This window comes from Thermaerobacter sp. PB12/4term (assembly GCF_003403315.2).
Taxonomy (GTDB): Bacteria; Bacillota; Sulfobacillia; order Thermaerobacterales; family Thermaerobacteraceae; genus Thermaerobacter.
In genome coordinates, this window is record NZ_CP048407.1 from 749,482 (window position 1) to 807,152 (window position 57,671).

The window sequence follows — 57,671 nt, forward strand, 5'->3', positions numbered from 1 at the left end:
AGGGACGGCGTCGGTGGAAGAGGCCCTGGCCGCCTTTGCGGCGGAATGGGACTGGAGCCGGGTGGAACGGTGCACGGTGGGTGGGGATGGAGCGCCATGGATCCGCAAGGTGCTGGAGTACCTGCCCCAGGCCACCTATCGCCTCGACCCATTCCACCCCAAACAGGCCATGCGCCGGGCCTTGCGGCATGACCCGGAAGCCCATCGGCAGCTGACGGCGGCTGTCGAGGCGGGCAAGCCCTGGGCGGACGTGGCGGCGATCCTGAATGCCGCCCGCCGGCGTGCGGAGGGCGAGCATCGGGAACGGGTGAACGAACTGAAGCGGTACCTCAAGAACCAGTGGAACGGGATTGTGACGCACCCCGATGGACGCCGGCTTGGCACGATCGAAGGTCACAATTACCACGTGGTGGCCCGGCGGATGAAACGGCGGGGTGCGTCGTGGAACGAAGACGGTGCCCGGCACCTGGGCCGCCTGCTGGCGGCGCGAGCGAATGGTGAACTGGACCGGTACGCACGCCCGGCCTGGCGACGCCGCGAAATTTCGTCCGGGACATCCATCTCACAAGGACGGTTGTTCGGGACCCGTCTCACAACCCAGCAGATTGAGGATGCGGCCCAGTGGCTTCGGGCGCGGATCCCGGCGCTGCACGGTCCCTACGCCGACCGCGAATGGGTCCGGGCGCTCCGCCATCTGGCAGACCTATCCGTGGCATGACAAGACCGTGAGCCGGGGCGGCGCCTACCGAAGCTTCATGCAGTCGCGAAGCGGCCCATCGTTAACGGGTGAGGCCGATCAGGCTAACCTCACACCACCGATGGTGCCAGACGGCCGACCATGACGGGCTGCGGGTGCCGGTGGACGACCTCGCGTCGTTCACCGGCACCTCCTCTTGGCATTGGATATGGCAACCGACCAAGCTTATTGTCGAATTTGGAGATGGCCACCGTCAGCATGGCGGTGTGGCGTCACCGGCGGGGGCCCGGCCTGATGCACCGCCCCGAGACATGGAGCGCACTACACCTCGGTGGCCTTCGCCAGCTGCTCGGAGGTCTGCCATCGCCGGAAACTCCGTGACACCGTGATTTCCCTCTTACGGAGGGTCTCGGATCGTCCTGGGATGCAGGCGGAGATGGCAGCGCACTTGCCTGTCCGAGCATGTCCCAGGACGCTCCGGGAGCCTCCGTATGTTCGTAATGCGGCAGGACCTTTTTGTCGAAGGGTGGAAAGAAAGGGGGAACGGTGCAAGGCAGGCGCCCATGGTGCGCCGGAACGGGTCACGGAGGGTAAAGGATGACCGTTGTGTCGAGAAGGCAGCGCGGCCCGGTGGGCAGTCGCTGGCAACGTCCTGTGGGCAAAAGGCTAGCCTGGCTTGCGTCTGCGGTCTCGGTCTTCCTTATGCTCAGTGTCGGTCCTCTTGCCGCGGCAGGCTCGAATCTTTCCCCAAACCTCTCCCCGGCATCTCCGGCTGCGGGACGCGGATCCGTCACGCAGCTCGACGGATTGGTGTGGACAGGGCAGGCCTGGGAACTTTCGGCGCCCGAGGGTCGCCTGAAGGTGACCCTGCCGAAGGGGGCCCAGGCTGTACGGTTCGTGGTTCCTCAGGGCGGGCCTGTTGTCAAGGTGCCGCAAGGAGTTGAGGTTCGAATTGTCGATGTGGTCCCGGGTGGTGGGGTTGTGCATGAGGTGGTCGTGCCGCCCGGGACGCGCGAGGTGGCCCTCACCTTCGAAGAGGTCCCTGGGGAGACGAGCCAGCCCCGGGTGGGCCCCGTCGTGGTGGGGATCCCCGGAGGTGCTGCTACGAAGGTCGCCGATGGGACCGCCGGTTTTACCCTTCAGGCGAGCGGCGACTTCCAGGTCACGGGCACCAATGGGGATGCGGCGTCGAGCAGCGGTGGCAGTGATTCCGGGACAAATCCGGATAGTGGCGGGGACGCGGCGGCCGGTTCGGGGACCACCGCAGAATTGGGTACCACTGCCGATTCGGGTACCACCGCCGCGGGTGCATCGGGCGAGGCGGCGGGTGTAACGGCCACGGGGAGTGACGCATCGGCGACTGGGGCGTCCGCCACGGCGACGTCGACCCAGCCGAATCCCATTACCGACTGGGTCCGGTTCTTCGGCGGGGGGTACGGCCACCGGACCGGGATGTCTCAGCGGGGGGCCGAAGGGCTGGGCCGGCTGGGTGTGCCCTACCGTGACATCCTGGCCCACTACTACCCGGGTGCACAGCTGGTGAAGCGGGGTACGGCTGACACCGGCCAGCAGGTCCGGGTGGGACTCTCCCTGGATGAAAACGGCGTTCAGAGCAGTGCCCCCCAGCCCCGCCTGATGTGGGTGGTCGACGTACCCGACGGCGCGGTGCTGGAGGGGGCCACCGCACAATCGTTGCCGGCGGGCAGCTACCGGGTGACCTTCGATACCACCGTAGGGTTCCGCTGGCAGTCGCTCACTACCGGCGGGCCGGTGGTCGAACTCCATGGCAAGCCCACGGCCGCCGGTTCGACCACCGAACAGCTGGATCTGGTGATCCCTCAGGGGAAGACGGCTCAGTTGCATTATCCCCAGACCACCTGCGACCCCAGTTCCGACCATGCTTTCCGTGGCTGCCGGGACTACGAAGGGCGCCTGGAGTTCGAGGCGCCAAAGGCGATTGCGGGAAGCAACGCGGGTATCACCGTGAGGAACAAGGTGAACCTCTTCGACTACCTGGTCGGGGTGGTACCCCACGAATCGCCGGCGTCCTGGTCCGTCGAGGCCCTGAAGGCGCAGGCGGTGGCGGCCCGTACGTACGCCGCCCGGCAGAACTTCGGCCTGACCACGAACCTGGTCGATTCTACCTATGATCAGGTGTTTTATGGCCGGTACAGCGACAAGACCTACCGGCCGAAGATCGAACAGGTCGTGAAGGCCACCGACGCCCAGGTGCTGATGTACAACGGGGTGCTGATCTCCGCCAACTTCACGGCGGGCAACGGTGGGTACGTGGCGTCGAACAGGGAGGCCTTCGCCGATGGGACGGGAGAGCCCGAGCCCTACCTGCGCGGCCGGGAGGACCGGTTCGTGCTGCGCGACGGAACCGCCATCACGCCGGAGTTCTATGACTACAACGGGACGCGCTACGAGGACACCTACTTCCGCTGGCGCCGGGACGTCTCCCGCACGGTCATTGAAAAGCTGTGGCCTGAGATTGGTACGCTCCAGTCCATCGAGGCGGTGGAACGAAACCCTGACAGCATGACGCCGAGGGTTATCCGGATCAGCGGTACGGCGGGGCAAGTGGACGTCTTGGCGCGGGTCTTCCGCTCGCGGGTGGGCCTGCCTTCGGCCTTCCTTTTGCCGGACAAGCTCTACCCCCGGCAGTTCCCCGACGTGACCACGGGGGACCTGGCGCAGGATGTCAACCGCGCCTACCAGGCGGGCCTGGTGGACGGTGACCTGTGGGCGCGGTTCTATCCCAACGAGACCCTGACCCGTGGCGCATTTGCCAAGATGATCGTGGAAGCACTGGAGCGGCTGAAGGGAGGGCCCCTGGCTGCGGACCAGGTCCCCGCGTTCCCCGACGTGAAGCCCGATCAGGCGTTCTATCTTTACATTGTCAAGGCTTACACCGCGGGGATCATCAGCGGCTATCCCGACGGGACCTTCGGGTACGAGAAGCCCATCAAGCGCCAGGAAGCAGCGCTCATCCTGCAGCGGGCCTTCAAGCTACCAAGCCAGCCGGAGACCTTCCCCGATGTGCCCGACAACAGCGACTTTGCCGGGGCCATCGGTGCCGTGTCGGCGGCCGGGATCATGAAGGGGATCAGCACCACCCGCTTTGCACCGGGTGACCCGATGATGCGGGCCATGGCGGCCGCGGTGGCGGTACGAGGTTTTGAGTACTGCTGGGCGGGTAACTGTCAGCCGTAACGGGATGCGGCCGCGAGGTTCGCTCCGGACCGCCGTCTGAGAAGAGGCGCTGTTGACAAGGGAGGCCGGGTGCGGCCTCCCTTTGTGCGGATTGAAACCGCCGTATAATGGGGAAGGGTTGTCCGCCCCGAGTGCCTTGCGGGTTGCCGCGCCGGGGCGCGGTGCGCCGGCAGGACACCAGTGGCGTGCACCCGATGCCCGCCCGGTGCGGGACGAGAGGGTGCCGATCACGCCGGTCGACCGGACGCAGGGGCCGGCTGGTGGGAGGAACATGGCTTGCGCATCTTGCTGGTCACGGGGAACCGGTTCCCCCACGCCGGCGGGCTCTCGACCCACATGGACCTGCTGCGCAGGGGGCTGGAAGCGCTGGGACATGCCGTACGCATCCGCTCCTTTGCCGATTTCAGCCCTGCAGCCAAGGTTCTGACCCGCGGCCCGTCCTGGGCCCTCAACCGGGTCCGGTGGGGTTGGGGGGCCATGTGGACGGCCACCATGCGGGTGCATTTTCTGAGCCGGACCCTGCGGGTCGAGGCGCCGTGGGTTCAGGCCCTCAACGTGGAGGACCCCATGGCCGCCGCCGCGGCCCAGCGAGCGGGGCTGCCTTACGTCTACACCGCCCACGGCTATCCCACCGATGAGCACGTGGCCGCCGGCCGGGTTCGGCCCGGGACCGCGGCCCACCGCTGGTTGCTGGAGCTGGAGCGGCGGGGGCTGGCGGGGGCACGCCATGTGGTGGCCGTGGACTCTCGCATTGCAGCCCATGTGCGGCGGCTGGCAGGCCATGACCGGGTGACGGTGGTCCAGAACTTCATCGACCTGGACTGGCCGGGACGGGTTCCGTCTCGGGCCGCGGCGCGTACCGCCCTGGGCATCCCGCAGGACGCCTTCGTCATCCTGTGCCCGCGGCGACTGACCGCCAAGAACGGCGTGCTGTACGCCATTCAGGCCCTAGAGGGCCTCATTCGGCCAGGGCGGGGGACGGGAGTACCGGGGGGTGTCGCCGGACCGGTGGCCCAGAAGCTGGCGGCCGGCGCGGAAACCCTTCGCCCACTGCTGGTAATTGTCGGGAGCGGAGAGCAGGACGCGCTTGTCCGCCGGTTCGTCCGGGAAAGGGGCCTTGAGCCCTACTGCCGAATTGAGGGCGAGCGGCCCCATGCCGCCATGGGGCAGTATCTCAGGGCAGCCGATGTTGTGGTCGTCCCCTCGGTGCACGAGGCCGGGGTGGAAGAGGCCACCTCCATCAGTGCCCTGGAGGCCATGGCCTTCCGCGTGCCGCTGGTGGCGTCGGCGATCGGGGGGCTGCGCGAGATCGTTCGGGATGGGGAAACCGGCCTGCTTGTTCCCCAGCGCGATCCGGAGGCGCTGGCCCGGGCGCTGTGGAAGGTCGCATTGGACCGCCCGCTGGCCGAGCGCATGGCCGAATCAGCCTACCAGTACGTGCTCCAGCACCATTCCCACCTGGCGGCCGCCCGCCGGTTCCTCGAGATTTATCAAGAGCACCTGGTGGCCAAACCGGCGAGGGCGGGTCAACAGGCAAGCGCTGACCGGTGAGCCGGTGCCGGTGGCCGCCAGGGTGAAACCGGAACCGGGAAGGTTGGCGCGGGAGCGACGAGAGGTCCGAAGGCGGCAGGGAGCGGGCGGGGACAGAGGGGAGAGCCGGCAAGGATGGAGAAGCGCTTTCGTTTCAACCTCCTCGATTTGCTGGTCATCGTGGTGTTGCTTGCGGTGGGGTTTGTGGTTTACACGCGCATTGGGCCGGAGAGCGCGGAGCCGGCCGAGGCTCGGGATGTCACCTTCACCGTGCTGGTCAGCAGGGTGCCTGAAGTGCAGGCCCGCAACATGTTCAACGTCGGCGATGTCCTTTACAGTCCCAGCGCGCAGCCGGCCGCGGAAGTCGTGGATGTGACCATGCGGCCGAGCCCCGTCGTGCTGGAAGACGGCGGATTCTTGCGTGAGGGCGAGTCGCGTTATTTTCGGGACGTGCTGGTGACGGCGCGCGGCCGCGCCGTGAAGGTGCAGAACCATTACGAGCTGCGTGGCCAATCGCTGCAGATCGGGCGCGAATTTTCTCTGGCGACGCCGCGCACGGTGGTCAAGGGCACGGTGGTCGACGTCCGCTGGTAGTGTGGGGAAGGAGGCAGCGCGCTTGCTGGAGGCCATCCGCCGGGTATGGGGAGAGAGTTTGATCGCGGCCTTCTTGAGCGGGCTCATGCGCGCCTGGCGTGACCTGCTCGGCGGCAGCTTCCTCTGGCGGTGGCTGACGTCCCCTCTGCCCGCCCCCCGCGACTGGTGGGGGGCCTCGGCCCTCGGCTGGCTGGTTGCGACCGCCCGCAACCGGGTGGCGGCCGGGTGGGCGGAGGTCGATCCCCGCGGGGTCGTGCCCCGGGCGGCCGGTGTGGCGGCAGCCTGGGGCCTGGTGGTGACCGCCTTTCTGGTGGCGCTGGTCCCATTCCGCCGCCAGATCGGTCCCATTCCGGTCACCGTTGAGGTGCTTCTGATCCCCCTGGTCACCGTGGCGTGGCTCGTACACTGGGCTCTCCGCCCGGCCGCGGAGCCTGCGGCGCCCGGCCGGGAGCGGCCGGTGAGGTCCCTCACGGGCCTACCCCTGACGGCCTTCGATTTGCCCTTTGCCCTTTACCTCACGATCCTGGCCGTCTCCCTGCTCAACGCCCGGTCCCTGGTCGAAGGATTTCAGACCCTGGCGCGCCAGGCCTCGTTCTTCGTGTTGTTCTATATGACGGTCGACCTGGTGCGGGGGCGCCGGCGCCTGGGCCACTGGATCATCGACGCCATGCTGGCCGGTGGGTTGCTGGTGGCCCTGATCGGCCTGGTTCAATACGCCCTGGGTGTCGACCTGACGGTGTCGGGGCTGGCCGGTGCCGGGGCCGGAGCCATTCGCGGCCGCGTCGGCTCGACCCAGGAAAACCCCAATTTTCTTTCGGAGTATCTCATCCTGCTCATCCCCGTGGCCCTGGGGCGCCTTTTAGGAACCCTGCGCGGATCGGTGGGCGAGCAGCAGCCCCGTGGCGCAGCAGGCGCAGAACGGGAGGAAGGCACGGGTGGAGGCGTGGGCGGGGGGGCTGCCGCTCAGGGCGCGCCGGCGGCGCCCCGGCCGTGGCGCCGCGCCTTCTATGTCGCCACGATCGTTGCCATGCTGGCAGCAGAGTTTTTGACCTACACCCGGGGTGGATGGCTCGGGCTCGCCCTGGCGGTGGCGGTGTTCGTCCTTCTGGTCGATTCCCGCTACCTGGTGGTGGTCGCTGCTGCGGGTGCGGCGGCCGTGTTCCTGATCCCGGGGATGCTGGAGCGCCTGGCTGGACTACTGGACTTTTCTGAAGGGTCCGGGGCATTCCGCCTGAATCTCTACCGGGCGGCCCTGGTGATGTGGAGCCGGTCGCCCTGGCTTGGGGTCGGGGCCGGGAACTACCTGGCCTACTACCCTGACGTCATTCGCGATTACCCCTTGCTGGACCAGCGGTTTGCCACGTATTCGTCCCACAACGCTTTCCTGACCGTGGCAGCCGAGACCGGGCTGCTGGGGCTTCTAGTGTTCCTGGTCATCGTGCTGCTCGCGCTGCGGGCTGCCTTTGCCGGCTGGCGGCACGGTGCCGGGCCCGGCGACCGGCTGCTGTTCCTGGGTGCCGGTTGTGGTATGATTGCGTTCCTGGTGCAGAGCCTGTCCAACATCACCTTTTTCCACCCGCGGGTCGTGCTGTACTACTGGTTGCTGCTGGCGGTGCTGGTGGTCCTGTCGCCGGGACGCGCACCCCTCGGCCCGCTACCGCCCGCCGGTGAGGGCCGGGCGCAAACCCGCGGAGGCGCCAGGGGCGAGGAGGCGGGGGCCGGCGAGCCCAGGGAGGTCCGGATCGGCGCGCTATGAGCCAGGCCGCTATGAGCCAGGCAATGAGGAACCGGCCCGGAGGGCCCATACCTCCAGGACGGCGCATGGCGTCCGGCCCCGCCGGCCTCCAGCACGGCACGGGGCTGAAAAACCTTTTGATGGTCGCCTGCTACTTCCCCCCCATCGGCGGTGGCGGGGTGCAGCGAGCCCTCAAGATGGCGAAATACCTTCCGCAGTTCGGCTGGCGGCCTCTGGTGCTGGCCATGGATCCGGTCTGGCACGTGTCGCTGGACCCCACCCTGCTGGACGAGCTTCCTCCCGAAGTGGTGGTGCACCGGGTCCGCGAGTGGCGGCCGCGGGTACTGGCCGGCCCAATGGCGGCAGCAGCGCCGCAGGTCGGCCGGCCGGGGACGGCATCTCCCGGGACAGGCCGCCGCGGAGCCACGGCCGCGGCGGCCCCGGACGCAGGAGAACGGGGAGCCGGTCGCTCGCTGGCTTCAGGCGAGGAGCCCGGAGGCTGGCGGCGCCGGTTCGTCCAGCTGATGAAGCGGGCGCGGATGTACGTGCTGATTCCCGACGACCGCATCCTCTGGTACGTGCCGGCGGTACGGGAAGGGCGGCGGATGCTGGCCCGGTACGGCGCGCAGGCGCTGCTGTCGACGTCGGGTCCGTACACCGATCACCTGGTGGGGCTGGCTCTGCACCGGCAGGCGGGGCTTCCGTGGGTGGCCGACTTCCGGGATCCCTGGACCCAGAACGTGCACCGCAGCGGGATCGGCTGGCGCGAGGCGCTGGAGGAACGGATGGAGCGGGCGGTGATGCGGGAAGCCGACGTGGTGCTGACGGTGACCCGCTCCTTTGCCGAGGGCTTCCGGTCCAAGTACGGGGATGTGATTCGCCGGCTTGAGGTGATTCACAACGGGTTTGACGCCGCCGACTTCGCGGGGATCGAGCCCGAGCGGGTGGAAGGGCGCTGTACCTTCGTCTATACAGGGATCTTCTACAAGGAGCGGAACCCGCGCCGTCTGCTGCGTGCCGTGCGGCGCCTGATCGACCGGGGTGCCGTGGACCGGACGCGGCTGCGCCTGCGCTTTGCGGGCGTGTTCGACTACCCCGGGTACTCCGACAATGCCCGGGCCGTGCGGGACCTGGGGCTGGGCGACGTGGTGGAGGTGCTTGGCCATGTGCCGCACCGCCGGGCCGTGGCCCTCCTGAAGGGTGCCGATGTGCTCCTGCTGATCAACGATGTCGACCCTGTTTTCGGTGGCACCTTCATCCCCGGCAAGCTGTTCGAATACATGGCCGCCCAGCGCCCCATCCTGGCCCTCAGCATGCCCGGTGAGGCTGCTGCCGTGGTGGAGCGGTTCGGCCTGGGAGAGGTGGTTGCTCCGGAGGATGATGCGGCCATCGAGGCGGCGGTGCTGCGCTTCTACCGCCGGTGGGAGCGGGGGGAGCTGGCCGGACCGCAACCTCTTCCACCGGAGGCGTATCGCCGCTACGAGCGCCGGGAACAGGCCCGGGCCCTGGCGGAGCTGCTGGACGAACTGGTGGCGGGCCGGTAGGCGGCCGCCCCACAGAAGGGTGGTGGGCGGCCACGGGGCGGGGGTCCGGTAAGCGGCCACGGCGCGTCGACGGGAGACCACCCGCGGTTGCACGGTGCAGGCAGGGACGCGCGTTCCAGGCCGTCCTGACGGGGACGATCCGGCGGGGATGCAGCGGGCATGATGCAGAGGGGGCGCCGGCAGCGTCACAAGGGGGCAGGGGGAGTGGGCGCTCGCCTCGCCCGATCGGCGGCAGCCGTTTTCTTGCTGGCGGTCGCCAGCCGGGTGCTGGGGTTCGTCCGGGAGATGGTGCTGGCGGCCGTGTTCGGCGCCGGCCGGGTGACCGACGCTTATACCATCACCTTCGCCATTCCCTCGGTGCTGTTTCAGGCGGTGGGCAGCGCCATCACCACCATCGTCATCCCCATGCTCACCCGCTACCGCGCCACCGGGCGGGACGAGGACTTTCGCGAGGTGGCGTGGACCCTGTTCCACGGGCTGTTGCTGGCGCTGGTGGCGATCCTGGCTGCGGCCATGATCCTGGTCGATCCCCTGGTCCGGCTGTTTGCACCAGGGTTTGCCGGCGAACAGCTGGAGCTCACCCGGCGCCTGGCCCTGATCATGCTTCCAGGGATTGTCTTCATGGGGATCAACGGCTGGATGCAGGGCGTGCTCAACAGCTGCGGCAACGTGGTGACGCCCGCGGCGGTGGGCATCCCGCAAAACCTGGTGCTCATTGGCGGAACCTATTTTCTCGGCCGGGCCTACGGTATCGAGGCGGTCGCCTGGGCGTCCCTGGTGGCGCTGGCCGCCCAGGTGATTCTCCAATGGAGCGCCCTCCGGCGTGTGGGCCTGCCGTATCGCCCGGTGTTCCGGTGGAACCACCCGGACCTGCGGGCCGCCCTGCGCCGGACGGGCCCGGTGGTGGCGGCTACGGGCACGGGCCAGATCAGCCAGACGGTGGAACGGGCCCTGGCTTCGGGTTTGCCCGAAGGGAGCGCCGCGTCGCTGTCCTTTGCACAGCGGATCACGGGGCTGCCCCAGGGCCTGCTGATGTACCCGGTTTCCACGGTGCTCTATCCGGAGCTGACGCGCCGTATCAGTCAGGGCGACCGGGCCGGCTTCCTCGCCCTTCTCCGCCGCGGGTTGCGCCTGCACCTTTTTCTCATGTTTCCCATCACCGCCGGGATGCTGGCGCTCCGGTCGGAGCTGGTACGCCTGGTGTTCGAGCGCGGCCGGTTCGACGCCCACGACACGCAGATGACGGCCTTTGCCCTGGCCTTTCTCTGCCTGGGGCTTACGGGTTTTGCCTGGCGCGATCTGATGAGCAGGGCGATGTACAGTACGGGTGACACCTGGACGCCCGCCAGCACCGGGATCGTGGCGCTGACCATGCACATCCTGCTCAGCCTCCTGCTGGTGCGTTACCTTGCCCACGGCGGCATTGCCCTGTCCTGGTCCATCTCCCTGTGGTGGAGCGCCCTGGTCCTGCTGGTGAGGCTCCGGCGGCGGCTCGGGCCGGTGGGAGGCCGGTCGCTGCTCGGGGGTGCGGTGCAGGCGGCGGTGGCCTCGGCCGTGATGGTGGTGGTGGTGGAAGTATTGCGCCGGGGGCCTGTAGCGCAGCTGGTGGTTCCCGATGCTCGAACGGTAGCCCAGGCGACCGGCCTGCTCCTGCTGGTGGTCGCCGGGGCCGCCGTGTACGGGGCCGTGCTGGCCCTGTTTCGGGTGGAGGAACTGGCCTTCCTGGGCGGCCTGGCCCGGAAAGCCTTGGCCCGCCTGGGGGGCGCCGGACGGAGCGGGAGGGGTCCGGCCGAGCGCAACGCCGGCCAAGCGTGATCCCTGGAGGCGCGGGGCCCGGATGGGGCCGGAATCCGGTGGAGGGTGAGGAATGAACCAGCCGGCAATGAGTGGTGGCGGGCCAGGCTTGCGGGTGTGGATGCTGCCCGACTACAGTTCGAGCAACCCCTACCAGCGGCTGCTGGCAGATGCCCTGGCGGACCTGGGTGTGCAGGTCACCCTGGCCAGGCGCCTGGCCGATGTGCCGCCGGCGGCCGTGGCCCGGCGGTCCGGGGATGATGTGGCTGTGATCCACCTGCACTGGACCCACGGGTACATGCTCGACCGCCGGGCATGGATGACGGCGCTCAAGGGGATGCGGCTTCTTGCCTGGCTTCGGGCCATGCGCCGGCGCGGTGCCGCCCTGGTCTGGACGGTCCACAACCTCCACGACCACGACCGGCGGCAGCCTCAGCTGGAGCGTTTCTTTCACCGACGGCTGGTCAGGCTCTGTGACGCCCTCATCGTGCATTGCGACTATGCCCGCCAGGCGACGGCCGGCGCCTTCGCCGTCCCGGAGCGCCTGCGGCGCCGTATCTTCGTCATGCCCCACGGTCACTATTTGGGGGTGTACGGTGAGCCCTGGGACCGGCAGCAAGCCCGGTCCCGGCTGGACATCGACCCGGACGCCGTCACGTTCCTCTATCTTGGGGCCATTCGGCCGTACAAGGGCGTTCCCCGGCTGGTCCGGGCCTTCCGGGAATTTCCGGAGGAAGGGGTCCGCCTAGTGGTCGCCGGGCAACCCGCCACGGACGCTCTGCGGGACGAGATCGAGGCGGCCGCGGCCGGTGATAGGCGGATACGGCTGGTGCTGGAGCGGGTGCCGGACGAGGACATCCCCCTCTTCATGGGCGCGGCGGACGCCGTGGTCATGCCCTATGAGGACATCTTCACGTCGGGCACCGTGATCCTCGCCATGTCCTTCGGCCGCCCGGTCGTTGCTCCGCGTCGCGGTTGCCTGGCCGAAGTGGTGGATGACCAGGGCGGGTTCCTCTACCCGCCGGACGATCCTACGGGTCTGGTACAAGCCTTGCGCGAGGCCTTGGCCCACCGCCACCGGCTGGCCGACATGGGAAGGCACAACCGACGGCGGGTGGAGGCCTGGACGTGGCAAGCTGTGGCGCTTGAGACCCGGCGGGCATACGAAGCTGCGGTGGCCGCGAGGCACCGGGGTGCAGCCGGGCCGGACCCGGCGAACCCGGACCGGGGCACGCCCTGACGAGGATAAGGGGTCTTACCGCAGCGCTGCGTTCGGTGGCGGAAAACCCAGGATGGGCAAACTGGTCAAGGTAACGAACAGATTCACCGGCAGGCTTCCATGCCGGCTGCACTGGCACCCAAGGGGGGCGACGAGTCAGCGGTTCTGACACAGCGGAGACTGCGCCGGGGAGTTGAGGGTGTGAACCTGTACGACGTGGTCGTGGTGGGGGCCGGGCTGGCGGGCCTGCAGAGCGCCCGCTTGCTGGCGGGGCGAGGCCTCAAGGTCCTGCTGGTCGACCGCAAACCCCGGGTGGACCGGTTCGTCCACACCACAGGCATTTTCGTGCGGAAGACGCTGGAAAGCTTTGACCTGCCCGCCGAATACCTCGGGCCGGTGGTGCGGGACGTGGTGCTGTATTCCCCGGCGGGGCGGGCCCTTCACCTGTCGAGCCCCCATGACGAGTTCCGCGTGGGCCGGCTGCGGCGCCTGTACGCCCGGTGGCTCGACGAGGCGGTGGGGGCCGGCGCCCACTGGGCCGGCGGCACACGGTTTCTGGGCTCCGAACCGGGTCGAACCAGCCGGGTCTACCTGGAGACGGGAGGGCGCCGCTGGGCGGTGGAGGCCCGGTTTATGATTGGCGCCGATGGCTGCCAGTCGACTGTGGCCCGGAACCTGGGGCTTGACGTGAACCGGGAGTGGATTGTGGGCGCGGAGGAAGTCTACCGGGGCGTGCCGCTGGACGGTCCGCCCGCCTTCCACTGCTACCTGGATCCGCGGCTGGCGCCGGGGTATCTGGCCTGGGTGGTCCACGACGGGGAGGAGGTCCACGTGGGCACGGGGGGCTACCCCGACCGGTTCCACGTCACCACCGCCCTGGCCGCCTTCAAAGAACGAGTGGCCCCGCGTTTCGGTCTCGAGCGGGGGCGGCTGGTGGAGCGGCGGGGCGGCCGCATCCCCGTGGGCGGTGTTCTGCACCGCATCGCCTGCCCGCGGGGGCTTCTGGTGGGCGATGCCGCCGGTGCCGTGTCGCCCCTGACGGCCGGCGGTCTCGATCCGTGCCTGCGGCTGTCCGACCTGGCGGCCCACGTGGTGGCCGCCTATCTGGACCAGGGCGACCCCCGCATTCTGGGGCACTACCACGGCGGCGCCTTCCAACCCCGCTTCCTCTCCCGGCGCTGGATGCGGCGGGTCCTGGCGACCTTCCGTCATCCCCTGTGGTATGAACTGGGCTGCGCTGCCTTTCGTGGCACGCCTTTGCGCCGGCTGGCCTGGCAGGTGTTTTTCGGCCGCGGTTCGTTCCCCGATGTGGAGCCGGTGAAGGCGGCGCTGGGGGTGGACGGCGCATCTCCGGCGGTAATGTCCAGAGGTGCATGGTAAAGGCGTGGGCTGGGCTTTCTCGCAGCCGGCCACGCAACATCCTCTGTTACGGCTTACACGACCCGTGATTCACACGGGTCAACCCGGCCCCGACCTACCCCGCCTTGCCGCCCAGGTACGCCGCCCGGATCGCCTCGCTCTGGCGGAGTTCGTCCGCTGGGCCGGCCAGCACGATGCGGCCCGTCTCCAGCACGTAGGCGCGGTGGGCGATGGACAGGGCCATGTGGGCGTTCTGCTCCACCAGCAGGATGGTGGTGCCCTGGCTGTTGATCTCCCGGATCACGTCGAAGATGGTCCGCACCAGCAGGGGCGCCAGGCCCAGGGAGGGCTCGTCGAGGAGCAGGAGGAGGGGCCGGGCCATGAGGGCACGGCCGATGGCCAGCATTTGCTGCTCGCCGCCGGAGAGGGTCCCGGCGACCTGGTGAAGCCGCTCCTTGAGCCGGGGGAACAGGTCGAAGACCCTCTCCAGGTCGCGGGCCTGCTCGGCCCGGTCCCGGCGCAGGAAGGCGCCCAGTTCCAGGTTCTCCTGGACCGTGAGGTTGGCGAAGATGCGGCGGCCCTCGGGCACGTGGGAGATGCCCAGGCGGACGATGTCTTCGGGCAGCTGCCGCAAAAGGGAGCGGCCCTGGAAGGTGATGTCCCCCCGGCGGGCGGGCGCCAGCCCGGAGATGGCCCGCAGCAGGGTGGTCTTGCCGGCCCCGTTGGCCCCGATCAGCGTGACGATCTCGCCCTCGTTGACGGACAGGGAGATGCCCTTGAGGGCGTGGATGGGACCGTAATAGACGTGTAGGTCGCGGACTTCCAGCATCACGATGCCTCCTCCCCCAGGTAGGCCTCGATCACCCGAGGGTTGCGGCGGATCTCCGCCGGGGTCCCGGTGGCAATGAGCACGCCGTGGTCGAGGACGTAGATCCGCTCGCAGATGCCCATCACCACCGACATGTCGTGCTCGATCAGAAGCACCGTCAGGTCGAAGTCCCGCCGCACGGCGGCGATCAGCTCCATGAGCTGGCGGGACTCCTGGGGGTTCATGCCGGCGGCCGGTTCGTCCAGAAGGAGGAGCCGGGGCTTGAGGGCCAGGGCCCGGGCGATCTCCAGGCGCCGCTGCAGGCCGTAGGGCAGGTTGCGGGCCAGCTCGTCCTTGTGGGCCAGGAGGCCCAGGCGCCCGAGCAGCTCCAGGCTCTCCTCGGCCATGCGGCTCTCTTCCGCAAAGAAGCGGGGCAGCCGCAGGATGGAGTCCAGCGGCGTGTGGCGGGTGTTGACCTGGTAGGCCACCCGCACGTTATCGAAGACCGTCAGGTTGGGGAACAGCCGGATGTTCTGGAAGGTCCGGGCGATGCCCAGCCGGGCCAGAACGTGGGGCTTGAGCCCGTTGATGCGCCGGCCGGCGTAGGTGATGGTCCCCTCGGTGGGCGTGTAGACGCCCGTCAGCAGGTTGAACACGGTGGTCTTGCCCGCCCCGTTGGGGCCGATCAGGCCCACCAGCTCGCCGGGTTCGACCGCCAGATCGAGCCCGTCCACGGCCTTGAGGCCGCCGAAGCGGATTCCCACCTTCTCCATCTGCAACAGCAGCATCAGCGGGCACCTCCCTGGCCGGGGGTCGAACCGGCACCCCCGCCGGTCGAACCGGCGTCCCCAGCGGCCGCACCATCCGGGGCGGGGCCGCCGGTGGCGGAGCGTGGGGCACCGGAGCTCGTGGAGCCCTGTGGGACGGTTCCGGCGGTGGTCCCGAGGCCTCCTGAACCTGATCCGGTGGGTCCGCCCGCACCGCCCGCTCCGCCCGCGCCAGCCCCTCCGGCCTCGCGGGCGAGAGCGGGACTCCCGGCCCCTCCGGCCGCCCGAGCGAGAGCGGGGCTCCCGGCGGGCAGGGCTTCCGGAGCCCTGACCCCGGCCCCCGCCGCGGCTTCGTCTTCCTCGCCGCGGAACCCGGGGAAGAACCCGGTGATGGACCGGGTCCCCCAAAGCCCCTGGGGCCGGAACAGCATGACCAGGATCAGCACCAGGCTGTAGAGGATCATCCGCACCTCGGGGTACGCCTGCAGGCCGATGGAGACCAGGGTGAGGAAGGTGGCCGCCAGGATCGCCCCGGGCAGGCTGCCGATGCCGCCGAGGACCACGAACACCAGGATCTCGAAGGACTTGAGAAACCCGAAGTTGCTGGGCTGGATGACGTAGAAATTGTGGGCGTGCAGCCCCCCTGCCAGCCCGGCAAAGAAGGCACTCAGGGCAAACGCCATGACCTTGTAGGTCGTGGTGTTGACGCCCATGGCCGCGGCGGCGATCTCGTCTTCCCGCAGGGCCAGGGTGGCCCGGCCGTGGGCGGAGCGGGTGAAGTGCACGGTGACCAGGATGGCGGCCACCACGCTGGCGTACAGGGCGGTCCAGCTAGTCAGGTGGGAGACCCGCATGCCCGCGGCGCCCCCCACGTACTCCACGTTGAGCAAGATGATGCGGACGATCTCGGCAAAGCCCAGGGTGACGATGGCCAGATAGTCGCCCCGCAGCCGCAGGGACGGGATGCCGACCACCAGGCCCACCAGCAGGGCGGCCAGGGCCCCCGCCAGCAGGGCCACGGCGAAGGGCATGTCCAGCTTCTGGGTCAGCACCGCCGAGGTGTAGGCCCCCACGGCCAGGAAGCCCGCGTGGCCGATGGAGAACTGCCCGGCCAGGCCGAGCACGATGTGCAGGCTGACGGCCGCCAGCACGTTAATGCCGATGTTCATCAACACGTTCTCGTAGAAGCGGTCCAGGATGCGGGCCGTGAGCAGGAACTGCACCACGGCGTAGATCAGGATCAGGCCGGCCGCGACGGCAGCCGCCCGCCGGGGTTGGGGTTTGACCATGCTGCCCCTCCTCGCCGCTCAGACCTTTTCCGTGGTGTGCCGCCCGAAGAGGCCCTCCGGCCGGAACAGCAGGATGAGGATCAGGATGAGGAACGCGGCGGCGTCACGGAAGAGGGAGAGGCCGGCTGCACTGACCAGGGTCTCGACCATGCCGATGACCAGGCCCCCCACCATGGCCCCCGGGATGGAGCCGATGCCGCCCACCACGGCGGCCACGAAGGCCTTGAGTCCCGGCAGCACGCCCATCAGGGGGTCGATGCGGGTGTAATAGAGCCCATAGACCACCCCCGCCGCACCACCCAGCGCCGAGCCGATGGCAAAGGTGATGGAGATGGTGCGGTTCACCGGGATGCCCATGAGCCGGGCCGCCTCCAGGTCGAAGCTCACCGCCCGCATCGCCTTGCCGGTGCGGGTCTTCTGCACGATGAACTGGAGGATGGCCATAAGCGCCACGGAGACGGCCAGGATCACCAGGGCGTCCAGGTTGATGCCCGCGCCCAGGATCTCCAGCCGCCGGTTGGGGAAGAGGCTGGGATAAGCCTCCGACTGGGCCCCCCGCAGGTAGATCGTGGCGTACTGGATGAACAGCGAGACGCCGATGGCGGTGGTCAGGGCCGCCAGCCGGGGAAAGTTGCGCAACCGCCGGTAGGCCACCCGCTCGATGGTGACCCCCAGCAGGGCCGAGACCCCCATGGCCAGGAGCAGGGCGGGAATGAAACCGAGCCCCCAGGCGGTCAGGGCGTAGTACCCGGTGAAGGCCCCGATCATGAAGACCTCCCCGTGGGCGAAGTTGATGAGCTTGATGATGCCGTAGACCATGGTGTAGCCCAGGGCGATCAGGGCGTAGATGGTCCCCACGGAAAGGCCGATCAAAAGCTGCTGGAGCCAGATGTCCATGGCTGTGGTATCCCCTTGTGGTGGCCGGTACCGCCTCCAGGCCGCCCGGCGTGCCGGAGCCGCCCCGGTGGCCGGCTTCAGGCCTTGGAGGCCGGCTCTAACGGCAAGCGGTCGCGGTCGGAGTTGCCGGCGGCGCCTCAGCCATCGCCGGCCGCGGCAGGAGGACAGAACCCCCTCCTGCCGCGGGACCGGCTGTTATCGGGCTGTTCTTAAACGCTCACCGGGTGGTGTCTTGGTGGTGTCTTGGTTACGGTCTTGACGCCCCGGGTCCGGGTCGCTGAGCCCGCTCGGGAGCCGGGCGATCGGTTCGGCCAGCGCCGGGCCGCCCGCGTTGACGGCCGGGCTTTACGGGTTCACCTTGGTCCGGAAGACCTGCTGGCCGTCCTTGTACTCGATCACCACGGCGGCCTTCACGGGATTGTGCTGCTCGTTGATCGAGATGGTGCCCGTGACCAGCTGGACGTCCTTCGACTGCTCCAGGGCGTCCTTGATGGCCACCGGGTCGGCCGAACCGGCCCGCTTGATGGCGTCGGCCAGGAGCATCACGGCGTCATAGCCCAGGGCGGCGAAGCCGTCGGGCACCTTGTTGTACTCGGCCTGGAAGGCCTTGATGAACTCCTGGATCCTGGGGTCGGGGTCGCCGGCGGAGTAGTGGTTGGTGAAGAAGGTGTTGTTCAGGTTCTCCGCCCCGGCCAGTTCCACCATGGTCGGGGAATCCCAACCGTCGCCGCCCATCATCGGGATGGTGAGGCCCGCATCTTCCCGGGCCTGCTTGACGATCAGGCCGACCTCCTCATAGTAGCCGGGGATGAACAGGAAGTCGGGGTTGGCCGCCTTGATCCGGGTGAGCTGGGCCTTGAAGTCGGTGTCGTCCTTGACGTAGGACTCTTCCGCCACGATCTGGCCGCCGCCGGCGGTGAAAGCCTCCTTGAAGGCCGCGGCCAGGCCCTTGGCGTAGTCGCTGGACGAGTCGGTGAAGATTGCGGCCCGCTTTACGCCGAGTTCTTCCAAGGCGAACTTGGCCGCCACCTGGCCCTGGAACGGGTCGATGAAGCACACGCGGAAGATGAATTCGTGGGTCTCACCGGTCTCCGGGTCGACGGTCACGATGGGGCTGGTGGCCGTCGGCGCGATGACGGGGATCTGGTTCTCGTTGGCCAGGTCGACCATGGCCAGGGTGTTGCCCGAGGTGGCGGCGCCGATGATGGCGACCACCTGGTCCTGGGTCATCAGCTTGAGGGCGGCGTTGGTCGACTCCGCGGCGTCGGACTTGTTGTCAGCCTTGACGAACTCGATCTTCCGACCGTCCAGCAGCCCGCCTTCCTCGTTGATCTTGGCGGCCGCCAGCTCCGCACCCTGGGCGAAGGACTGCCCGTAGGAGGCCACGTCACCCGAGAGCTCGGCGTTGATTCCGACCTTGATGGCCCCGCCGTCAGCGCCCCCTGCGCCGGAGCCGGCGCCCGAGCCGGTACCGGCGGGCCCACAGGCGGACAGCGATAAAGCGAGAATCAGAAGAAGGGAAGCAAAAACTGATTTGGAACGGAACACATCCATACCTCCTCTAGCGATCCTGGATGAATGCGCCAGGTAGCTACTATTCTAGCGACTTGTTTGGGGATGTCCAGCAGTTTTCTTCCCTTGTGTAGAAAGATTCGTACGGCAATGGAAGAGTGGGAGCGGGTGCCATCTGGGGCCAGCTCCCGATCCGGGGCCGGTAGGAATCCAGATGGTGTGGGATGCCGTGAATAATATTAGGAAGGAAGTGACGGCGCAGCTTCCGAAGCGACTGTCCGTGGACGGCTCCCAAGGCCGGGGCCGCGTCGAACCGGTCGCCCCGGTCCGAGCCCCCTGGGGAGGTGCCACCATGTCCGCCGTCCGCACGGTCCGTGCCCCCCGCGGCAAGGCGCTGTCCTGCCGGGGCTGGCAGCAAGAGGCCGCCCTGCGCATGCTGATGAACAACCTCGACCCCGAGGTGGCGGAAAACCCCGACCAGCTCATCGTCTACGGTGGAACCGGCAAGGCCGCCCGCAACTGGGAGGCCTTCGAGCGCATCGTCGAGACGCTCAAGGTCCTGCGCGACGACGAGACGCTGCTCGTCCAGTCGGGCAAGCCGGTGGCCGTCTTCGAAACCCACGAGAAGGCGCCCCGGGTGCTGATCGCCAACTCCCTGCTGGTGCCCAAGTGGGCGACATGGGAGCACTTCTGGGAACTCGAGGGCAAGGGCCTCATCATGTTCGGCCAGATGACCGCCGGCTCGTGGATCTACATCGGCTCCCAGGGCATCATCCAGGGCACCTACGAGACCCTGGCCGCCGTGGCCCGGCAGCACTTCGGCGGGTCCCTGGCGGGCCGGGTCGTCCTGACCGGCGGCCTCGGCGGCATGGGCGGCGCCCAGCCCCTGGCCATCACCATGAACGGCGGCGTGGGCCTGATCATCGAGGTCGACGAGCGGCGCATCCGCCGCCGGGTCGAGATGGGCTACTGCGACCGCTGGACGGCGGACCTGGACGAAGCGCTGGCCTGGGTCGAAGAGGCGCGCCGCAAGAAGGAACCCCTGTCCGTGGCCCTTCTGGGCAACTGCGCCGAGGTGGAACCGGAGCTCGTCCGGCGCGGGTGGATCCCCGATGTGGTCACCGACCAGACCTCCGCCCACGACCCGCTAGGGGGTTACGTGCCGGCGGGGCTGACCGTGGCCGAGGCGGAGCGGCTGCGTTCGTCCGACCCGGAGGAGTACGTGCGCCGGTCCATGGCCAGCATGGCGGCCCACTGCGAGGCCATGGTGGCGTTCCAGAAGGCGGGGGCCGTGGTCTTCGACTACGGCAACAACCTGCGGGGCCAGGCCAAGGCGGCCGGGTTCGCCGAGGCCTTCAGCTACCCCGGGTTCGTCCCCGCCTATATCCGGCCCCTGTTCGAAGAGGGCAAGGGGCCCTTCCGCTGGGTGGCCCTCTCGGGTGACCCCGAAGATATCCACAAGACCGACCGGGTGATCCTGGAGGAGTTCGGCAAGGAGAACGAGGGGCTGGCCCGCTGGCTGCGCCTGGCGGGGGAGAAGATCCCCTTCCAGGGCCTGCCGGCGCGGATCTGCTGGCTGGGCTACGGCGAGCGGGACCGGGCCGGGCTCTTGTTCAACCACATGGTGAAGAAGGGGGAGCTCAAGGCGCCCATCGTGATCGGCCGCGACCACCTGGACGCGGGGTCCGTCGCCTCGCCCTACCGGGAGACCGAGGGGATGAAGGACGGCTCCGACGCCATCGCCGACTGGCCGATCCTCAACGCCTTGTTGAACACGGCGGCGGGGGCGTCGTGGGTCTCTGTCCACCACGGCGGCGGGGTCGGGATCGGGTACTCGATCCACGCCGGGCAGGTGGTGGTGGCCGACGGCAGCGAGAACGCCGAGTGGCGCCTGGCCCACGTGCTGCGGACGGATCCCGGGATGGGCGTGGTGCGGCACGCCGACGCGGGCTACGAGCGGGCCCGGCAGGTGGCCCGGGAGCGGGGCATCAAGATGCCGTCGCTGGGGATCGGCATGGACGCCGGCAATGGGCGCCGGGGCGGCTGACGGGGGCGTGGCGGGGAACGGGACGGGGCCGGAAACGGGGATGTGGCCCGAGCCGGGACGTGGCCGGGACCCCAACGCCAGCGAGAGCAAAGCAAACGCCAGTGCACGGGGAAGCGGCCCAGTGTACAGGGAAACGCCGGTGAGCGAGCGCACAGGGGAACGCCGGTGAGCGATGGAGGAGCTCTGATGGTGCATGGATCTCGGGAACCCGCCGACCTGCTGATTGGACCGGCGGCCCAGGTGGCGACGCCCCGGGCGGCCGAGCGGCCGCCGGCCGGACCCCAGCAGGGCCGGCTGGAGGTGATCCCCGAAGGCGCCGTGGCCGTCCGGGACGGGCGGGTCGTGGCCGTGGGACCTTACGCCGACCTGGCGCGGCGGTTCGACCCGGCCGAGGTGCTGGACGCATCGGGCTGCACCGTGGTGCCGGGGTTCGTCGACCCCCACACCCACCTCTGCTTTGCCGGCTGGCGGGCGGAGGAGTTCGAGCGGCGCCTGGCCGGGGCCAGCTATCAGGAGATCTTGGCAGCGGGCGGCGGCATCCTCGATACGGTGCGCCGGACCCGGGAGGCGCCGGAGGTCGAACTGGCTGCCGCTTTGCGCCGGCGGCTCCTCGAGGTGCTGCGCCTGGGCACCACCACGGTAGAGGTGAAGAGCGGCTACGGCCTCACCACCGCCGACGAGCTCAAGATGCTCCGGGCCATCCGCCGGGCGGCGGACCCGGCCGACGACCTTGACGGCACCTGGCCGCTGGGGGCCGGGGCGGGGGAGAGTGCCCGCGGCCCGCGGCTCCGGACGAACCGGCCCGGGGCCGCCGCCCACACAGCGCTTCCTGCGGCCGGGCCTGGCGCGGCCGGTCAGGCTGCCACCGGGGCACCCGGCACCACCAGCCCGGCTCCCGCCCGGGCGCCAAGCGCCGCCGGCCCGGCTGCCACCGGGGCACCTGGCGCCGCCGGTAAGGATGCCACCTGGGCGCCAGGCGCTGCCAGCCCCGCCGGGGGGCTGGTTCTTCCCGAGGTGGTGGCGACCTTCCTCGGGGCCCACGCGGTGCCCCCGGAGTACCGCGGCCGCCCGGACGGGTACGTCGACCGGATCGTGGAGGAGATGCTGCCCGCGGTGGCGCGGGAAGGCCTGGCGGAGTACGCCGACGTCTTCTGCGAGCAGGGCGTGTTCGACCTGGAACAGACCCGGCGGATCGTGGAGGCGGCCCGGCGCCTGGGCTTCCGCATCCGCCTTCACGTGGATGAGCTCACTCCCCTGGGCGGGGCGGGGCTGGCGGCCCAGGTGGGGGCGGTGTCGGCGGACCACCTGCTCCACGTGCGGGACGAGGACATCCCCCGGCTGCGGGAGGCGGGCACCATCGCCACCCTGCTGCCGGGAACGGCGTTCTTTTTGCGGGAGCCGTATGCCCCCGCCCGGAAGCTGATCGGGGCGGGCGTTCCCGTCGCCCTGGCCACGGACTACAACCCCGGCAGCCACCCCGCCGGCAGCATGCCCCTGGTGATGGCCATCGCCTGCGTGGGGATGGGGATGACCCCTGCCGAGGCCCTGGTGGCATCGACCCTGGGCGGCGCCTGGGCGGTGGAACGGGCCCGGCGCCTGGGAAGCCTGGAGCCCGGCAAGCAAGCCGACCTGGTGGTGATCGACGCGCCCTCCTACCAGCACCTGGCTTACCGGCTGGGCACCGTGCCGGTGGTGGCGGTGGTGAAGGGTGGCCGGGTCGTTGCGCTGTGATGGGCCGGGTAGAGCACCGCTCGACGGACAAGCGGAGGGGGTCAGACGATGCAGGCGCCGCAGCAGCCGAGGGCCGGTATGCCCTTCACCGGCATTGCCACCTTTGCCCGGGCGCCCTACGTGCCCCCCGAGGTGCTGCAGCCCGGCCAGGCCGATTTTGCCGTCATCGGGGTGCCCTTCGACGCGGCCGTAGGTTTCCGGCCGGGCCAGCGGCTGGCGCCACGGGCCATCCGCGATCTTTCCACCCGTTACGCTCTCCCCTGGGGGCCGGACAACCCCGGCTACTGGGACATCCAGGACGACCGCTGGTATCTCAAGGGCTGCCGGCTGGTCGACCTGGGCGACGCCGACCCGCTCTACACCGACCTGGAGCACCTGGACCGCAGCGTCGCCGCCCTGGTGGGAGCTGCCCTGCGGGCGGGCGCCGTGCCGGTGGTGCTGGGGGGCGACCATTCCATCACCTACCCGGTGTTGCGGGCGTACGGTGAGCTGCTGCAGGCCGCGGCCGGTCCGGGACCGGCGGCCCGGTTCGGGGGTGAAGGGGGCGGCCAAGGGAGCGGCGGGGGACGGCTGCACGTCCTCCAGATTGACGCTCACCTGGACTTCTCCGCCGATGTGGCCGGGTTCCTCCGGTCCAACTCGAGCCCCTTCCGCCGGGCGGCCGAACTGCCGTACGTCGGGACCATCACCGTCATCGGCGTCCGCGGCATCCGCACCAGCCCCGAGGCGTATGCTGCCGCCGTCCGGCGGGGCAACCGCATCGTGACCATGGGGGAGTGGCGGGCGGCGTGGGCCCGGCGAGCGGCCATCCCCGCGGGGGTGGGGCCGAGTGGTGGGCCGCACCCGGGTACCGCGGCGGACTCTGGCGCCGGGGCGAGGGTGGGCGGAGCGACAGGCTCTGGCGCCGGGGCCGGCCCGGCCGGAGGGACAGGGTCACACGGCCGAACCAGCCCGGGCGGAGGGGGGCCGGCCGGCAGCCGGCTGGGTTGGCCACCCGCACCAGGCGACGACGCGAACCCGCTGGTGCCCTTCCTGGCGGCCATTCCCCCCGGCGAGCCGCTCTACATCAGCCTGGACATCGACGGCCTGGATCCGGCGGTCGCCCCGGGCACGTCAAGCCCCGAACCGGGCGGCTTGACCTATGAAGAGGTCCGCGAGATCCTGCGCCTGGCGGCGAGCCGCGCCCGGGTGGTGGGCATCGACATCGTGGAGGTCAACCCGTACCTGGATCCCGCGGGGATGACGGCTCTCCTGGCGGCTCGCCTGGCCATCGAAGCCATGGCGTTCAGCCATGGTGCGCTGGCGTCACCGGGGTCCTGAGTCTTCCCCCACGGGTGACCAGGCCGGGGTCGAGCCGCCCGGACGTGATCCCGGACGGGATCCCGGACGGGTGTAGGGGGCGTGCGGTGGGAGGCGGTGGGCGGATGGACCAGGACCACGGGGCGTCCGTCGGGTCTGGGCACAGCGGAGGAGAGGCCGTGTCTGCTTCCAGCGAGATCCACCGCCTGGCGACCCTCGCCCGTGGGTCGCGTCACATGGTGGCCTTCACCGGCGCCGGGGCCAGCACCGAATCAGGCCTGCCCGACTTCCGCTCTTCGCAGGGCCTTTGGCGGCGGGTGCCCCAGCACATGGCCAGCCTGGCGTTCATGGAACGCCACTTCGATGAGTTTGTCGCCTTTTACCGCCAGCGGATCGAGGCGCTGAAGGGGGTGCAACCCAGCCGGGTCCACCGGATTCTGGCCCGCTGGGAGGCGGCCGGATGGCTGAAGGCGGTGATCACCCAGAACGTCGACGGCCTCCACCAGCAGGCCGGATCGCGCCGGGTGCTGCCGCTGCACGGCGACCTGCGGACGTGCCACTGCCAGCGCTGTGGACGAACCCAGCCCTCGGAGGCCTTCCTCAGCCGGCCCTACTGCGAATGCGGGGGCCGCCTGCGGCCGAATGTGGTGCTGTTTGGCGAGTCCCTGCCGGCCGCGGTGTGGCAGCAGGCCCACGAGGAGGCGCTTCGCTGCGACTTGATGCTGGTGGTGGGTTCGTCCCTTGAGGTTTATCCCGCCGCGTCGCTGCCCGAGCTGGTGGTACGCCGGGCGGCCGCCGGCGAGGCTCTGCTGGCCATCGTCAACCGCGACCCGACGCCGCTGGATGAGCAGGCGGGACTCGTCCTCCGCGGGGTGGCCGGGGACATTCTGGAACAGGTCGACCAGGAACTGGCCCGCCTGGGGTCGAACGGTGACGCGGATGAATCCGGAAAGGAGTGGAACGCGTGACGGCAGCAGGCCGGGACGACCCCCGTAACAACGGAACCCTGCTGGATCCTGCCGGCTTGCTTGACATTCTGGAAAGCAACCGCCGCCTTACCCTGCGGGTCATCCAGGCTTTCCCCGAGGATGCCCTCTTTAATTACAAGCCCGTGGAGATCCTGCGCCCCTTTGGCGAGATGGTCCAGGAGATCCTCAACATTGAAGACGATTACATCCGCGGGATCGCCCTGGGCGAGTGGTCCTTCGGCAAGGTGGCGGACAACACCCGCACGAAGGCCGATCTCCTGGCCGTTTGCGAGCAGGTCCGCGCCCGAACGCGGGAAGTGTGGCCCAGCATCACGACCGAGCGCCTCTTGCAGGTCGAACCGGATCCCTTCTTCGGTGGCCCGCCCCAGAGCCACTTTGAGCGGCTGGTGTATGCCCTGGAGAACGAGATCCACCACCGCGGGCAGGGGTACGTGTATTTGCGGGAGCTGGGCATTGAGCCGCCGCTGTTTTACGAGCGCTAGATTATTGCTGCGGACGGAGCCGGGTTGTCCACCTGTTGTTGTAGGTTTCCCGGCTCCGTCTCGCCCCGTACCCGTCTGCCTGACGTTTACCTCGACGGAACGATGTACTTGATGCCGATCCGCAGCCAGCGCCTGGCCAGTTCGACGGCACGCGCTTGTGACGGAATCTTACCCGTCTGGACCCAGTATTGGGTCTTTATTTGGGGATGGGGGGTGACGTACATTCGGTAGCCCGTCAGGCGGGTGAACCGCTGGGCGGCTTTCAGGGCCTCGGCCTTAGACCGGTAGAGACCGCCCCCGACGACATAGCGGCTCGGTTTGGGTTGTTGGGTGGTGGGAGCGGCCGGGGCCGGTGCATAACGCTGGAGAAGGTCTACCACCTGCTTTCCCGTCATGCCCCGAACCCCCGCGTTGAAGCGTGGAATTTCCATGTCGGGGGTTGTTCGGGAGACAAGTCCGGTGCGGGTGGTGAAACCGAACCGGATGCCCTCCGACCGGGCGGCTTGCATGAGCGTGGCATTGTATGACCCGTACGGATAGGCCAGCATGTCGGGCTCATTGCCGAGGATCTCCTGGTGGCGCTGGCGGGCCTGGGCCATGTCCAAGCGGACGGCCGCCTCGTCCATGACCCACAGTACCGCGACGTCGGCACCGTCCCCGGTACGGATCACGCGGTGATGCATGTTATAGGTGTGGGACTGGACCTCCAGGCCCCCTGCTACCAGTTCTTCCACAGCGTCGCTGCTCAAGGTGTTGGGATCCAGGTCGATCCGGCGGTAGACGACGAAGGCCACGGCCGGCACGTTGTACTTTCGCAAGAGGGGCAAGGCGATCGAATGGACTTCCTTCAAGCCGTCGTCGATGGTGAGCAACACGGCATTGGCGGGAACAGACCCCTTGCCGGCCTTCCACTGGCGGAACTGCTCTGCGGAGATGAACCGGAAGCCCGCTTCCGTCAGGGACCGCAGGTGCTCGTCGAATTGCTGGGCGGTCACCGTGATCGGGCCGCCTTGTGGACGTTCGAAACCGTGATACATCAGGACCGCAACCCGGTCGGTGTAGTATACCGGTGGTGAGCCGGCCAATGCGGGTCCCGCGGGCAATGCTGCAAGCGACGTCAGGACCGCCAGGCAAGCGCTGATACCCGCCCTCAACAGCCGCCATTGCACGATCCGCAACCGCACCGTCAGAGACTCCTTCCCGCTGGTGGCCGCCCGGTAGGCGTTGCCGGTCCCTGGTTCCCCGATGCTTCCAGGCACCATTCCGATATTAGCCACAACCGACGGCAGCCAGCGAGTGGAAAGTTCAGCCTACAGGATGTCCCGCGGGCCGCGCCGAACATCACCGTCGCAAGCGGACACGAGGAGGGATGCCATGCAGATCCGGGTGCGCCTAGGACCCGACCTGGCCAGGGCGGCCGGGGTACCGGTGGTGGTCGTCGACACGCCCATGGAGACCACCGTCGACCAGCTCCTGCTGCGGTTGGGCGAGGACTATCCTGCCCTGCGGGAGGCCCTGTCGACGGCGCTGCTGGTTGCCGGCGGGCGCGTGTTGAGCCGCCGGGAAGTGGTGCCGGCGGGGGCTGACCTGGCCCTGCTCCAGCCTATGGCGGGCGGGCAGGGGGACGGGTAGCCTGCAACATCCAACAGGGGGCGAGACCCATGGCATTGCCTTTGCGTACCGCGGACGAGACCGTGTTCGTCGACCGCTTTACCGATGGTGTGCTGGACCCCGAGCAGCCCATGCTGGGCCCGGTCCGCGATGGCGGGCACATCGTCGCCAACACCGCACCCGGCTGCTGGGGTCCCATGATCACGCCCCACCTCAAGGGCGGCCACGAGGTGACGGTGCCCGTGGCCGTGGAGGGGGCGGAAGTGGGCGATGCCGTGGCGATCCGCATCAAGGACATCACGGTGACCTCCATCGCCACGGCGTCGGGTAACGACCGGCCCATGGAGGGCCGCTTCCTCGACGACCCGTACTGCGCCGCTCGCTGTCCCCAGTGCGGTACCATGTACCCGGCCACGCGGCTTGAGGGAATCGGTCCCGAATCGGTCCGCTGCGCCAATTGTGGTGCCGATGCGACGCCCTTCACCTTCACCAACGGCTATACCATCGTCTTCGACGCCACGCGGCGGGTGGGGGTGACCGTCCACCGCGAGGCGGCGGAGGCCATTGCCCGTGACGCGGCCCGCTACGCCGCCCTGCCGGCCCGTTCGACCCAGAACCCCATCCTGCGGTTCGCGCCCCACGATCTGGTGGGTGTGGTGGCGCGGCTGCGCCCCTTCCTGGGCCAGCTGGGCACGGTGCCGGCCATCCGCATGCCCGACTCACACAACGCCGGGGACTTCGGTTCGGCCCTGATCGGCAAGCGGCACGAGTTCGCCCTGGCGCCGGAGCAGCTGGCCCACCGCACCGACGGGCACATGGACTGCGATGCGGTGCGGGCCGGGGCCATCGTCATCGCGCCGGTCAAGGTGCCGGGGGCCGGGGTCTACCTGGGCGACATGCATGCTCTGCAGGGCGACGGGGAGATCGCCGGCCACACCTGCGACGTCTCGGGCACGGTCACCCTGCAGGTCGAGGTCATCAAGGGCCTGAACATCGACGGCCCGATCCTGCTGCCGGTGCCGGAAGACCTGCCCTACCTGGCCCGGCCCTTCACCGAGGAAGAACTGGCCCGCGCCCGGGCCCTGGCCGAGCAGTGGGGGTTGCGGGAACTGGAGCGGACGGCCCCCATCTCGGTGATCGGCACGGGGCCGGACCTGAACTCGGCCACCGACAACGGGCTGGAGCGGGCGGCTCGCCTGCTGGGCATGAGCGTCCCGGAGGTGAAGAACCGGGCCACCATCACGGGGGCCATCGAGATCGCCCGGCATCCCGGGGTGGTGCAGGTGACCTTCCTGGCGCCGGTCGACCGCTTGGCGCGGATTGGGCTCGGGCCGTATATCGAGGCGCAGTACGGGATCAAAGTGTAAGTCGTCCCGTTGCCCGTGGTCGGTACACCAGGACCGCCATCACGCGAGTCCGGTTCGACAGAACATTGTGCTGCTAGGTGCAGATTGCTCTGTTCGGTGCGACGCCGCCCCAGGAACCCGCCATGAACGGGTCTCTGTGGGGCGGCGCCTCTTTTAGGCGGCCCAGCAACCTGCGCCACACCGACCTGGTGCACCGCGTCCGCCTCCGCCCTAGGGTGCGTGGCATTGCTGCACCAATTCGTAGAGGGTCCACTGATTGCCCTGCATAGAATGCGCTGTAACCGTTCACCATTCCGTATGAGAGTCGCCGAATCGGACAGCTGAGGTCTAAATTGACATCAAGGGGGCGGTTGTCGACAATGAGGGCGCGAGGTGAGCGGCTCATGGCCATTCTCCGCGTTGGTGGGCGAGGGCAGGTCACCCTGCCCGTTGGCATCCGGGAGGCCCTGGGGATCGCCGAAGGGCGCAAGATGGTCTGCTACGTCAACGAGGCAGGCGACATCGTCCTTCACCCGTTGCCTGCGCCAAGGTCCGTCGACGAGGTGGCAGGAGCGCTACAACGCACAGCAGGGCGGTCCCTTGCGGAAGCCCTCGAGCGAGCGGCCGGCGAGTATGCCGAAGCCTGGCGCGACAGCCAGCCCAAATCGCAAGCGGAGGTCCTTGCGGAATCTCTTCGAGCGGGCCGCCAGGAGCGACGTGACCCTGGTGGTGACGCCCGTCGTGGTGTTTGAGACCTTGCTCATGCTTTCAGGCTTCGACTTACCTCCCCGCGAGGCGGCCGGCCTGGTCGAACGGGTGCTCGCCTTGCCCGGGGTGGAATGCGAGGACGAGGAGCACGTCCTCTACGCCCTGAGCCGGTACTCGAAGAAGCTCGACTTCGTGGACGGCTACCTGGCTTCGCGGTCCCAGACCACGCCTTACCGGGTCGCATCCAACGACCGCGATCTCAAGCGACTGGCAGCGCGGCTGGCGGAATGGTGAAAAGGCGTTCTTTCGACAGGAATCCCCCTTGACACCCGCGAACTAAATCCTGTTAAATTTCGTCGCCTGGAACGGTGTGGATGGACCTCCACCCGGGGGGAAGGGACGTGAAAGGGCCCGAACTGGCCGAATGGTTGCGTCAGGCCGCCGAACACGGCGCCTCCGACCTGCACCTGACGGTGGAATCGCCCCCGGTGGTGCGGGTGAACGGGGAGCTGGCCGACCTGCCGGGACCTCGCCTGCGCCCGGAGGACATCCGGGAGCTGGTTCGTCCGGTCCTGGACGCTCGCCTCCAGGAGCGCCTGGAGCGGGAGGGGCAGGTGGACTTCGCCTACAGCCTGCCCGGGGTCGGCCGCTTCCGGGCCAACATCTACCGGCAGCGGGGCAGCCTGGCGGCCGCCTTCCGGCTGATCCCCGCCACCGTCCCCGACCTGGACGAACTCGGCCTGCCGCCCGCCGTGGCCGGCCTCTGCGAGCTGTCCCAGGGGCTGGTGCTGGTCACCGGGCCCACGGGCAGCGGCAAGTCGACCACCCTGGCGGCCATGATCGACCGGATCAACCGCACCCGCCGGGTCCACGTCGTGACACTGGAAGACCCCATCGAGTACCTGCACCGCCACCGCCTGAGCCTGGTCCATCAGCGGGAGGTGGGCCTCGACGTGTCCACCTTCGCCGCCGGGCTGCGGGCGGCCCTGCGGGAAGACCCCGACGTGATCATGGTCGGGGAGATGCGGGACCTGGAGACCATCGCCATCGCCCTGACGGCGGCGGAGACGGGGCACCTGGTGCTGGCGACCCTGCACACGCCCAGCGCTCCCCAGGCGGTCGACCGGATCATCGACGTCTTCCCCGCGGAGCAGCAGAACCAGGTGCGGGTGCAGCTGGCGGGGGTCCTGGAGGGCGTGGTGGCCCAGCGGCTGGTGCCGGCGGCCGACGGGCAGGGCCGGCACGTCCTGGCCGAGGTCCTGCTCGGGACGGCGGCGGTGCGGAACCTGATCCGCGAGGGGAAGACGGCCCAGCTGATGGCGGTGATGGAGACCTCCCGCCAGTACGGCATGGTGACCCTGCGGGAGAGCGCCGGCCAGCTGCTGGCCCGGGGCCTGGTGACGCGGGAGGCGCTGCTGCGGGTGGGGGTGCGGTAGGCCTCCCCGTGCCGCCGCCGGGCCGCGGCGGCGCGGGCCAGGCCGCGGGAAGTGGGACGGGTGCCAGGGAACGCCAATGCGGGACGCAGGTGGGCCGGGGGGAGGGCAAGCGGTGGGGCCGGCCGTCACGGTCCTGGCCGGGGTCGCCGGCCTGGCGGTGGGCAGTTTCCTCAATACCTTCATCGACCGGTGGCCGCGGGAAGAACCGGTGACCTTCCCGCCGTCCCGCTGCGAGCACTGCGGGCGGCGCCTCCGCCCCCTGGAGATGGTGCCCGTGGCCAGCTGGATCGTGCTGCGGGGCCGGTGCCGGACCTGCGGCGGCGCCATCGGCTGGCAGGCGCCCCTGGTGGAGTCGGTCACGGGATTGCTCTTCGCTGCCGTCGCCGCAGCGGCCGGGACCCCGGCGCAACTGTTGCTGGGCCTTGGGTTTGTCGCGGTGCTGGTCGCCGTCACTGGGGTCGACTTGCGCTGCCAGCTGATCCCCAACGTGGCCTTGCTGGCGGGGCTGGGCTGGGCGGCCCTGGTGGTGCTGGCCCTGGTGGTGCCCGGGCCGTGGGCGGGGTGGCTGGCCGCGCCGGTGGCGCCGGCCTCCCTTGTGGGGCCTGGTGCTGGAGCCTTCGCCGTCCCGGGTCCGGACGAACCGGCTCCCGCCTCCGCGGCCACGCCCTCGGCGCCTTTCATCCGCCCGCCGGCCGTGGCACCGGGATGGGCGCCCTGGGCCCGCGCCCTCGGAGCAGCAGCGGTCGGGGGACTTATCTTCCAAATTTTGCGGTGGGGTTCCCGCGGCGGCCTGGGCTTCGGCGACGTCAAGCTGGCCGCCTGGCTCGGGTTCTACCTGGGGCCGCGGGCCCTGCCGGTGGCCCTGTTCACCGCGGCGATCCTCGGCGGGCTGGTGGCGGGCGTTCTCCTGCTCACCGGGCGCCGGGGCCGCCGGGACGTGATCCCCTTCGGCCCCTTCCTGGCGGCCGGGGGGCTGGTGGGCTGGTTCTTCGGCGAGGGGCTGTGGCAGGCGTACCTGGGGCTTGGGACCGGGTAGGTGCCGCCATGGTCGCGGGGTGAAGACCCGCCCCGCAGGCAGCAGTGCCAACCGGCGCTGTGAGGCAGTCCGGGCTGCGAGGGGGGCGCGGCCCGGGCGCGGACGGGACGACCTGGCTCGAGGCGAACCGGGGCCGGCACACGCGAGGCGGCCCCGGCACGGGGTCGGCCTTTGACGGTGGGGAGTGGGGGGGGAGGACCATGGCCCGATGGCTGTTCCGCGGCCAGCTGGGCGACTACCTGGTGGAGCGGGGTTGGATCACCCGGGACCAGCTGCAGGCCGCCCTCGAGGAGCAGCGCCGGACGGGCCGGCGGCTGGGGCAGATCCTGCTCCGCCACGGCTGGATCACCCGGGCCCAGCTCCAGGAAGCGCTGTCCGCCCAGCTGGCGGTGCGGGTGTGGGATCTTCGCCGCAACCCGCCGGACCCGGCGGTGGCCCGCCGCGTGCCGGACTGGGTCGCCCGGCGGTATCAGGTTCTTCCGGTGGACGACGACGGCCGCCGCCTGGTGGTGGCCATGGCCGATCCCACGGACCTGGAGGCCCTGGACCAGGTCCGCCTGGTGACGGGGCGGGACGTCGAGCCGGTCCTGGCCGACGAGGACGAGATCAAGGTGGCGGTGGGGCGGATCTTCGGCCTGCTGGAGGTGGCGGAACGGGCCCTGAGGGCGACGCGGGGCGACGTAGGCGAGCGGCCATCCCGGGGCGAACCGGCCTGGGACGAACCGGCTTCCCCAGCAGGCTTCGCAGGCGAGGGACCCGGGGGTGCCGCCGGCGAGGCTGGCGGCGAGGGGCTCCGTGGCCTGGGGGCCCGCGGCGAGATCGTCGCAGCTGCGCCCGGCGCGGCCTCGGGTGCGGCGAACCGGTACCGGGACAAACCGGGCGCCGACCCGGCGGCCTGGGGAACCGGCGGAGTGACCAGGGAACCAAGCGGTATGGACCCGGATGGTGGGGCGCCGGGTGATGCCGGGGGCGTCGCCACCGAACACGGCCTGGGTACGGCCCCGGTGATCGGCGTGCCCGGTCGCGTTGGGCCGGCCGGATCTTCCGAGGTGGCGGGCGGCGGCGCTACCATTCGTCGGGCTGGTTTTCCGGGTTCTGTGGGAGCCAGCCTACGGGACCGCCGGGGCGATGGGGACCGGAACGGCGGGCCGGGCCAGGGGCCGGTTCGTCCCGAGCAAGTGGTGGCCTCGGAAGCCCAGGCACCCGTGGTCGAGTTCGTGCGGAACCTGCTGGAGCAGGCGGTGCGGCAGAAGGCGTCGGACGTCCACCTCGAACCGGGCGACGGCACCTTCACCATCCGTTTCCGCATCGACGGCATGCTGCACGTGGCGATGCGCCCGCCGGCAGCGCTGCACGCCGCGGTGACCACGCGGATCAAGGTCCTGGCGGGCATGGACATCGCCGAGCGGCGTCTGCCGCAGGACGGCCGGTTCCGCATCGTGGTCGAGGGGCGCGAGTTCGACTGCCGGTGCTCCACGATGCCCACCGTCCACGGGGAGAAGGTGGTGATTCGCCTGCTAGACCGGGCCATGGGCGGGGCACGTCTGGATGCCCTGGGGCTACCCGATGGGATGGTCGGGCAGCTGCGGGAGCTGGTAAGCCGGCCCTACGGGCTCCTGCTGGTGACAGGGCCGACGGGGAGCGGCAAGTCGACCACTCTGGCGGCGCTCCTGCGGGAGATCGACCGCGCCCGGCTCAACGTCCTGACCATCGAGGATCCCGTTGAGTACGAGATTCCCGGGGCCAACCAGAGCCAGGTGAACCCGCGCGCGGGCCTGACCTTCGAGGTGGCTCTGCGCCACTTCCTCCGCCAGGACCCCGACGTGATCATGGTGGGAGAGATCCGCGACCGGGAGACGGCCGACACGGCCGTGCGGGCGGCCCTGACGGGGCACCTGATCCTGAGCACCCTGCACACCAACGACGCCCCGTCCAGCCTGACCCGCCTGGTGGACATGGGCATCGAACCCTTCCTGTTGGGGTCGTCCCTGGTGGCCGTGCTGGCCCAGCGGCTGGTGCGGGTGCTGTGCCCCCACTGCCGGCAGCCCTATGAGCCCGGAGAGGGGGTACAGGCGGTGTTCGCACGGGCGGGCGTGGCGTTACCCGAGAGCGGCCTCCTCTACCGGCCCGGCGGCTGTCCGGAGTGCCGGGGTGGGTACGCCGGGCGCCAGGCTGTGGCCGAGCTCATGGTGATGAACCCGGAGCTGCGGGAACTGGTGACGCGCGGGGCGACGGCGGCGGAACTGGGCCGGCGGGCGGCGGCGGCCGGAATGCGCACGCTGCGTCAGGCAGGGCTGGAGCTGGTCCTGGCCGGTGTGACGTCGGTGGAGGAAGTCCTGCGCGTCACGGAGGCGCCGGGGTGGGAGAAGGCCGTATCTCCGGCAGCGCGAGCCGGCGCGGTGTCCCAGGTCGCCGCGGCGTCCTGGGACGCTGGACGGTCGCCGGCGGGAACGGCGTCCCAGACCGCGCAGTCGTCCCTGGCCGTCCCGGGGCGGTTGCCCGGCGAGTGACGGTGCCGTGAATCGGCTGCCACCGGTGGGGTAAGGGGGGAACCGCCCTTACGGGGATGCCGCTCCGGATCGCCGCGGCCATCGGCAGGTGCAGCCCCCGTGGACGGGCTGTGTGGGGCCGCCCGGAGGGCGGCTGCTCTGGAGCCTCCTACAGGGTGGCTGTACTGGGGCTGGCCGTCCCGCCCGCCACCGGGGGCGCACCGCCTGGGACCGAAAGGAGGACTGTTCGGCCATGGCCTTTTACTACGTGGCCCGCCATGGTGCCAGCGGCCGCAAGGTTCAGGGCCGCATCGAGGCCGACTCGGTGTCCCAGGTGCTTGGCCTGCTCCACGCCTCGGGATACATCCCCCTGGTCATCCGCCGAGAGAGCCGCTGGCGGGATGCCGACGTGCGGGATCTCTTGGGGATGAGCCGCACGGGCCTGGCCACCCGCGACCGGGCCGTGTTCTTCCGCCAGCTGGCGACCATGATCCGGGCCGGTCTTCCTCTGAGCGTGTGCATGGAGTCGCTGGTCGAACAGGGCCGGGGACGGCTGCGGCAGGTGGCGGCCGGGATCCTGCGGGACATTGGGTCCGGGAGGCTGCTCCACGAGGCCATGGCCCATGCCCGCGGGGCCTTCGACGACGTCCACGTTGCCATGGTGCGGGCGGCGGAGCTGTCCGGGCGCCTGGACGAGGTCCTGGCCCGGCTGGCGGCCGACGAGGATCGTCGCCTGAAGGTCGAGGGCAAGGTCCGCTCGGCCCTGGCCTACCCGGCCTTCGTGCTGCTGGTGGCCGCGGCGGTGGTGGCCGTGACGGTGACGTTCATCGTGCCCACCTTCGTGGGCATCTTCCAGCAGTTCAACGTGCCCTTGCCGTGGCCCACCCGCTTTTGGGTCACCCTGATGAACCGGCCCGCCGTGGCATATCTCGCCGTACTGGTTCTGGGGACTCTGGCCGCCGCGGCCTGGTTGTGGGCCCGCAGTCCCGCCGGCCGGGCGCGGGTCGACGGCTGGATCCTGCGGGCGCCCGTGGTCGGGCCGGTGGCCAGGGCACTGGTGGTGGCCCGCGTGACCCGCGGGCTGGCCTCGATGGTACGGAGCGGCTTTCCGCTGCTCGAGGCACTTGACGCGGCAGGCCGGCTGGCCGGGAACCAGGTTTTTCGCGTCGCCCTGGAGGAAACGCGAAAGGGGGTGGAACGGGGTGCCAGCCTGTCGGCCGCCCTCCGGGTGTCCGGGGCCTTCCCGGCCCTGGTGGCCGACCTGGTGGCCATCGGCGAGCGGAGCGGCGCTTTGGACGAGTTGCTGGACCGGGCCGCCGCGCTGGCCGAGGAGGAGACCGACAACCGACTGGCCACCCTTACGTCGCTGCTGGAACCGGTGCTGGTGGTCCTCATGGGGGGCGTGGTGGGGTTCATTGCCCTGTCCGTCTTCCTGCCAATGTTCACGCTGATGTCCAGCGTGTCGCAGATGGGGGGCTAGGAGCCCCGGTCGGCACGCCGGGGGTCTTGCCGGGAAGGGGCCAGCCCGTGGCGGGAGGGCACGGCCATGAAGGTGCCGCAAGTATTGGGTGGGGAGGAACCGGCCACGGCGCGGCGAATCCCGGCTCTGCAAATCGGCCTGCGGCAACGACAGCGGCATGAACGGTCCTCGCCGGTGGCCGTTGCACCGGGGTGACCCCGGTACCCAGGGGCCAGAACGGGACGGGCTCGCCATGCCGGGGACGCTGCGGGCAGTGGGGAGACCTGTGGGGAGGGTGCAGGAATGGAGAAGCTGAATCGGCCACAGATCCGGCCGCATTTAAAGGTCAAGGCCGGTGCCCGGCGGGACCGGGCGCGGCGGCGCCAGCGGGGCTTCACCTTGATCGAGCTGGGCGTGGTGCTGGCGGTCTTGGCCATCCTGGTCGCCATCGCCGTACCCACCTACCTACGAATGGTGGCTCGGGCGCGGGAATCCGAGGCACAACAGGCATGGAGCATGGTGAAGGCGGAGTTGTGGAGCTATTACCTGCAGCATTCGCAGTTCCCCTCCGAGAACGGGTCGTCGTGGTGGGAAGAGATCGACCAGCCCACGAGTGACAACTGGGCCTACTCCGGAAGGAACGATGGGACCGCCGCGAAGATGGTGGCGACGCCAAAGCAGTCGAACAGCACCGCGCTGTGCTGGACGTTGAACAACGATGGCACTGTGGACACGGGCCGCGGCCAAGAATGCCAACAATAAGAGGATGCGCGGCAGCGGCCTGATCGAGGCCCTGGTCGCCCTGTTCGTCTTCGCGCTGGTCGCGGGCGCCTTTCTTGGCGCTATGACCGGTTTCTTGCGGGGAACGGCCCGCGCCAGCCAGTTGCAGGGGGCCGTGTCCTGCGCCGGTCACGTGGTTGAATCGGTTCGGGCCGGCCTGCTCACCCCGGGGGCGCAGCCTCAAGACGGTTCCTGTGCCGCCGCCGGCTGGCCCACCCTGGGTTATCGACTCGAAAGCGTGGCCGGTGGCGGGCCGGCAGGCGGGGGGGCGGGGTCTCCGGCGGGGACCTGGCCGGCCCTCTCCGTGACGGTGTTCCCTGCCGGCCGCCAGGGGCAGCCGGCGGCGGCGCTGTACCGGGTGGTGACGGCGGCCTCCCTCGCGACCAGCGGGCCGTAGCTCCCTCAGGTCGTTCGCGCTGGCGGCGGAGGGAGGGGCCGGCGAACTCCGGCGGCCAGCGGCGCCGCGGCGCCAGCCGAGCGCCATTTCTCCGGCCGCCGAAGTAACACGCCACGACCGCCAGGCCGCCCCGCGGGGCCGGCCGGCGGGTTCCTACCCCTCGCGGTGGTGACACGGGTGAGGCGGCGAGGCGAAGGCGGTTATGTCCTGGTGGAGGGGATGGTGGCCCTGGTGATCGGGGGCCTGGTGGCGGCGTCCGCGGCGGCGTTGCTGGCGTGGACGGCCGCCGTCCAGGCACGAGCCAGCGTTGCTACGGAACAGTTGACGTCCCTGCACCAGGCGGCGGATGCCGTCGCCGCCCTGTTGCGCCAGGCCGGGGCAGCCGGTCGCCCGGCCTTGGCTCAGGGGACGAACGAGGCGGTGACCCTGTGCGGTGTCCGGGATGGGATGCAGGTCTGGCGCGGGGTGATCCGCGTGGGTGCCCAAGGTCGCCTGGTCGTCGAGCCCATCGCGGCGCCGCGGCCCGCGACATCCAGTTGCCCCGGGACCGATCTGACCTCCCCTCGCGTCCTGGCTCCCGCGGTACGGGTCACCGCCCTCACGTGGGGTTACTACACGGGAACGGGGGGGAGCCCCGTCACGGGGTGTGGCGGCAACGGGCAGCCGCGCTGTAGCGAGGTCCGGGCGGTGACCTTCGCCCTGACCGGAACCCCGCCGATGACGCCGGGGTATGGGCGTGCGGGTGCTCCAGTCGCCGTGGGGCGGGTGGTGACCCTGCGGAATCCGGGGCTGCCGTAGAAGCCGGTACCGTTGCCAGTGGTATGGATGGCCCCCGCTGCCGCGTTCTACCCACCCCGCGGTTGGACACCAGAATCGTGCGAATCGGCCGCGAGGAACTGGAATCCTAGGGTGTCTCGTCGTGGTGTGGGGGCTGTCCCAGGCTGGGGGCAGGGGCCATGGAGAGGAGCCTTGCGGGACTGTCCACGTGGCAGCATCGCCCCGACCCGGATCGGAAACAGAGCGGCCAGTGCAGGGTGTCCCCTGGAACGGCCCCCAGGGCGGTCATGGGGCCAAGCCGGGTCGCCACCGCCACCCGGGGCGACCCGGCCGCCCGCTGGGGGGATCCGGGACAGGCCTTGCTCATCGCCCTGGTGGCGCTGGCGCTCGTGGGTGTGCTGGCCGCGGTCCTCAGCACGCTCTGGGCGCGGGCGTCCACCCTGGCGGTCCGCCGGGCTGAGGCCCAGACGGCCTTCTATGCGGCCGAAGCCGGGCTGGCGGAAGGATTGCAACGGGTGCTGGCTGGTGACGCGGCCTTCCTGGCGGGCGAGGCCGCCATGGGCCAGACTGGTAACGGCACGTACCGGGTGCGTCTGATCGCAGCGGGCAGTACCGGAGGCACGGGCTACACCATCGAGAGTACAGGCTGGGCCCAGGCGCGCCCGGCCAGCCGCCGCACGGTACGGATGACCGTGGATTCGGCTTTCTTTCGTCCGGTGGTGGCCGGCGACGATCTGATTCTCGACCGGGATTGCCTCTTGTGTGACCCCCGCCTTCCCATCGCGTTTTCGCCCGAGGCTCTGTATGCCGACACCCTCCAAGGTGGGGACAAGGCATGGGGCGCCCGACAGGGCTCCGTGCCGTGGCCGCGCCTCACCTACGGAGCTTTGGCCGCACAGGTGCCCAACCCGACACAGGTGACCCGCCTTACGTCCCGGACGTGCCAGCTGGCCACGTCGGGTTGGTATGAGGTGCAGAAGCATGCGTGTCAACGGCTGGACGTGACGGCACCCTGGGCGGGCGTGACCGGCGACCTGGATGCCGACCACATCACCGTCAAGCCAGGGGCCATGCTGGTGGTGGCCGGTGCCGTCGAGGTGAACACCCTGGCGTGGGTTAATGCGGGCGCCGTCACCGGCGGGGGCATCGTGGTGGCCGGCAAGGAGATTGCGGTCGATACCGTGGACCTGGCCCAATGGGGGCTGCAGGAGGCAGCGATCTTGCTGGCCCTGGACACCAACACGCCCGACTGCCCGTCCAGCGTACCGGGCTGTACCTACGACCCCAAACGCCCCGACGCAGCCCGTGACCCTTCCAACGACATCACGCTGCGTGCCTTCAGCCTGGTCAATTTGTCGTCCGCTCGGACCCTGGTGGCCTACGCCGCTCCCCTGCGCGTGCCGGGCCCGTCGGGGCAGCCCAAACTCACGGTCGATTTATCCAGCTTGGTCTCTTTCGGGCTTGTCACCTTCCGCGGAACGCTGGTGTCAGGCGGCGATGTGGAACTAAGGGATCAAGGTCTGGTCGCCCTATCCCGGTGGGAGGTAACGGCGGACCCGGCCGCCGCTCGCCCCCTGTTTGAGCTGGCCGGGACCCTCCCCGGGGTGGGCGTGCTGGCGCAGCTGGAGTGGGCGGAACAGAGAGGGGGAGGACCGTGAGCCGCTTGGCTCGTGGGGGCGGTTGGGGGGTCGATCTGGGCACCACGGGACTGCGCTGGGTCTGGTGGTCGCCTGCCGGGGGGGTTGAACCGGTCCGGGAGGGCGGGCGGGGGCCGGTGGCGGCATCCCTTCCCGTCGACGAGGCCATCTTTCGCGTCCTTCCATTGCCGCCGGTGTCCCGCCGCGAGCTGGCTGCGGCCTTGCGGTGGGAATTGCAGCGGATCCTGCCGTTTCCGGTCGACGACGCCATTTTTGACTATGTCGTGATCCCCGATGCGGCGGCGGGGTTGACAGCCGGCGGGCGGTTCCTGGCCGGCGAGGGCGCGGGGCCGGCGGCTGCCGGCCAGGGCCGTTTGGCAGGCCTGGAGAGCGGCCCAGAGGGGGGACAGGTGGTGGTGGCCGGGGCCGCCGTGCCCGCCGTCGATGCCCGGTTCCGTGCCCTGCGGCAGCACGGGATCCGGCCGCAAGTCCTGGAGCCCGAGTGGGTGACCTGGTGGCGGGTGGCCCGGTTCCTCCAAATAACGGTTCCCGCCGGACACGCTTGCGGTGTGGTCGACCTGGGTGCCACGGCCAGCCGCCTGATCGTGGTGGACCCTGACGGGCGTCCTGTGGCCTTCCACCGCTCCGCCGCGGGCGGGATCGCCATCGATACGGAGCTGGCGGGCCGCCTGGCCGTGCCGGTGGCGGAACTGCGCAGGCTTAAGGATGCGGAGCTGGCGGGCGATACCGGGGTTCTCTCCGGTTGCGGGTCGGTGGTGGAACTGCTTGGCGACGTGGCCCGGCTGCTGCGCCGGTCGCGCCAGGAAACGGCCGGTGCGCCGCTGGTCCTCTGGGCGGCCGGCGGCGGCGCTCGGTGGCCGGCGCTGGTGACGCTCCTGGCGGAGGCCGTGGGGGACACCGTGCGGGTGCCGGGGGAACCCAGGACTCCGGGCCGTGATGGTGGGCCGGGGCTCGGGGCGGGCGGTGAGGCCGGCGCCGGCAGCGGGTCGTCGTTCCCTCAACGCGATCATGGTGAGCGGCCGGGCTGCAGCGAAGGGCTCGACGGCTGGGCATGGGTGGCGGCGGAATCGTTGCACCGGTGTCCTCCCGAAGGATGGCTAGCCGCGGGCCTAGCGCTCTGGCACGCCGTGCGGTGGGCTCGGTCGCGGGGCCGGTCATGGCCCCGGCGCGAGGCGACCTCAGGGGTCCACGGCAGCTCGGGCGATGGTGGGGCGGACCCGACCCACGAGCCTGCCGCCGCCGTGGCCTGTTCCACGGTCTCGCGAACCGCCGGGGTGACGTTCACGGCGACTGCCGGGCTGCCGGGCGACGCAGCCCCGGGCCTCGGGGTGGCACGCCTCGGCGGCGCCAACGACAAAGTCCCCACGACCGCTCCGGCTCCCGCCGGATCGACGGTGGCGGGCCATACAACCCTTCCCGGCCCCGGGTGCGGCACGAACGCCGGGCGGCAGGAGGTGGAGGGATGAACCGGGTGCGTTGGCCCTCGGAGGGAAGAAGGTCGCGGCGACAACGGGGAGGACTTGTCGTCCCGGCCTTCAACCTGCTGCAGCCGGCGCTGCCCGCCCGGCGGGCGCGGGTCGTGGCGATAGCGGTGGCGCTGCTGGTGCTGGTGTCCCTAGTAGACCTTGCCATGGTGCTTGCGTGGACAGGCATCACCTTGCACAACGACGGCACGGAACGCCAAATTCTGGCCTTGCAGGACGATGAAGCCCGCTGGCGCGCCGAGGCGGCCCGTTACGCACCCAGCATCCAGGAGCGGGCGGAGCTCACCGCCCGGCTTGAAATCCTGCAATCCCTTCCCCCGGGGTATGTGGCGTCAGACGCCTTGCTCCGGCACCTGTCCGCCACCCTCCCGCCGGGCAGCAGCTTGACCAGCGCCAACCTGGCCGAGGAAGGCCGGGTGGTCCTGTCGGGCGTGGCGCCCTCCTACCAGGCGGTGGAGCAGTATGCCCGGTCCCTGCAACGGGGCGGGTTCTTCGCCTACGTCCGAGTGGCGACGGCTGCGGAGACGGGCTCGGAGGCGGTCGCCGGTGAGGCCGGTTCGTCCCTGGGGAGCGGGCCGGTGAGCTTCCAGTTTGAAGGCTGGTTAAAGGAGATGTTCGGCCATGACGGTGGGGTTTGAAGGGCCGGCCTGGCTGGAGGCTGCCCAGGGGCCCGTGGCCGCGGGCCCCGGTCCGGGCGGCCCGCCGGGCCAGGGTCCCCGCCGTCGCGGGCGGGGATCCGGCGGTTCCGCGCCGTTGTGGGTGGGTCTCCGTTCGGGACTGGTAGCCCACCGGTCGCCTTGGATCCGGTTGGCACCGTGGCTTTTGCTGGTGGCGGTGGCCTTCGGCCTGGCCTTTGCGCCCTTGATGCTGGCCCCGGAGGTGGAGCGCTGGCTCGTCCTGCGGGCACGGGTGGGGGAAGCCTGGCAGGCGGCGGTCGAGGCGCAGGGAGCTGCCGCCGGTCTCCGCCAGGTGGCGTCCCAATTGCCCGGGCTGCGCGAGCAGGTGCAGCAAGCCGAGGAGGGCCTGGTATCCGTCGAGGACCTGCCCGGTGTGGTCACGCGGCTGCAGACCCAGGCTGCGGCGGCCGGTGTGCGGCTGTCGTCGGTGGTGTTCGGGCCCTACCAGCCTGTCCGGAGTCCGGCCGGGCAAGACGGGGAGAGTCCCGGTGCCGCGGGCGGAAATTCCGGTCAACCGGCCGGTACAGCGTCGGGCGACTCCGCCACGCCGCAGCCGGGGAGCTCCAGCCCGCCGGCGGATGCGGCCTACGGGACCGTCACCGTCGAAGTGGTGGCCCAGGGCGATTGGCTGCAATTGGCCGACTTCGCAGGCGAGATCGCCCGGCAGGAGGCCATCCGGATCCAAGGCTGGTCGGCGGCCCGTGGTAGCGAAGGGGTGCCCTACGACCTGCGGTTGGTCGGGGAGCTGGTGGTCAAGGGCCAGCCGCCTGTGGCGGTCGCCGTGCAAGGGGAGGAGCCGGCCCAATGAGGTCCGGACAGGAACGCCGGGACAGCAGGGGATCCGTTACGTGTCCTCGGGCCGGGACGCCAGAGCGGCAATACCCGACCACGCTCCGTTGTTTTCCCCGAGCACGATCCCGTCCCGGAGGGCCGGTAACACCATCCCCCAGCGTTCCCGTAGCATTTGTTCGACCTCATGTTTCGAATACGGGAAGATGTCCACCGGCACGCCGATGGATGGTGGCTTGAGGAACCGGTACCGCTGATCAAACGGGATGTTCCAGTACATCGGCATCACTATGGGCCGTTGCGTCACCGCGGGCCAGCGACCCGAACAGCACGACGGCCTGGACCGCCGGGTTGCATTGCAGCAGGTCCGTTGCCCAGGACCTCAACTGCGTGAGGACGGCGTCGAGGTCCAGCCTCCAAACCCTGACCTGCACAATAGTCCACCACCTCGCGGGCGAGTTGGGCCGCCTCCGATGCGGCATAGGCCCGGGGTCAAAGCCGGGGGCCGGCCGGTTGGCCGCCTGGCAAGCCTCCAAAACGGTGGCGAACACAACCACCATGACGTTGCCTGTCACCCCCCGGGACGGTAAGCTTGAGCAAGAACGGGTTTGGCTGGTGGCGGGAATTGCGGGCATGGTCCGTGGATAAAGGACCTGGGTGAATTTGTATACCGGTTTCTGGGGTCCATTGTTGCCCGTCATCGAGCCGGATTCCCGCCTGGTCCATGGTGACACGGTGCGGTGCGTCCCGCACTGCGGTACGGCATCCGAGCGTCGGTGGATCCTGCCTCAAGGAATCGCCCGGCAAAACCCATTCACTGCCCAGAAGGGAGAGGGACGATGCCCGGGTTGCCTCGCGTAGCCGTCATCCTCGCCGGAGGCGAGGGGCGCCGGCTCTGGCCGGCAAGCACGCCCCGACGGCCCAAGCAGTTCCTGCGGCTCTTCGGCGGCAGGACGCTCCTTGAGGCCACGTGGGAACGAGCCCGGGCGGTGCCCGGCGTCGTCGACGTGTGGGTGGTCACAGGGGCGCCCTACGTGGAGCTGACGCGGCACGCCCTGCCCGAACTCCCTACCGGCCACCTGGTCATCGAGCCGTCGGCGAAGAACACGGCTCCCGCCTTAGCCCTGGCCGCGGGCCTGATCGCCCGGCGGTACGGCGATGCGGCGGTGCTGGTCCTTCCCGCCGACCACTACGTCTCCGGGGTGGGGGCCTTTACCGAGGCAGCCGACCGGGCGCTAGCCGCCGCAGCCGCATGCGACGGCCTCGTGACCTTCGGCATCGAGCCCACTCGGCCCGAAACGCAGTACGGCTACGTCGAACTGGACGAACCGGCCCTGGCGCCGGGCGCCGGCCCCTTCCGGGTTCGCCGGTTTGTCGAGAAGCCCGGGCCCGAACAGGCGGCGGCCTTCCTGGCGTCGGGCCGGTATCTTTGGAACAGCGGCATGTTCGCGTGGCAGAATGCCATATTCCTTTCAGAATTGGAGCGGGTGGTGCCCGAACTGGCACGACTGGCCGCTCGGGTGGCAGCGGGCGAGCCGCGGGAGGCCTGGGCCACCGTTTGGGAGGCCCTGCCATCCATCTCCGTCGACTACGCCGTCCTGGAGCGGGCACGCCGCATCCTCTGCATCCGCGCGGGCTTCGCCTGGGACGACCTGGGCTCCTGGCTGGCCGTCGACCGCCACGGCATTCGGGACGAACACGGCAACGTGGTGCTGGGCACGGCGCCCGCGGTGGTGCAAGGTTCCTCCGGGGTCACGGTCCTGACCGAGGAACTGCCCGCGGTGGTGATGGGGGTTCGGGATCTGGTCCTGGCGGCCACCCGCGACGGGGTCCTGGTGGCGGGGAAAGACAGTATCGAGGGGCTCCGCCAGGCCCTGGGTATCCTGGAACGGAAGCTGCAGGAACTGGCCCGGGGCGGCGTGGGGATGCAGGCGCCGGCACCGGCGGCCGCCGGCCGGGAGCCGCGGTAGCGCGGTCTCCAAGATGTCACCGATGGATGAGGAAGCTTCGACTGGAGGACGCAAAACCGGCGAGAGGAACGGCTGCTTGACGCCCCGAATTGCAAGCATGTGGGATAGGAAACCAACGGATGCGCCGGCCTCGTGGGCCGGCGACACCGTCGCCTGAAGTTGGGGGGTTCGTCCCTTGCCACGTACCGTCCGCAAGGCCGTGATCCCGGCGGCCGGCCTGGGCACGCGCTTCCTGCCGGCCACCAAGGCCCAGCCCAAGGAAATGTTGCCCGTGGTCGACAAGCCCATCATCCAGTACGTGGTCGAAGAGGCGGTGGCCGCCGGGATCGACGACATCCTGATCGTCACCGGGCGCGGCAAGCGCGCCATCGAAGACCACTTCGACCGCTCCATCGAGCTGGAGTGGCACCTGGAGCGCGGCAACAAGGACGAGATGCTGGAGTGGGTGCGCTATATCGCTGACCTGGCGGACGTGCACTTCGTCCGGCAGAAGGAGCCCCTGGGCCTGGGCCACGCCGTCCTGCAGGCCCGCCGCCACGTGGGCGACGAGCCCTTCGCCGTCCTCCTGGGCGACGAGATCTTCATCGGGGAAGAACCGGCCCTGGCCGAACTCATGGCCCGCTACCGCGAGACGGGCGCCAGCGTGGTGGCGGTGCGGGAGGTGCCGCGGGAACAGGTGCGGCGCTATGGCGTGGTGGCGGGGGAGCCGGTGGGGGACGGCCTCTACCGCGTGCGGGACATGGTGGAAAAGCCCGATCCCGCCGAAGCGCCCTCCAATCTGGCCATCGTCGGCCGGTACATCATCGAGCCCGATATCTTCGACCTGCTGGAGCGAGTGGGCCGGGGCAAGAACGACGAGATCCAGCTGACCGACGCCTTGCGGCTGCTGGCCCGGGACCAGGCGGTCTACGCCTACCAGACCCGGTCCCGTCGCTACGACGTGGGGGAGAAGCTGGGCTTCTTGCAGGCCACGGTGGAGTTTGCCCTGATGCGGCCGGAGCTGGCTCCCGACTTCCGCGATTACCTGTTCAATCTGGTGGACGAGCTCAGGACCGGCCGCTGGCCGGGGGTCGAACAGGCCGCGGCCACGCGGCAGGCGGGGCCGGCGCCGCTGAGGCGGCCGCGTTAGCGCCAAGCCGAGGAAACCGGGGGCGATCCGGTACCGGACCGGCGGCCGTTGGCAGGGGCGCTGCTACCGGCGTCGATGCGCCTCCACTTTCTAATATGGGTGGTGCTCCGGTGTCGTCCGTTCGACCGTGGCAGGTGCCGCGAAGCCGGTAGGTGGGAAGGAGGGACGGCGTGCATGACTCGGATTGAAGTGACGGGCGCCGTCAACGCCCTATGGCTGGTCGGCTTTCTGCTGGTCCGTTACCTGGCCGAAGCGGGACCGGCGGCCGTTGGGGCCCCGGGCGTGAGCGACACCGCCAAGCTCTTCGGCTGGGCCGTACCCATGGGATTGGTTCTCTTCGGGGTGGCCTGGGGCGGTTACGCCATCGGTCGTGTGGCCGCCCAGTCGGAACGGCAGAACTGAGGAAGGGATTGGAACGCCGTGTTACGCAAGCCCGTGCGGTTGTGCCCGGGCGACACGGTGGGCGTCGTGTCCCTGTCGGCACCGGTGGCGGCCGAGTGCCCCCGTCGCTACCGGCGAGGTCTCGAGGAACTGAAGCGGATCGGTTTTCGGCCGCGACCAGCGCCGCATGTCACGGCCCGCCACGGCCACACGGCGGGGACGCCCGAACAACGGCTGGGCGATCTGCATGATCTCTGGCGGGATCCGGACGTCACGGCCATCATCAACACCATCGGTGGCTACAACTCCCACCACCTGCTGGAAGATCTGGACTACGAGTACATCGCCCGGCATCCGAAGCTGTTCATCGGTTACAGCGACATTACCGCCCTGCACGTCGCCCTTCATGCCCGTACGGGCCTGGTGACCGTGCTGGGTCCGGCCCTGATGCCCCAGTTCGGCGAATACGGCGGGGTGCATCCGTATACGTGGGAGCATCTGCGGCGGGTCACCATGCAGGCCGAACCGCCTGGTGAACTGACCCCGTCTCCGGAGTGGACGGCGGAGCACCTGCGCTGGGACGTCGAAGACGACCGGCCCCGTCGCTACGTGCCCAATCCGGGACCGCGCACCCTGCGCCCGGGCCAGGCCGAAGGGCCCATCCTGGCCGGCAACGCCGGCACGCTGCTCCTGTTGGCGGGAACCCCCTGGTGGCCGCGGGTCGACGGTGTGATCCTCTGCTTGGAAGAAGATGAGAGCGAGCACCCCGGCACCATCGACCGCATGCTGACGCAGCTGCGACATATGGGCGTGTTTTCGCGCATCGCAGGTCTGGTGCTCGGCCGGTTCCACCCGCGGGTGGGGTTCTCGGAAGATGATCCCCTAGAGGAGATCGTCCTGCGGGCCGTTCGCGGCTACGACTTTCCGGTGGCGGTCGACTTCGACTTTGGCCACACCGACCCAATGTTCACCTTGCCCCTGGGCGTGCGGGCCCGGCTCGAGGCGGCGCCCACGAAACCCCGGCTTTTTATCCTGGAGGCGGCGGTGATCTGACGGCTCGGGGTGCTCGGGGTGGAGGAATGCCGGCGTTTGTGGATCCGCAGAAGAGGTTAACCGCTCACCACGCGCCGGGGATCCACGTTGCGCCCCGTCACCACGACCACGATCCGGCGGGGCTTGGGGAGGGGGCCCTCGGGACGCCAGGGGAACACGCCGCGTAGCGACTGGACGCGCCGGTCGGACGGGACGTGCCGGTCGGACGCTTTGCTGTCCGGCGGCGTGGCTGCCGCTTCCATAAGGGCCGCCACGGCGGTGGCTGCACCGCCTTCGACCAGCAGGCCGTGTTCTTCCAGCATGAAGGTCATGGCCCGGGCGATGGCCTCCTCGGAGACCAGCACGGCATCGGTGGCCAGTTCGCTCACCAACTGGAAGGTCCACCGGTTGTCCAGGCCGATGCCCCCCAGCAGGCTGTCGGCCAGGCTGGGTTCTTCGGGCAGGGTGATGGGGCGGCCGGCGCGGAGGCTGTGGAACATGACCGGCCCCCGTTCCATGGAGACGCCAATGAGCTGAGGGGCCGTAACGGACTGCCTTGCGCCGGCAGCGGCCGCCGGCCGTGAGCTCGCCCTGCCGCCAGGGGCCAGGATGCCTTGGGGGCGAGCCACCCCGCCCGGCGCGAAGTGCCACAGGGCCAGCCCCACGCCCGACAGCAGCCCGCCGCCCGAGAGCGGGACGATGACCGCGTCCACGTCCGGCAAGTCGTCCAGGATCTCCAGCCCCACGGTGCCGTGGCCGGCGATGACGTCGGGGTCGTCGAAGGGATGAACCGGCACCAGCCCCTGCTCGGCGGCCAGCCGGGCGCAGAGGGCCTCGGCGTCGTCCTGGGTGGGGGCAAAGGCCAGCTCGGCGCCCAGGCGGCGGATGGCCTCCAGCTTGACGGGCGGGACGCCCTCGGAGACGCACACCACGGCCCGCAGGCCCAGCCGCCGGGCCACGTAGGCCACCGCCCGGCCGTGGTTGCCGGTGGAGAAGGTCACGACGCCGGGGACGGGGCGAAGGGGCGCCGGGTCCGACGCCGGGGCACCCGCCGGCCTGCCGTGGCCGGGTCGATCCGATGCCGCCAGGCGCACCACCTTGCTGGCCGCGCCGCGGAGCTTGAAGGAGCCCGTGGGCTGGAGGGTCTCGAGCTTGAGGTAGACCTCCGCTCCGAGCCGCTCCGACAGCGCCGGGGAGGGGATCAGGGGAGTGCGGACGGCGATGCCGGCGATGCGGGTCCGGGCGGCGAGGAGTTCCTCGCGCCAGGACGGGTCATCCACCAGGTCCTGGTGCTTGCGCTCCGGGTCCGGGTCGCCCTGGTTATGCCCCTCCGGGTTCGGACCCCTGGGGGATGGGGCCCCCGGGTTCGTGCCGCCGGCGGGCACGCCCGAGGGCGGCTGGTTCTTCAGGGACATGGGCGGGCCCCCTCGGCTGACTTCGTTTGTATAAATGAGCTCCTGGATCAGTGCGCTCCTTCGAGACGCCCATGGGGATTCGCTGCTGGGTGACCCGGGTCGGTCGATCCCTCGCCAGGCTACCTGGGCTATGCCGGGACGTCAATCGGCACCGGTACGATGGCCCGCCGCGCCGGCGCGGGCGAGATCGCCGGCGGTCGAAGGCTGAACCGTCGGTCAACGCGTACCGGGTCCGCGGTGACAACGAACAAACCGGTCAGGCCGTCGTACAACCGCTTTGCCGCGGCCGCTATCGCGGCCGCCCGGGCCGCGTGATAACGAACAAACCGGTCAGGCCGTAGCCCGGCCGTTCGTGGTGGTATGCTGGAAGTAAGCGACTTGGTCCGGGGATTGGCGGCCTCCTCCATGGACCGTTCCGGTGAAACGGTGCAACCGAAAGGCGGGGAGCGGGCATGGCGCAGCCGCAGCATCTTGAGGACCTCATCCGGCGGCTTCGCGCCGTTCTGATCCAAGAAGAAGATGTGCGATCGGCCTGGCTCTTCGGGTCGGTGGCCCGGGGCCAGGACCGCACCGATTCGGACGTCGACGTGGCCGTCTGGATGCGGGCCCGTCCCGACTTCGAGCGCTTTTCGGCCCTTCAGCTTCGCCTTGAGCAGGCCGTCCACCGCCCGGTTGACCTGGTGGTTCTGAACGACGGCAACCCCCTCGTGGCGCAGGAGGCCGTCCGCGGTATTCCGCTCCTTACCCGGGACGCATACGCCGAACTGGAATTCGTCCTGGATGTGGACCGCCAAGCCGAGGACTTCCGGCTTTTTCTGGATTCGTTCTGGAAGGAACGGCGGCGGGCCGCGAAGGAGGCACGGCGGTGAACCTTACTCCTTCGCAGCAGCACGGAATCAGGGTCCGCATTGATTTTGCGCGGCAAGAACTTGATGACTTACAGCGGTACAGAGAACTTACATGGCTGCAGTACCAGTCCGACCGGGACGCCCGCCGCATCGTGGAGCGCATCATAGAGAACGTTGCGAATGCGTTGCTTGACCAGAAACATGGGCGGCGCAAGCCCCGGGCTTTAGCCCTGGGGATAAGCCGCCGGTAGGCTTCTCGGTTCTATGTCGCCGTGTGGCATAATCCAACTATGCGACGGAGATTCAAGTCGGACCGCAGTGTAGTGTACTCCTGCCAGTATCATGTCGTGTGGTGCCCGAAGTACCGTCGGCGGGTTCTGGTTGATGGAGTCGATGATCACTTGAAAGCTATCCTTCGCGAAGTCGCCCGTGAACGGCAGGCTGAGATGATCGAGATGAAAGTCATGCCGGATCATGTCCACCTCCTTGTCCAAGTGGATCGTCAGTTCGGAATTCATCGGCTGGTTCGGCTCATGGAGGGGCGGTCGTCGCGCATTCTTCGCCAGGAATCCCCGTGGCTGAGGAGCCAGTTGCCCACGCGCTGGACGAACAGCTACGTCGTTGCCACGGTAGGGGGTGCGCCGCTTGCAGTTAACAAGCAATATATTGAACAACAGAAACGGGTTTGAACGCACCCCTTCCTTTTTCTGTGAGATCCCCTTGTGCGTCACCCCCGCTCAAGCCCGCCGGCTGAATGTCCGTTTGAAGGCGGCGCGGCAGGTGTACAACGCTTGCCTGGGAGAAGCGTTCAAACGAGCGCGGCTTCTGAAGGAGCGGCGAGTCTATCGCAAAGCGTGTCAGCTGCCGAGGGGCGAAGCGCGAACCGCCGCGTTCGGCACGGCCCGCCAGTCCGTGGCGTTCACGGACGCGGCGCTGCAGCGATACGCCGTGCGGCTGCGCCAGCGGGCCTTCCAAGCCCATCTGGATGTGCATGTGGCCCAGAAGCTCGCCTCCCGCGCCTTTAAGGCCGTCGATGCTTGGCTGCTCGGTCAGCGCGGCCGGCCCCGGTTCAAAGGCCGCCGGCAGATGGACGCGGTGGAAGGCAAGTCCAACCATGCCGGCATCCGTTGGCGGGGCGGGGCGGTCGAGTGGAAAGGCCTTGTCCTTCCCGCCATCATGGATCTGCGCGATCCCGTCGTGGCCCATGCCCTCGGTTCTTCCCCTTAGAACCCCCCGGCTTTAGCCGTGGGGAGGTTCAGATCAGTAAGATTCTGCTGTCGTCGCTGGGCCGGCCTACGCCCGGGACGTACCGGGAGATCATGCTCGCCCTCGCGGCGGCCGAGCTGGCGTCGGAGGATCTGGCGCAGGACCTGGCGACTCTCGCCGGATTGAGGAATACCCTGGCGCACCGGTACCTCGACTACAAATGGGAAGGCGTGCGCTGGTTCCTCACGAAAGGTATCGAAAGCGTGAACCGGTGGTTGAACCGGTGCGAGGAACTGGCGGCCCACCAGCGCGATCGCTGAACTCTCGGCAGGGGCCGCAGCAGGGAGGCGGCCCTCCAACCGCCCCCTTGCTGCGATCCTGACGCCCCGGGGCATGCCGGCCCCGATACGTCGGGTGGCCCGAACCTTCGGCCGCCCCCCTGCTGCGATCCTGACCCCTCCTACCCCGGCGCGCGGGTCCAGACCCGCCACCCCTGCCACGATCCCCGCCCCGGTTAACGGGTCCGCGTCCGCTCCCGCGACACGCCCCGGATCGGCGCTCCCTCGCTTCTTCGCCGCCGCTCGGCGCGGCTCCCCGCCACGCGCCGCGGCTCGCTGCCGCTCGCCGCCGGAAGCCTACCCGTGCCAGACCTCCCGCAGCACGCGGAGGGTGTTACCGCCGATCACCTTCTTGATCTCGTCGTCGGAGTAGTGGTGCTTGACCAGCCAGCGAACGATGTTGGGCCACGCCTCGGCGATGTTCTCCAGCCCCCGCACGTAGGGCACGCGGGGGAAGTCCTCGCCCTTGGCGTGGCTGGCGCCGATGGACAGGTGGGCGGCAAAGGCCTTGTGCAGGGCCACGTGGTCGCCAAAGAGCAGGTCGGGCCCGAAGGTCACGTGGTCGATGCCCACCAGTTCCACACAGTACTCGAAGTGCTCCATCACCGACTCGATGCTGTGCTCGGGGTGGTTGCGGGTCAGGGTGGTGTGGGGCGCCGCCTCGATGCCGATCACGCCGCCCCGCTCGGCGCAGGCCTTGATCACCTCGTCGGGCTTGAGCCGCCGGCTGGGCCACAGGGCGCGGGCCCCGGCGTGGGTGATGAAGACCGGCTTCTTGCTGAACCGGATCGTATCGAGAGCCGTCTGGTCGCCCGAGTGGGACACGTCGATGGCGATGCCCAGCTTGTTCATCCGCTCCACGGCCTGTCGGCCGAACACCGTCAGCCCGCCGTCCCGCGGCTCCCGCAGGCCGCACCCCAGGGCGTTCCCCTCGCTGTACGCGATGCCCATCATCCGGATCCCCAGGCCGTACAGCACATCGAGCCGGTCCAGCTCGTTCTCGATGGGCGTCGCCGCCTCCAGGCTGGGGATCAGGGCGACCCGGCCCTCGGCGTGGGCGCGCAGGATGTCGTCGACCCGCTCCGCCCGGATGACGAAGTCCTGGTGGGCCAGGTCGGCGAACCGCATGCCGATGTCGTGGATGATGTCGGTCCACTTCCACCCCATCTTGGAGGTGATGGTGGCGGCGCCGTTGAGGAAGTTCTCGCACACGGCATCGAGCCCCGAAGCCGCCAGGCCCTCGTACCCGGTGAAGATCCGGCCCTCGCGGATGTAGTCGAAGACCTGTCCCACGTCCTCGGGGATCACCATCAGGTGCTCGTGGAGGGAGATCACCACGTTCTCCGCCAGGAGCCGCTGGACCCGCTGCTCTTGGGCGTCGGACACCTCCACCACGTAGGGGGAGACCCGGCCGATCTCCCTGGCCAGCTGGAAGGGCCGGTAGTCGACCCCCGGCTCGAGGAACTGGAAGGAACGGTAGCCGTCGTACTTCTTCCTCTTGGCGGTCGAACCCGCCGCGGCGGCACCCGCCGCGGGTTCGGGCATGCTGTTGCTCACGGGCAACTTCCTTTCTCCAGGCGCTGTCAAGCCTTTCAAGCTCCACGCGTCCGGTCCGCTCGCCGGGCTTGCGCCCGCCGCGGCTGCTCCGCAGCGGGGTGGGACCCGCCGTCCGCCGCCGCCACCCTCCGCCCCCGGAAGCCAGGCTAGCCCTTGAGCCCGGGCACGACCTCCAGCAGGAACTCCCGCACCACCCGGCGGAACTTTTCCGGCTCCTCCACCTGGGGCGAGTGACCGCTGTGGTCGAACACCACCAGCCGTGCCCTGGGCATGAGCCGGGCGATCTCCTCCGAGGCCTCCAGGGGCGTGATCCAGTCGTGGCGGCCGCAGAGGACCAGGGTGGGCACCTGGATCTCGTGCAGCCGGTTCGTCAGATCATATCGGGGCTGGTTGCGGGAGAAGGCCCAGTTGTGGGTCTCGTGGCGGAAGCGGATCCGCTCCAGCTTGGCCCGGGCCCGCTCAGGATCGAAGTTGACCTCGTACAGGGGCATGATCGCCTCGTAGCAGGCGCGGAAGTCCTCGTCATCGTAGACCTGGCCGGCGAAGAGCCGGGCCAGCATGGCGCGGTCCACGCCGGGCAGGTTGCGGGCCAGGGCCGCCTGGACCGCCTTCTCCTGGTAGCGGTTGCTGGCGGCGGTGTCCCGCAGGATCAGTGCGTAGAGGTTCTCCGGGTAGCGCAGGGCGTACTCCAGGGCCAGGTGGCCGCCGTAGGAGCCGCCGGCCAGGACCATCTTGCCCAGGCCCAGGTGCTGCCGGAGCCCTTCGATATCCGCCACCCACTGCTCGTGGCTGTACGGGGGCGCCCCTTCCGACTCGCCGGATCCCCGCTGGTCGAAGCACACCAGCTGGAGCCCCAGCTCCGTGAAGGGCATGAACGCCTCCCGGTCGCCGGCCCGGCTGCCCAGCCCGGGACCTCCGTGCAGGGTGAGCAGGGGGATCCCCTCGCCGAACACCTCGTAGACCAGCTCGACCCCGTTGATCCGGGCGCGCATGCCGCCTCACCTCCTTTGTTTGACTAAATCAAACAATTTGACTGAGCGATGTGCCTCGGATTCGGCGTGGGGATGCCGGCTCCTCCTGCTGGTCGTCGCCTGAGGCAAAAAATTTTTCGAAATCCTCCGGGCAGCCAGCAGGAACCGGCGAAGGTGAGGCGAATCGGTAGCGACTAATCCGGCGGTTGACTGGACCGCGGTGGTTGAACAGATCAACCGATGCGGTTCAGCCCCATGCAAGCCCTTGTGGCAAGCCCTTGTGGAAAGGAGGTCTGGTGCCCATGGCGGGGGAGCAGGGCGCCCGGCCGGTGCCGCAGCCGGCGCCCCGGCCGGTGCCCCAGTCACCGGCCGGGCCGGGCCACGGCTACGTGATCCAGGCGGTCATCAAGGCCCTGGACGTGCTCTTCGCCTTCCGGGAACCGCCCCACGAGCACAGCCTGGCCGAGCTGGCCCGGATCACCGGGCTGGGGAAGAACCAGTGCTTCCGCTGCCTCAAGACGCTGGAGGCCTATGGCCTGGTCCGGCTGGGAGAGCACGGGCGCTATGTGCTGACGCCCATGCTGCTGAGCCTGGCGGTGCTGGCGGCGGAAGAGCGCTCCCTGATCCGGCTGGCCCAGCCGATCCTGGACCGGCTGGCGGCGGAGACGGGGGAGACGGTGCACCTGATCGCCCTGGTCGACGGCATGGCGGTGGTCATCGACCGGCGGGATGGCCCGGCGGGCCTGCGCCTGGCCACGCCCCTGGGGGCGCGCAGCCCCCTGCACGCGGGAGCCGTGCCCAAGGCTATGCTGGCCTTCCTGCCCGAAGCCGAGCAGGCACGGGTGCTGGACATGCTGCCCTTCCTCCCCCGGTACACGCCCAAGACGGTGGTCGACCCCCAGCAGCTGCGGGCCGAGCTGGCCGAGATCCGGCGGCGCGGCTACGCCATCAGCGACGAGGACATCGAGGCCGGGGCACGGGGCGTGGGGGCGCCCATCTTCGATGCCCGGGGTCGCGTGGTGGCCGGGGTGAGCGCCGGCGGGCCGTCGCTGCGTATTCCTCCCGAGCGGCTTGAGCATCTGGGCGAGCTGGTGCGGCTGGCGGCCCGGGACATCTCCCGGCAGCTGGGCTATGCCGGGGCGGTCAGCGCGGCGGGCCCGGGGGCCAGGAGCTGAGGGGGGAGGGCGCGCGCAGATCCTCGGGGGCGGGGGCCGGCGCCCGGCTTTGACACCAGAGGACCCAGGGGTATGGGTTCGACGCGACGGGTTCTTCACCACGCGACGGGTTCTTCACCAAACGAAAGGGGCATGCATCATGGCGGTTCGATGGGATGAAGCCGGCGGCCGGCCGGCCGGGTCCACCGCGGGGCGTGGATCCGGGGGCGCCGCCGGGCCATACCGGAGCAGGAGGCGTTCCCTGGCCCGGATCGCAGCGGCCCTGCTGGTGGCCGCTGCCACCCTGCTGGCGGCCTGCGGCAGCGGTGGGGGCGGCGGCGCGGGAGGAACCGGGAGCGGCGGTGCCGGGGGCAGCGTGGGCAGTGGAGGCGGCGGGGGCGGCGAGGCCTACAACCCCAACGCCACGGTCACCCTGGTGACCCCGGCGGACCCGACCTTCAACCCGTGGCACCCCAATGCCTATGCGGAATCCAACATCATCAACGAGATGATCTTCCCCGGCCTGACCCGGTGGGACGAGCACATGAAGCCGGTGCCCCACCTGGCCACCGAGTGGAGCGTCTCCGACGACGGCCTGGTGTGGACCTTCAAGCTGCGGGAAGGGGTCAAGTGGTCCGACGGCCAGCCCTTCACCGCCGACGACGTGGCCTTCACCTTCAACGAGATCGTCCTGAATCCGGACCTGGGCGCCAACCACAGCAGCGAGTACAAGGCGGTGGAGAAGGTGGTGGCGGTCGACCCCCACACCGTCGAGTTCCACCTCAAGGAGCCCTTCGCCTCGCTGCCCTCGTATCTGGCGTACTACGCGGGCATCCTGCCCAAGCACGTCTTCGAGGGCGTCGAGGACCCGTGGAGCCTGAACGAGTTCAACAAGAAGAACCCCGTCGGCACGGGGCCTTTCATGGTGGCCGAGTACGTCTCCGGCTCCCACGTGCGCCTGGTGCCCAACCCGCACTACTGGGGCGAGAAGCCCAAGGTCAAGGACGTGGTCTTCCGCATCGTCCCGGACGTGAACGCCCAGGTGGCCCAGCTGCTGGCGGGCGAGGTCGACATGCTGTCCATCGACGACCCGACCCTGCTGGACAAGCTCCAGAACAACCCCAACCTGCAGCTGGAGCGGGTGCTGACCAACGTCTACTATTTCGTCGCCCTCAACCAGGACGACCCCCGCTTCCAGGACAAGCGGGTGCGCCAGGCGCTCTCGTACGCCATCGACAAGGAAGCGATGATCGAGAACCTGGTCAAGGGCTACGGCCAGGTGGCCACGGGCCCCATCCCGCCCCTGCAGGCCGAGTACTACAACGGCGACGTGGCCCGTTATCCCTACGATCCTGAGAAGGCGAAGGCCCTGCTGGCGGAGGCCGGCTGGAAGCCGGGGCCCGACGGCATCCTGCAGAAGGACGGCAAGCCCTTCCACATCACGATGACCGCGGCCCAGATGCGCCAGCTGGTGCCCGCCACCCTGCTGGTCCAGCAGTGGTGGAAGGACCTGGGCATCCAGGTCGACGTCGACGTCCTCGACTGGAACAGCTACATCGAGAAGGCCATCGTCAACCGGGACTACGAGGCGACCCTGGCCTGGTGGTCCACGCCGGCGGACCCCGACGTCTACCCGTACTATGCCTCGGAGGCGGCGGGCCGGGGCAACAACATCCCCAACTACCGCAACCCGGCCCTAGACGACCTGCTGCGCCGCGGGCGCGCCGCCACCAGCGAGGAGGAGCGCAAGGCCATCTACGCCGAGGCCCAGAAGCTGATGGCCGACGAGCTGCCCTACCTCTACCTGTGGTGGCCCGAGAGCATCGTGGTCTACAACAAGGCGCTGCACGTGCCGCCCGGCAGCTACGCCGTCAAGGGCCTGTACGTGGACGAGTGGTACAAGACCCGCTGAGCCGGGCCCGCATCGCATCGCCATCCGGAGGAACCGGCCCGCCGGCCGGTTCCTCCGGGGGAGGCGTTCCTCGGCCGGTTTCACACGGCTTTCGCCTTGGCCGGGTCCCAAGCATCCGCCGGGTTCCGCGGGTTCGGCGGGTCCGTCTGGCGCAGGTTCCCCGACGGCATGGAACCCCATCGTGGCCCGCCGCATCCGGGCGGGGGGAGGTGCGATCAGCATGGCATCCCTGCGCTACGCCGGCCGGCGCCTGCTGCAGGGGCTGGTGGTCCTGTGGGTGATCACCGTGGTGACCTTTCTTCTGGTCAACCTGGCCCCTGGCGGGCCTGGCGCCGTCATGCGCATGGAGACCACGGCCGAGCAGCGGGAGGCGCTGATGCGCCAGCTGGGCCTCGACCAGCCCCTGCCGGTCCGCTACGTGCGCTGGCTGGGGGACGCCCTGCAGGGCGACTTCGGCCAGTCCATGAACAGCCGCGAGCCGGTGATGCCCCTGGTGCTGGAGCGCCTGGGCAACACCGCGGTCCTGGCGGCCGCCACCCTGGCGCTCTCCCTCGCCGTGGGGCTGGCACTGGGCGTCGCCGCCGCCCTCCGCCGGGGATCGTGGATCGACCACGCCGCCACCCTGATCTCGACCTTCGGGGTGTCGGTGCCGGACTTCTGGTTCGGCATCCTGCTGATCATGGCCCTGTCGGTGCGGTGGAACCTGCTCCCCAGCGGCGGCATGGCCACGGTGGGCGCGGAGTTCTCCCTGGCCGACCGGCTGGTGCACCTCATCATGCCGTCCTTCGTCCTGATGCTGGTGATCCTGCCCAACATCCTGCGCTTCGTGCGGTCGTCGCTGCTGGAGGTCCTGCACCAGGACTTCATCCGCACGGCGCGGGCCAAGGGCGCGGGGCCGGCCCGGGTGATCCTGGCCCACGCCCTGCGCAACGCGATGATCCCGGTGCTGACCATGCTGGGCCTGCTGATCCCCGCCCTGCTGGGCGGCTCGGTGATCGCCGAGAGCGTGTTCGCCTGGCCCGGCATGGGCCGGCTGGCGGTGGAGGCGGCCATGGGCCGGGACTACCCGGTGATCATGGCGGTGACGGTGGTGGCGGGCGTGGTGGTCGTGATCACCAACCTGGTGGTCGACCTGGCCTACTCCCTGGTCGATCCGCGCATCCGCCACGCCGCCGGGTAAGGGGGTAAGACGATGACCGTTTCGGTACCCGAGCCGGGCCCCGCCCGCCGTGCCACGCCGCGGGCCGGCGCCGGTCCCGCCGGATCGCCGCCACCGGGCGGCGCCGCCGCCGGCGGGCTGGCGCCCGGCGAGCCCGGTGCCCGCGCAGCCGCCGAGGCCCTGCAGCCCGACGCCGAGGGGTTCGTCGCCCGGGTCCGCCGCCGCCCTGCCCTGCTGGCCGCCGCCGCCGTGCTGCTTCTGCTCTACATCCTGGTGTGGGCCCTGCCGCCCCTTTTGGGCCTGGACCCCGACGCCACCGACCCGGCGGCCAGCCTGGCGCCGCCGGGCCCCGGTCACTGGCTGGGCACCGACGAGCTGGGCCGGGACATGCTGGCCCGCATGCTGGCCGGCGGCCGCATCACCTTGACCGTGGCCGCCCTGGC

Annotated in this window: 51 protein-coding genes (2 of these 51 only partly in view); 41 read left to right on the forward strand and 10 right to left on the reverse strand. The window is 69.9% G+C overall.

The annotated features are described in order from the left end of the window. From DYI95_RS03055 to DYI95_RS03095, 9 genes are all read left to right on the forward strand, one after another. Positions 1-718: the 3' portion of a UPF0236 family transposase-like protein gene (locus DYI95_RS03055; protein WP_116900870.1), read on the forward strand. 89 nt of this gene lie to the left of the window's left edge; only the last 718 of its 807 coding nucleotides appear in the window; the start codon falls outside the window, past its left edge; the stop codon is at positions 716-718. Positions 719-1,678: 960 nt separating this feature from the next. Beyond that, positions 1,679-3,913: a SpoIID/LytB domain-containing protein gene (locus tag DYI95_RS03060; RefSeq protein ID WP_147308122.1), complete on the forward strand. Its 2,235-nt coding sequence runs from the start codon at positions 1,679-1,681 to the stop codon at positions 3,911-3,913. Between the two features lie 276 nt (positions 3,914-4,189). Next, on the forward strand, positions 4,190-5,464 hold the full coding sequence (locus DYI95_RS03065) for a glycosyltransferase family 4 protein (RefSeq protein WP_116900868.1): 1,275 nt from the start codon (positions 4,190-4,192) through the stop codon (positions 5,462-5,464). Between the two features lie 114 nt (positions 5,465-5,578). Beyond that, on the forward strand, positions 5,579-6,037 hold the full coding sequence (locus tag DYI95_RS03070) for a DUF4330 domain-containing protein (RefSeq protein ID WP_116900867.1): 459 nt from the start codon (positions 5,579-5,581) through the stop codon (positions 6,035-6,037). Positions 6,038-6,059: 22 nt separating this feature from the next. After that, the gene (locus DYI95_RS03075) at positions 6,060-7,793 is read left to right on the forward strand and encodes an O-antigen ligase (protein ID WP_158556060.1); all 1,734 of its coding nucleotides are present in this window, start codon (positions 6,060-6,062) and stop codon (positions 7,791-7,793) included. A gap of 65 nt (positions 7,794-7,858) precedes the next feature. Further along, a complete protein-coding gene (locus tag DYI95_RS03080) occupies positions 7,859-9,316 on the forward strand; it encodes a glycosyltransferase (protein ID WP_116900864.1) in 1,458 nt (485 codons plus the stop codon). 159 nt (positions 9,317-9,475) lie between these two features. Beyond that, positions 9,476-11,131 (forward strand): murein biosynthesis integral membrane protein MurJ, encoded by a 1,656-nt coding sequence (gene murJ / locus DYI95_RS03085; protein WP_243149835.1) that lies wholly within the window; start codon positions 9,476-9,478, stop codon positions 11,129-11,131. 52 nt (positions 11,132-11,183) lie between these two features. After that, the gene (locus tag DYI95_RS03090; RefSeq protein WP_116900862.1) at positions 11,184-12,350 is read left to right on the forward strand and encodes a glycosyltransferase family 4 protein; all 1,167 of its coding nucleotides are present in this window, start codon (positions 11,184-11,186) and stop codon (positions 12,348-12,350) included. A 99-nt stretch (positions 12,351-12,449) separates the two neighbouring features. Beyond that, complete coding sequence (locus tag DYI95_RS03095; protein WP_371731884.1) at positions 12,450-13,709, forward strand: NAD(P)/FAD-dependent oxidoreductase; 1,260 nt, start codon at positions 12,450-12,452, stop codon at positions 13,707-13,709. Between the two features lie 94 nt (positions 13,710-13,803). Here DYI95_RS03095 and DYI95_RS03100 read toward each other — a convergent pair whose 3' ends face one another. The 5 genes from DYI95_RS03100 to DYI95_RS03120 form a co-directional block, all read right to left on the reverse strand. Next, positions 13,804-14,517: an ABC transporter ATP-binding protein gene (locus DYI95_RS03100; protein ID WP_116900860.1), complete on the reverse strand. Its 714-nt coding sequence runs from the start codon at positions 14,515-14,517 to the stop codon at positions 13,804-13,806. Beyond that, positions 14,517-15,284 (reverse strand): ABC transporter ATP-binding protein, encoded by a 768-nt coding sequence (locus DYI95_RS03105; protein ID WP_116900859.1) that lies wholly within the window; start codon positions 15,282-15,284, stop codon positions 14,517-14,519. The genes DYI95_RS03100 and DYI95_RS03105 overlap by 1 nt, the downstream gene beginning before the upstream one ends. Further along, the gene (locus tag DYI95_RS03110; RefSeq protein ID WP_243149836.1) at positions 15,284-16,552 is read right to left on the reverse strand and encodes a branched-chain amino acid ABC transporter permease; all 1,269 of its coding nucleotides are present in this window, start codon (positions 16,550-16,552) and stop codon (positions 15,284-15,286) included. The genes DYI95_RS03105 and DYI95_RS03110 overlap by 1 nt, the downstream gene beginning before the upstream one ends. An 18-nt stretch (positions 16,553-16,570) precedes the next feature. Next, on the reverse strand, positions 16,571-17,449 hold the full coding sequence (locus DYI95_RS03115; protein ID WP_116900858.1) for a branched-chain amino acid ABC transporter permease: 879 nt from the start codon (positions 17,447-17,449) through the stop codon (positions 16,571-16,573). Positions 17,450-17,794: 345 nt separating this feature from the next. Beyond that, on the reverse strand, positions 17,795-18,997 hold the full coding sequence (locus DYI95_RS03120; RefSeq protein WP_203530689.1) for an ABC transporter substrate-binding protein: 1,203 nt from the start codon (positions 18,995-18,997) through the stop codon (positions 17,795-17,797). A 316-nt stretch (positions 18,998-19,313) separates the two neighbouring features. Here DYI95_RS03120 and hutU point away from each other — a divergent pair, with 316 nt between their 5' ends. From hutU to DYI95_RS03145, 5 genes are all read left to right on the forward strand, one after another. Continuing rightward, positions 19,314-21,008: a urocanate hydratase gene (gene hutU / locus DYI95_RS03125; protein ID WP_116900856.1), complete on the forward strand. Its 1,695-nt coding sequence runs from the start codon at positions 19,314-19,316 to the stop codon at positions 21,006-21,008. 186 nt (positions 21,009-21,194) lie between these two features. After that, positions 21,195-22,739: an imidazolonepropionase gene (locus DYI95_RS03130; RefSeq protein WP_164581342.1), complete on the forward strand. Its 1,545-nt coding sequence runs from the start codon at positions 21,195-21,197 to the stop codon at positions 22,737-22,739. 48 nt (positions 22,740-22,787) lie between these two features. Then, positions 22,788-24,059: an arginase family protein gene (locus DYI95_RS03135; protein WP_116900855.1), complete on the forward strand. Its 1,272-nt coding sequence runs from the start codon at positions 22,788-22,790 to the stop codon at positions 24,057-24,059. A gap of 158 nt (positions 24,060-24,217) precedes the next feature. Next, entirely contained in the window at positions 24,218-25,006 is a 789-nt protein-coding gene (locus tag DYI95_RS03140; protein ID WP_243149837.1) for an NAD-dependent deacylase, read from the forward strand. Then, a complete protein-coding gene (locus DYI95_RS03145) occupies positions 25,003-25,509 on the forward strand; it encodes a DinB family protein (RefSeq protein ID WP_116900853.1) in 507 nt (168 codons plus the stop codon). Before DYI95_RS03140 ends, DYI95_RS03145 begins: the two co-directional genes overlap by 4 nt. Positions 25,510-25,595: 86 nt before the next feature. Here DYI95_RS03145 and DYI95_RS03150 read toward each other — a convergent pair whose 3' ends face one another. Further along, the gene (locus tag DYI95_RS03150; protein WP_164581343.1) at positions 25,596-26,504 is read right to left on the reverse strand and encodes a polysaccharide deacetylase family protein; all 909 of its coding nucleotides are present in this window, start codon (positions 26,502-26,504) and stop codon (positions 25,596-25,598) included. A 379-nt stretch (positions 26,505-26,883) separates the two neighbouring features. On the opposite strand from DYI95_RS03150, the gene DYI95_RS03155 reads away from it, so the two are divergent. From DYI95_RS03155 to DYI95_RS03225, 15 genes are all read left to right on the forward strand, one after another. Further along, positions 26,884-27,141, forward strand: a complete 258-nt coding sequence (locus DYI95_RS03155; protein ID WP_116900851.1) for a MoaD/ThiS family protein — start codon at positions 26,884-26,886, stop codon at positions 27,139-27,141. A 29-nt stretch (positions 27,142-27,170) separates the two neighbouring features. Next, a complete protein-coding gene (locus DYI95_RS03160) occupies positions 27,171-28,487 on the forward strand; it encodes an acetamidase/formamidase family protein (protein ID WP_116900850.1) in 1,317 nt (438 codons plus the stop codon). A gap of 383 nt (positions 28,488-28,870) precedes the next feature. Further along, a complete protein-coding gene (locus DYI95_RS13185; protein ID WP_371731896.1) occupies positions 28,871-29,218 on the forward strand; it encodes an AbrB/MazE/SpoVT family DNA-binding domain-containing protein in 348 nt (115 codons plus the stop codon). Next, positions 29,148-29,468, forward strand: coding sequence for a PIN domain-containing protein (locus tag DYI95_RS03170; protein WP_164581332.1), 321 nt, complete (start codon positions 29,148-29,150; stop codon positions 29,466-29,468). The genes DYI95_RS13185 and DYI95_RS03170 overlap by 71 nt, the downstream gene beginning before the upstream one ends. 107 nt (positions 29,469-29,575) lie before the next feature. Beyond that, entirely contained in the window at positions 29,576-30,610 is a 1,035-nt protein-coding gene (locus DYI95_RS03175) for a type IV pilus twitching motility protein PilT (RefSeq protein WP_116900847.1), read from the forward strand. A gap of 112 nt (positions 30,611-30,722) precedes the next feature. Then, a complete protein-coding gene (locus DYI95_RS12955; RefSeq protein ID WP_116900846.1) occupies positions 30,723-31,646 on the forward strand; it encodes an A24 family peptidase in 924 nt (307 codons plus the stop codon). 200 nt (positions 31,647-31,846) lie between these two features. Continuing rightward, a complete protein-coding gene (locus tag DYI95_RS03185; RefSeq protein WP_116900845.1) occupies positions 31,847-34,156 on the forward strand; it encodes a GspE/PulE family protein in 2,310 nt (769 codons plus the stop codon). A gap of 232 nt (positions 34,157-34,388) precedes the next feature. After that, a complete protein-coding gene (locus tag DYI95_RS03190) occupies positions 34,389-35,615 on the forward strand; it encodes a type II secretion system F family protein (RefSeq protein ID WP_116900844.1) in 1,227 nt (408 codons plus the stop codon). 282 nt (positions 35,616-35,897) lie between these two features. Further along, positions 35,898-36,356: a type IV pilin protein gene (locus DYI95_RS03195; RefSeq protein WP_116900843.1), complete on the forward strand. Its 459-nt coding sequence runs from the start codon at positions 35,898-35,900 to the stop codon at positions 36,354-36,356. A gap of 4 nt (positions 36,357-36,360) precedes the next feature. Continuing rightward, positions 36,361-36,771 (forward strand): prepilin-type cleavage/methylation domain-containing protein, encoded by a 411-nt coding sequence (locus DYI95_RS03200; RefSeq protein WP_243149838.1) that lies wholly within the window; start codon positions 36,361-36,363, stop codon positions 36,769-36,771. Positions 36,772-36,948: 177 nt separating this feature from the next. Further along, positions 36,949-37,569: a type II secretion system protein J gene (locus tag DYI95_RS03205; RefSeq protein WP_147308118.1), complete on the forward strand. Its 621-nt coding sequence runs from the start codon at positions 36,949-36,951 to the stop codon at positions 37,567-37,569. Positions 37,570-37,835: 266 nt separating this feature from the next. Next, positions 37,836-39,206: a hypothetical protein gene (locus DYI95_RS03210; RefSeq protein WP_116900840.1), complete on the forward strand. Its 1,371-nt coding sequence runs from the start codon at positions 37,836-37,838 to the stop codon at positions 39,204-39,206. Further along, a complete protein-coding gene (locus DYI95_RS03215; RefSeq protein WP_203530691.1) occupies positions 39,203-40,672 on the forward strand; it encodes a hypothetical protein in 1,470 nt (489 codons plus the stop codon). Before DYI95_RS03210 ends, DYI95_RS03215 begins: the two co-directional genes overlap by 4 nt. After that, positions 40,669-41,328 carry a PilN domain-containing protein gene (locus tag DYI95_RS03220; protein WP_116900839.1) on the forward strand — a complete coding sequence of 220 codons (660 nt, stop codon included), beginning with the start codon at positions 40,669-40,671 and terminating at the stop codon, positions 41,326-41,328. The genes DYI95_RS03215 and DYI95_RS03220 overlap by 4 nt, the downstream gene beginning before the upstream one ends. Further along, complete coding sequence (locus DYI95_RS03225; protein WP_116900838.1) at positions 41,312-42,175, forward strand: hypothetical protein; 864 nt, start codon at positions 41,312-41,314, stop codon at positions 42,173-42,175. Before DYI95_RS03220 ends, DYI95_RS03225 begins: the two co-directional genes overlap by 17 nt. A 238-nt stretch (positions 42,176-42,413) precedes the next feature. Here DYI95_RS03225 and DYI95_RS13190 read toward each other — a convergent pair whose 3' ends face one another. Further along, entirely contained in the window at positions 42,414-42,857 is a 444-nt protein-coding gene (locus DYI95_RS13190) for a nucleotidyltransferase family protein (protein WP_371731885.1), read from the reverse strand. A gap of 138 nt (positions 42,858-42,995) precedes the next feature. On the opposite strand from DYI95_RS13190, the gene DYI95_RS03235 reads away from it, so the two are divergent. From DYI95_RS03235 to DYI95_RS03250, 4 genes are all read left to right on the forward strand, one after another. Continuing rightward, positions 42,996-44,126: a mannose-1-phosphate guanylyltransferase gene (locus tag DYI95_RS03235; RefSeq protein WP_116900837.1), complete on the forward strand. Its 1,131-nt coding sequence runs from the start codon at positions 42,996-42,998 to the stop codon at positions 44,124-44,126. 175 nt (positions 44,127-44,301) lie between these two features. After that, positions 44,302-45,255, forward strand: coding sequence for a UTP--glucose-1-phosphate uridylyltransferase GalU (gene galU / locus DYI95_RS03240; protein ID WP_116900836.1), 954 nt, complete (start codon positions 44,302-44,304; stop codon positions 45,253-45,255). Between the two features lie 174 nt (positions 45,256-45,429). Beyond that, positions 45,430-45,657, forward strand: a complete 228-nt coding sequence (locus tag DYI95_RS03245) for a hypothetical protein (RefSeq protein WP_116900835.1) — start codon at positions 45,430-45,432, stop codon at positions 45,655-45,657. Between the two features lie 18 nt (positions 45,658-45,675). Further along, complete coding sequence (locus DYI95_RS03250) at positions 45,676-46,689, forward strand: LD-carboxypeptidase (RefSeq protein WP_116900834.1); 1,014 nt, start codon at positions 45,676-45,678, stop codon at positions 46,687-46,689. A gap of 56 nt (positions 46,690-46,745) precedes the next feature. Here DYI95_RS03250 and DYI95_RS03255 read toward each other — a convergent pair whose 3' ends face one another. After that, a complete protein-coding gene (locus DYI95_RS03255) occupies positions 46,746-48,083 on the reverse strand; it encodes a pyridoxal-phosphate dependent enzyme (RefSeq protein WP_116900833.1) in 1,338 nt (445 codons plus the stop codon). Between the two features lie 452 nt (positions 48,084-48,535). Between DYI95_RS03255 and DYI95_RS03260 the strand changes: the two genes are divergently transcribed. The 4 genes from DYI95_RS03260 (at position 48,536) to DYI95_RS03275 (ending at position 50,457) form a co-directional block, all read left to right on the forward strand. Next, positions 48,536-48,952, forward strand: a complete 417-nt coding sequence (locus tag DYI95_RS03260; RefSeq protein ID WP_116900832.1) for a nucleotidyltransferase family protein — start codon at positions 48,536-48,538, stop codon at positions 48,950-48,952. Between the two features lie 269 nt (positions 48,953-49,221). After that, entirely contained in the window at positions 49,222-49,620 is a 399-nt protein-coding gene (gene tnpA / locus DYI95_RS03265) for an IS200/IS605 family transposase (protein ID WP_116900830.1), read from the forward strand. Continuing rightward, positions 49,577-50,158, forward strand: a complete 582-nt coding sequence (locus DYI95_RS03270) for a hypothetical protein (RefSeq protein ID WP_158556058.1) — start codon at positions 49,577-49,579, stop codon at positions 50,156-50,158. Before tnpA ends, DYI95_RS03270 begins: the two co-directional genes overlap by 44 nt. Then, on the forward strand, positions 50,080-50,457 hold the full coding sequence (locus DYI95_RS03275) for a DUF86 domain-containing protein (RefSeq protein ID WP_158556057.1): 378 nt from the start codon (positions 50,080-50,082) through the stop codon (positions 50,455-50,457). The genes DYI95_RS03270 and DYI95_RS03275 overlap by 79 nt, the downstream gene beginning before the upstream one ends. Before the next feature lie 315 nt (positions 50,458-50,772). Here DYI95_RS03275 and DYI95_RS03280 read toward each other — a convergent pair whose 3' ends face one another. Together DYI95_RS03280 and DYI95_RS03285 are read right to left on the reverse strand one after the other, a co-directional pair. Then, positions 50,773-52,032, reverse strand: a complete 1,260-nt coding sequence (locus tag DYI95_RS03280; RefSeq protein WP_243149839.1) for a dipeptidase — start codon at positions 52,030-52,032, stop codon at positions 50,773-50,775. Between the two features lie 146 nt (positions 52,033-52,178). Continuing rightward, entirely contained in the window at positions 52,179-53,024 is an 846-nt protein-coding gene (locus DYI95_RS03285) for an alpha/beta fold hydrolase (RefSeq protein WP_116900827.1), read from the reverse strand. Positions 53,025-53,305: 281 nt separating this feature from the next. Here DYI95_RS03285 and DYI95_RS03290 point away from each other — a divergent pair, with 281 nt between their 5' ends. The 4 genes from DYI95_RS03290 to DYI95_RS03305 form a co-directional block, all read left to right on the forward strand. Then, a complete protein-coding gene (locus tag DYI95_RS03290) occupies positions 53,306-54,178 on the forward strand; it encodes an IclR family transcriptional regulator (RefSeq protein ID WP_243149840.1) in 873 nt (290 codons plus the stop codon). 139 nt (positions 54,179-54,317) lie between these two features. Further along, a complete protein-coding gene (locus tag DYI95_RS03295) occupies positions 54,318-56,069 on the forward strand; it encodes an ABC transporter substrate-binding protein (protein ID WP_116900826.1) in 1,752 nt (583 codons plus the stop codon). A gap of 220 nt (positions 56,070-56,289) precedes the next feature. Next, positions 56,290-57,249, forward strand: a complete 960-nt coding sequence (locus tag DYI95_RS03300) for an ABC transporter permease (protein WP_116900825.1) — start codon at positions 56,290-56,292, stop codon at positions 57,247-57,249. Between the two features lie 12 nt (positions 57,250-57,261). Then, positions 57,262-57,671, forward strand: partial view of an ABC transporter permease gene (locus DYI95_RS03305; RefSeq protein WP_116900824.1) — the start only. Its footprint extends 577 nt past the window's final position; only the first 410 of its 987 coding nucleotides appear in the window; it begins with the start codon at positions 57,262-57,264; its stop codon lies beyond the right edge, outside the window.

What these genes read in the sequence shown, in the direction of transcription:
- DYI95_RS03070 (WP_116900867.1), top strand. Translation starts at nt 5,579, where the DNA reads ATGGAGAAGCGCTTTCGTTTCAACCTCCTCGATTTGCTGGTCATCGTG.
- DYI95_RS03080 (WP_116900864.1), top strand. Translation starts at nt 7,859, where the DNA reads ATGGCGTCCGGCCCCGCCGGCCTCCAGCACGGCACGGGGCTGAAAAAC.
- murJ (WP_243149835.1), top strand. Translation starts at nt 9,476, where the DNA reads ATGATGCAGAGGGGGCGCCGGCAGCGTCACAAGGGGGCAGGGGGAGTG.
- DYI95_RS03090 (WP_116900862.1), top strand. Translation starts at nt 11,184, where the DNA reads ATGAACCAGCCGGCAATGAGTGGTGGCGGGCCAGGCTTGCGGGTGTGG.
- DYI95_RS03095 (WP_371731884.1), top strand. Translation starts at nt 12,450, where the DNA reads ATGCCGGCTGCACTGGCACCCAAGGGGGGCGACGAGTCAGCGGTTCTG.
- DYI95_RS03100 (WP_116900860.1), bottom strand. Translation starts at nt 14,517, where the DNA reads ATGCTGGAAGTCCGCGACCTACACGTCTATTACGGTCCCATCCACGCC.
- DYI95_RS03105 (WP_116900859.1), bottom strand. Translation starts at nt 15,284, where the DNA reads ATGCTGCTGTTGCAGATGGAGAAGGTGGGAATCCGCTTCGGCGGCCTC.
- DYI95_RS03110 (WP_243149836.1), bottom strand. Translation starts at nt 16,552, where the DNA reads ATGGTCAAACCCCAACCCCGGCGGGCGGCTGCCGTCGCGGCCGGCCTG.
- DYI95_RS03115 (WP_116900858.1), bottom strand. Translation starts at nt 17,449, where the DNA reads ATGGACATCTGGCTCCAGCAGCTTTTGATCGGCCTTTCCGTGGGGACC.
- hutU (WP_116900856.1), top strand. Translation starts at nt 19,314, where the DNA reads ATGTCCGCCGTCCGCACGGTCCGTGCCCCCCGCGGCAAGGCGCTGTCC.
- DYI95_RS03130 (WP_164581342.1), top strand. Translation starts at nt 21,195, where the DNA reads ATGGTGCATGGATCTCGGGAACCCGCCGACCTGCTGATTGGACCGGCG.
- DYI95_RS03135 (WP_116900855.1), top strand. Translation starts at nt 22,788, where the DNA reads ATGCAGGCGCCGCAGCAGCCGAGGGCCGGTATGCCCTTCACCGGCATT.
- DYI95_RS03155 (WP_116900851.1), top strand. Translation starts at nt 26,884, where the DNA reads ATGCAGATCCGGGTGCGCCTAGGACCCGACCTGGCCAGGGCGGCCGGG.
- DYI95_RS03160 (WP_116900850.1), top strand. Translation starts at nt 27,171, where the DNA reads ATGGCATTGCCTTTGCGTACCGCGGACGAGACCGTGTTCGTCGACCGC.
- DYI95_RS13185 (WP_371731896.1), top strand. Translation starts at nt 28,871, where the DNA reads ATGGCCATTCTCCGCGTTGGTGGGCGAGGGCAGGTCACCCTGCCCGTT.
- DYI95_RS03185 (WP_116900845.1), top strand. Translation starts at nt 31,847, where the DNA reads ATGGCCCGATGGCTGTTCCGCGGCCAGCTGGGCGACTACCTGGTGGAG.
- DYI95_RS03190 (WP_116900844.1), top strand. Translation starts at nt 34,389, where the DNA reads ATGGCCTTTTACTACGTGGCCCGCCATGGTGCCAGCGGCCGCAAGGTT.
- DYI95_RS03195 (WP_116900843.1), top strand. Translation starts at nt 35,898, where the DNA reads ATGGAGAAGCTGAATCGGCCACAGATCCGGCCGCATTTAAAGGTCAAG.
- DYI95_RS03200 (WP_243149838.1), top strand. Translation starts at nt 36,361, where the DNA reads ATGCGCGGCAGCGGCCTGATCGAGGCCCTGGTCGCCCTGTTCGTCTTC.
- DYI95_RS03210 (WP_116900840.1), top strand. Translation starts at nt 37,836, where the DNA reads ATGGGGCCAAGCCGGGTCGCCACCGCCACCCGGGGCGACCCGGCCGCC.
- DYI95_RS03220 (WP_116900839.1), top strand. Translation starts at nt 40,669, where the DNA reads ATGAACCGGGTGCGTTGGCCCTCGGAGGGAAGAAGGTCGCGGCGACAA.
- DYI95_RS03225 (WP_116900838.1), top strand. Translation starts at nt 41,312, where the DNA reads ATGACGGTGGGGTTTGAAGGGCCGGCCTGGCTGGAGGCTGCCCAGGGG.
- DYI95_RS13190 (WP_371731885.1), bottom strand. Translation starts at nt 42,857, where the DNA reads ATGACGGGCAACAATGGACCCCAGAAACCGGTATACAAATTCACCCAG.
- DYI95_RS03235 (WP_116900837.1), top strand. Translation starts at nt 42,996, where the DNA reads ATGCCCGGGTTGCCTCGCGTAGCCGTCATCCTCGCCGGAGGCGAGGGG.
- DYI95_RS03245 (WP_116900835.1), top strand. Translation starts at nt 45,430, where the DNA reads ATGACTCGGATTGAAGTGACGGGCGCCGTCAACGCCCTATGGCTGGTC.
- DYI95_RS03255 (WP_116900833.1), bottom strand. Translation starts at nt 48,083, where the DNA reads ATGTCCCTGAAGAACCAGCCGCCCTCGGGCGTGCCCGCCGGCGGCACG.
- DYI95_RS03260 (WP_116900832.1), top strand. Translation starts at nt 48,536, where the DNA reads ATGGCGCAGCCGCAGCATCTTGAGGACCTCATCCGGCGGCTTCGCGCC.
- tnpA (WP_116900830.1), top strand. Translation starts at nt 49,222, where the DNA reads ATGCGACGGAGATTCAAGTCGGACCGCAGTGTAGTGTACTCCTGCCAG.
- DYI95_RS03285 (WP_116900827.1), bottom strand. Translation starts at nt 53,024, where the DNA reads ATGCGCGCCCGGATCAACGGGGTCGAGCTGGTCTACGAGGTGTTCGGC.
- DYI95_RS03290 (WP_243149840.1), top strand. Translation starts at nt 53,306, where the DNA reads ATGGCGGGGGAGCAGGGCGCCCGGCCGGTGCCGCAGCCGGCGCCCCGG.
- DYI95_RS03295 (WP_116900826.1), top strand. Translation starts at nt 54,318, where the DNA reads ATGGCGGTTCGATGGGATGAAGCCGGCGGCCGGCCGGCCGGGTCCACC.
- DYI95_RS03300 (WP_116900825.1), top strand. Translation starts at nt 56,290, where the DNA reads ATGGCATCCCTGCGCTACGCCGGCCGGCGCCTGCTGCAGGGGCTGGTG.